Annotated in this window: 64 protein-coding genes (2 of these 64 only partly in view); 32 read left to right on the top strand and 32 right to left on the bottom strand. The window is 62.5% G+C overall.

From position 1 onward, the window contains the following. Positions 1-1,490, top strand: the 3' portion of a protein-coding gene (locus ACFWXH_RS29125) for an FAD-binding protein (RefSeq protein ID WP_379124921.1). 310 nt of this gene lie to the left of the window's left edge; the window shows 1,490 of its 1,800 coding nt (coding positions 311-1,800); the start codon falls outside the window, past its left edge; the stop codon is at positions 1,488-1,490. Positions 1,491-1,505: 15 nt separating this feature from the next. On the opposite strand, the gene phnN is transcribed toward ACFWXH_RS29125, so the two are convergent. From phnN to phnG, 13 genes are all read right to left on the bottom strand, one after another. Further along, positions 1,506-2,081 (bottom strand): phosphonate metabolism protein/1,5-bisphosphokinase (PRPP-forming) PhnN, encoded by a 576-nt coding sequence (gene phnN / locus ACFWXH_RS29120; RefSeq protein WP_379124920.1) that lies wholly within the window; start codon positions 2,079-2,081, stop codon positions 1,506-1,508. Next, on the bottom strand, positions 2,074-3,213 hold the full coding sequence (locus ACFWXH_RS29115; RefSeq protein ID WP_379124919.1) for an alpha-D-ribose 1-methylphosphonate 5-triphosphate diphosphatase: 1,140 nt from the start codon (positions 3,211-3,213) through the stop codon (positions 2,074-2,076). The genes phnN and ACFWXH_RS29115 overlap by 8 nt, the downstream gene beginning before the upstream one ends. Before the next feature lies 1 nt (position 3,214). Further along, positions 3,215-3,922, bottom strand: a complete 708-nt coding sequence (locus ACFWXH_RS29110) for a DUF1045 domain-containing protein (RefSeq protein ID WP_379124952.1) — start codon at positions 3,920-3,922, stop codon at positions 3,215-3,217. Continuing rightward, the gene (phnE, locus tag ACFWXH_RS29105; protein ID WP_379124918.1) at positions 3,922-4,740 is read right to left on the bottom strand and encodes a phosphonate ABC transporter, permease protein PhnE; all 819 of its coding nucleotides are present in this window, start codon (positions 4,738-4,740) and stop codon (positions 3,922-3,924) included. The genes ACFWXH_RS29110 and phnE overlap by 1 nt, the downstream gene beginning before the upstream one ends. Positions 4,741-4,816: 76 nt before the next feature. Next, positions 4,817-5,809, bottom strand: a complete 993-nt coding sequence (gene phnD / locus ACFWXH_RS29100; RefSeq protein WP_379124917.1) for a phosphonate ABC transporter substrate-binding protein — start codon at positions 5,807-5,809, stop codon at positions 4,817-4,819. Positions 5,810-5,835: 26 nt separating this feature from the next. Beyond that, positions 5,836-6,687 carry a phosphonate ABC transporter ATP-binding protein gene (gene phnC, locus ACFWXH_RS29095; protein WP_054313555.1) on the bottom strand — a complete coding sequence of 284 codons (852 nt, stop codon included), beginning with the start codon at positions 6,685-6,687 and terminating at the stop codon, positions 5,836-5,838. A 126-nt stretch (positions 6,688-6,813) separates the two neighbouring features. Next, a complete protein-coding gene (locus ACFWXH_RS29090; RefSeq protein ID WP_379124916.1) occupies positions 6,814-7,512 on the bottom strand; it encodes a DapH/DapD/GlmU-related protein in 699 nt (232 codons plus the stop codon). 2 nt (positions 7,513-7,514) lie between these two features. Then, positions 7,515-8,222, bottom strand: a complete 708-nt coding sequence (phnL, locus tag ACFWXH_RS29085) for a phosphonate C-P lyase system protein PhnL (RefSeq protein ID WP_379124915.1) — start codon at positions 8,220-8,222, stop codon at positions 7,515-7,517. Positions 8,223-8,231: 9 nt separating this feature from the next. Beyond that, complete coding sequence (phnK, locus tag ACFWXH_RS29080) at positions 8,232-8,990, bottom strand: phosphonate C-P lyase system protein PhnK (RefSeq protein ID WP_379124951.1); 759 nt, start codon at positions 8,988-8,990, stop codon at positions 8,232-8,234. A 53-nt stretch (positions 8,991-9,043) separates the two neighbouring features. Next, positions 9,044-9,919, bottom strand: a complete 876-nt coding sequence (locus tag ACFWXH_RS29075) for an alpha-D-ribose 1-methylphosphonate 5-phosphate C-P-lyase PhnJ (RefSeq protein WP_379124914.1) — start codon at positions 9,917-9,919, stop codon at positions 9,044-9,046. Then, the gene (locus ACFWXH_RS29070) at positions 9,916-11,025 is read right to left on the bottom strand and encodes a carbon-phosphorus lyase complex subunit PhnI (protein WP_379124913.1); all 1,110 of its coding nucleotides are present in this window, start codon (positions 11,023-11,025) and stop codon (positions 9,916-9,918) included. The genes ACFWXH_RS29075 and ACFWXH_RS29070 overlap by 4 nt, the downstream gene beginning before the upstream one ends. 3 nt (positions 11,026-11,028) lie before the next feature. Further along, on the bottom strand, positions 11,029-11,640 hold the full coding sequence (gene phnH, locus ACFWXH_RS29065) for a phosphonate C-P lyase system protein PhnH (RefSeq protein WP_379124912.1): 612 nt from the start codon (positions 11,638-11,640) through the stop codon (positions 11,029-11,031). Further along, positions 11,640-12,095 (bottom strand): phosphonate C-P lyase system protein PhnG, encoded by a 456-nt coding sequence (gene phnG, locus ACFWXH_RS29060; RefSeq protein ID WP_379124911.1) that lies wholly within the window; start codon positions 12,093-12,095, stop codon positions 11,640-11,642. The genes phnH and phnG overlap by 1 nt, the downstream gene beginning before the upstream one ends. Before the next feature lie 75 nt (positions 12,096-12,170). Between phnG and phnF the strand changes: the two genes are divergently transcribed. Both phnF and ACFWXH_RS29050 read left to right on the top strand, forming a co-directional pair. Beyond that, positions 12,171-12,935, top strand: a complete 765-nt coding sequence (gene phnF / locus ACFWXH_RS29055) for a phosphonate metabolism transcriptional regulator PhnF (RefSeq protein ID WP_379124910.1) — start codon at positions 12,171-12,173, stop codon at positions 12,933-12,935. 315 nt (positions 12,936-13,250) lie between these two features. Then, positions 13,251-14,159, top strand: coding sequence for a 2-hydroxyacid dehydrogenase (locus ACFWXH_RS29050; protein WP_379124949.1), 909 nt, complete (start codon positions 13,251-13,253; stop codon positions 14,157-14,159). 34 nt (positions 14,160-14,193) lie between these two features. Here the strand turns inward: ACFWXH_RS29050 and ACFWXH_RS29045 are convergent, their stop codons facing one another. After that, positions 14,194-16,515 carry a Tex family protein gene (locus tag ACFWXH_RS29045; protein WP_379124909.1) on the bottom strand — a complete coding sequence of 774 codons (2,322 nt, stop codon included), beginning with the start codon at positions 16,513-16,515 and terminating at the stop codon, positions 14,194-14,196. Positions 16,516-16,710: 195 nt separating this feature from the next. Here ACFWXH_RS29045 and ACFWXH_RS29040 point away from each other — a divergent pair, with 195 nt between their 5' ends. Further along, positions 16,711-17,577, top strand: a complete 867-nt coding sequence (locus tag ACFWXH_RS29040) for an ABC transporter ATP-binding protein (protein WP_379124908.1) — start codon at positions 16,711-16,713, stop codon at positions 17,575-17,577. Positions 17,578-17,609: 32 nt separating this feature from the next. Here the strand turns inward: ACFWXH_RS29040 and ACFWXH_RS29035 are convergent, their stop codons facing one another. The 3 genes from ACFWXH_RS29035 to ACFWXH_RS29025 form a co-directional block, all read right to left on the bottom strand. After that, on the bottom strand, positions 17,610-18,002 hold the full coding sequence (locus ACFWXH_RS29035) for a hypothetical protein (protein WP_379124907.1): 393 nt from the start codon (positions 18,000-18,002) through the stop codon (positions 17,610-17,612). A 188-nt stretch (positions 18,003-18,190) separates the two neighbouring features. Continuing rightward, positions 18,191-18,568, bottom strand: a complete 378-nt coding sequence (locus tag ACFWXH_RS29030; protein WP_379124906.1) for a DUF982 domain-containing protein — start codon at positions 18,566-18,568, stop codon at positions 18,191-18,193. A gap of 131 nt (positions 18,569-18,699) precedes the next feature. Further along, entirely contained in the window at positions 18,700-19,446 is a 747-nt protein-coding gene (locus tag ACFWXH_RS29025; protein WP_379124905.1) for a Crp/Fnr family transcriptional regulator, read from the bottom strand. A 374-nt stretch (positions 19,447-19,820) separates the two neighbouring features. Here ACFWXH_RS29025 and ACFWXH_RS29020 point away from each other — a divergent pair, with 374 nt between their 5' ends. Continuing rightward, on the top strand, positions 19,821-20,126 hold the full coding sequence (locus tag ACFWXH_RS29020; RefSeq protein WP_379124904.1) for a circadian clock KaiB family protein: 306 nt from the start codon (positions 19,821-19,823) through the stop codon (positions 20,124-20,126). Next, positions 20,123-21,235, top strand: coding sequence for a nitrogen regulation protein NR(II) (locus tag ACFWXH_RS29015; RefSeq protein WP_379124903.1), 1,113 nt, complete (start codon positions 20,123-20,125; stop codon positions 21,233-21,235). Before ACFWXH_RS29020 ends, ACFWXH_RS29015 begins: the two co-directional genes overlap by 4 nt. Positions 21,236-21,478: 243 nt before the next feature. Here the strand turns inward: ACFWXH_RS29015 and ACFWXH_RS29010 are convergent, their stop codons facing one another. Next, complete coding sequence (locus tag ACFWXH_RS29010) at positions 21,479-22,546, bottom strand: DNA topoisomerase IB (RefSeq protein WP_379124902.1); 1,068 nt, start codon at positions 22,544-22,546, stop codon at positions 21,479-21,481. Between the two features lie 130 nt (positions 22,547-22,676). Between ACFWXH_RS29010 and ACFWXH_RS29005 the strand changes: the two genes are divergently transcribed. Then, positions 22,677-22,982: a plasmid stabilization protein gene (locus ACFWXH_RS29005; RefSeq protein ID WP_379124901.1), complete on the top strand. Its 306-nt coding sequence runs from the start codon at positions 22,677-22,679 to the stop codon at positions 22,980-22,982. Between the two features lie 93 nt (positions 22,983-23,075). On the opposite strand, the gene ACFWXH_RS29000 is transcribed toward ACFWXH_RS29005, so the two are convergent. Genes ACFWXH_RS29000 through ACFWXH_RS28990 form a run of 3 tightly spaced genes read right to left on the bottom strand, consistent with a single transcriptional unit; the run spans position 23,076 to position 23,900 of the window. Further along, the gene (locus ACFWXH_RS29000) at positions 23,076-23,516 is read right to left on the bottom strand and encodes a hypothetical protein (protein WP_379124899.1); all 441 of its coding nucleotides are present in this window, start codon (positions 23,514-23,516) and stop codon (positions 23,076-23,078) included. A gap of 22 nt (positions 23,517-23,538) precedes the next feature. Next, positions 23,539-23,718, bottom strand: coding sequence for a hypothetical protein (locus tag ACFWXH_RS28995; RefSeq protein WP_054313536.1), 180 nt, complete (start codon positions 23,716-23,718; stop codon positions 23,539-23,541). 17 nt (positions 23,719-23,735) lie between these two features. Beyond that, positions 23,736-23,900: a DUF3309 family protein gene (locus ACFWXH_RS28990; protein WP_379124898.1), complete on the bottom strand. Its 165-nt coding sequence runs from the start codon at positions 23,898-23,900 to the stop codon at positions 23,736-23,738. 297 nt (positions 23,901-24,197) lie between these two features. Here ACFWXH_RS28990 and ACFWXH_RS28985 point away from each other — a divergent pair, with 297 nt between their 5' ends. Further along, the gene (locus ACFWXH_RS28985) at positions 24,198-24,518 is read left to right on the top strand and encodes a PepSY domain-containing protein (RefSeq protein WP_379124897.1); all 321 of its coding nucleotides are present in this window, start codon (positions 24,198-24,200) and stop codon (positions 24,516-24,518) included. 90 nt (positions 24,519-24,608) lie between these two features. After that, positions 24,609-25,160, top strand: coding sequence for a hypothetical protein (locus ACFWXH_RS28980; RefSeq protein ID WP_379124896.1), 552 nt, complete (start codon positions 24,609-24,611; stop codon positions 25,158-25,160). Positions 25,161-25,456: 296 nt separating this feature from the next. Here the strand turns inward: ACFWXH_RS28980 and ACFWXH_RS28975 are convergent, their stop codons facing one another. Beyond that, positions 25,457-25,756 carry a hypothetical protein gene (locus ACFWXH_RS28975; protein ID WP_379124895.1) on the bottom strand — a complete coding sequence of 100 codons (300 nt, stop codon included), beginning with the start codon at positions 25,754-25,756 and terminating at the stop codon, positions 25,457-25,459. Beyond that, positions 25,725-26,096, bottom strand: coding sequence for a hypothetical protein (locus ACFWXH_RS28970; protein WP_379124894.1), 372 nt, complete (start codon positions 26,094-26,096; stop codon positions 25,725-25,727). The genes ACFWXH_RS28975 and ACFWXH_RS28970 overlap by 32 nt, the downstream gene beginning before the upstream one ends. Before the next feature lie 208 nt (positions 26,097-26,304). On the opposite strand from ACFWXH_RS28970, the gene ACFWXH_RS28965 reads away from it, so the two are divergent. Beyond that, positions 26,305-26,646 (top strand): hypothetical protein, encoded by a 342-nt coding sequence (locus tag ACFWXH_RS28965; protein ID WP_379124893.1) that lies wholly within the window; start codon positions 26,305-26,307, stop codon positions 26,644-26,646. A 65-nt stretch (positions 26,647-26,711) separates the two neighbouring features. Here ACFWXH_RS28965 and ACFWXH_RS28960 read toward each other — a convergent pair whose 3' ends face one another. Further along, the gene (locus ACFWXH_RS28960) at positions 26,712-27,101 is read right to left on the bottom strand and encodes a low affinity iron permease family protein (protein ID WP_379124892.1); all 390 of its coding nucleotides are present in this window, start codon (positions 27,099-27,101) and stop codon (positions 26,712-26,714) included. Positions 27,102-27,282: 181 nt separating this feature from the next. Between ACFWXH_RS28960 and ACFWXH_RS28955 the strand changes: the two genes are divergently transcribed. Beyond that, on the top strand, positions 27,283-27,720 hold the full coding sequence (locus ACFWXH_RS28955; RefSeq protein ID WP_379124891.1) for a CBS domain-containing protein: 438 nt from the start codon (positions 27,283-27,285) through the stop codon (positions 27,718-27,720). A gap of 98 nt (positions 27,721-27,818) precedes the next feature. Here ACFWXH_RS28955 and ligD read toward each other — a convergent pair whose 3' ends face one another. Together ligD and ACFWXH_RS28945 are read right to left on the bottom strand one after the other, a co-directional pair. Continuing rightward, positions 27,819-28,688, bottom strand: a complete 870-nt coding sequence (gene ligD, locus ACFWXH_RS28950; RefSeq protein WP_379124890.1) for a non-homologous end-joining DNA ligase — start codon at positions 28,686-28,688, stop codon at positions 27,819-27,821. 96 nt (positions 28,689-28,784) lie between these two features. Further along, positions 28,785-29,312: a DUF4142 domain-containing protein gene (locus tag ACFWXH_RS28945; protein WP_379124889.1), complete on the bottom strand. Its 528-nt coding sequence runs from the start codon at positions 29,310-29,312 to the stop codon at positions 28,785-28,787. 176 nt (positions 29,313-29,488) lie between these two features. On the opposite strand from ACFWXH_RS28945, the gene ACFWXH_RS28940 reads away from it, so the two are divergent. The 3 genes from ACFWXH_RS28940 (at position 29,489) to ACFWXH_RS28930 (ending at position 30,832) form a co-directional block, all read left to right on the top strand. Beyond that, complete coding sequence (locus tag ACFWXH_RS28940) at positions 29,489-30,016, top strand: SRPBCC family protein (protein ID WP_379124888.1); 528 nt, start codon at positions 29,489-29,491, stop codon at positions 30,014-30,016. Positions 30,017-30,099: 83 nt separating this feature from the next. Continuing rightward, the gene (locus tag ACFWXH_RS28935; protein WP_152980014.1) at positions 30,100-30,324 is read left to right on the top strand and encodes a hypothetical protein; all 225 of its coding nucleotides are present in this window, start codon (positions 30,100-30,102) and stop codon (positions 30,322-30,324) included. A gap of 166 nt (positions 30,325-30,490) precedes the next feature. Then, positions 30,491-30,832: a DUF982 domain-containing protein gene (locus ACFWXH_RS28930; RefSeq protein ID WP_082407628.1), complete on the top strand. Its 342-nt coding sequence runs from the start codon at positions 30,491-30,493 to the stop codon at positions 30,830-30,832. A gap of 34 nt (positions 30,833-30,866) precedes the next feature. On the opposite strand, the gene ACFWXH_RS28925 is transcribed toward ACFWXH_RS28930, so the two are convergent. Then, on the bottom strand, positions 30,867-31,793 hold the full coding sequence (locus ACFWXH_RS28925; RefSeq protein ID WP_379124887.1) for a cytochrome c3 family protein: 927 nt from the start codon (positions 31,791-31,793) through the stop codon (positions 30,867-30,869). A 269-nt stretch (positions 31,794-32,062) separates the two neighbouring features. On the opposite strand from ACFWXH_RS28925, the gene ACFWXH_RS28920 reads away from it, so the two are divergent. The 7 genes from ACFWXH_RS28920 to ACFWXH_RS28890 all read left to right on the top strand — a co-directional run bounded on the left by ACFWXH_RS28920 (position 32,063) and on the right by ACFWXH_RS28890 (position 37,320). Further along, entirely contained in the window at positions 32,063-33,082 is a 1,020-nt protein-coding gene (locus ACFWXH_RS28920; protein WP_379124886.1) for an AraC family transcriptional regulator, read from the top strand. Between the two features lie 395 nt (positions 33,083-33,477). Then, positions 33,478-34,635 (top strand): amine dehydrogenase large subunit, encoded by a 1,158-nt coding sequence (locus ACFWXH_RS28915; protein ID WP_379124885.1) that lies wholly within the window; start codon positions 33,478-33,480, stop codon positions 34,633-34,635. Between the two features lie 6 nt (positions 34,636-34,641). Next, on the top strand, positions 34,642-35,208 hold the full coding sequence (locus tag ACFWXH_RS28910; protein ID WP_379124884.1) for a MauE/DoxX family redox-associated membrane protein: 567 nt from the start codon (positions 34,642-34,644) through the stop codon (positions 35,206-35,208). Next, complete coding sequence (gene mauD, locus ACFWXH_RS28905) at positions 35,208-35,807, top strand: methylamine dehydrogenase accessory protein MauD (RefSeq protein ID WP_379124882.1); 600 nt, start codon at positions 35,208-35,210, stop codon at positions 35,805-35,807. Before ACFWXH_RS28910 ends, mauD begins: the two co-directional genes overlap by 1 nt. Positions 35,808-35,834: 27 nt before the next feature. Then, the gene (locus tag ACFWXH_RS28900) at positions 35,835-36,374 is read left to right on the top strand and encodes a methylamine dehydrogenase light chain (RefSeq protein ID WP_054313514.1); all 540 of its coding nucleotides are present in this window, start codon (positions 35,835-35,837) and stop codon (positions 36,372-36,374) included. After that, positions 36,367-36,873, top strand: a complete 507-nt coding sequence (locus tag ACFWXH_RS28895; RefSeq protein WP_379124881.1) for a c-type cytochrome — start codon at positions 36,367-36,369, stop codon at positions 36,871-36,873. Before ACFWXH_RS28900 ends, ACFWXH_RS28895 begins: the two co-directional genes overlap by 8 nt. Before the next feature lie 3 nt (positions 36,874-36,876). Further along, entirely contained in the window at positions 36,877-37,320 is a 444-nt protein-coding gene (locus ACFWXH_RS28890) for a c-type cytochrome (protein ID WP_379124880.1), read from the top strand. A gap of 24 nt (positions 37,321-37,344) precedes the next feature. Here the strand turns inward: ACFWXH_RS28890 and ACFWXH_RS28885 are convergent, their stop codons facing one another. Continuing rightward, complete coding sequence (locus tag ACFWXH_RS28885) at positions 37,345-38,529, bottom strand: GGDEF domain-containing protein (RefSeq protein WP_379124879.1); 1,185 nt, start codon at positions 38,527-38,529, stop codon at positions 37,345-37,347. A 388-nt stretch (positions 38,530-38,917) separates the two neighbouring features. On the opposite strand from ACFWXH_RS28885, the gene ACFWXH_RS28880 reads away from it, so the two are divergent. After that, positions 38,918-39,091: a hypothetical protein gene (locus tag ACFWXH_RS28880; RefSeq protein ID WP_161808147.1), complete on the top strand. Its 174-nt coding sequence runs from the start codon at positions 38,918-38,920 to the stop codon at positions 39,089-39,091. A 127-nt stretch (positions 39,092-39,218) separates the two neighbouring features. Here ACFWXH_RS28880 and ACFWXH_RS28875 read toward each other — a convergent pair whose 3' ends face one another. Continuing rightward, positions 39,219-39,593, bottom strand: coding sequence for a GNAT family N-acetyltransferase (locus tag ACFWXH_RS28875; protein WP_161808146.1), 375 nt, complete (start codon positions 39,591-39,593; stop codon positions 39,219-39,221). Positions 39,594-39,848: 255 nt separating this feature from the next. On the opposite strand from ACFWXH_RS28875, the gene ACFWXH_RS28870 reads away from it, so the two are divergent. The 9 genes from ACFWXH_RS28870 to paaZ are packed head-to-tail and all read left to right on the top strand — an operon-like array spanning position 39,849 to position 46,929. Further along, entirely contained in the window at positions 39,849-39,983 is a 135-nt protein-coding gene (locus tag ACFWXH_RS28870) for a hypothetical protein (protein WP_379124878.1), read from the top strand. Between the two features lie 22 nt (positions 39,984-40,005). Beyond that, the gene (gene paaA / locus ACFWXH_RS28865) at positions 40,006-41,004 is read left to right on the top strand and encodes a 1,2-phenylacetyl-CoA epoxidase subunit PaaA (RefSeq protein ID WP_379124877.1); all 999 of its coding nucleotides are present in this window, start codon (positions 40,006-40,008) and stop codon (positions 41,002-41,004) included. A gap of 18 nt (positions 41,005-41,022) precedes the next feature. After that, positions 41,023-41,436: a hypothetical protein gene (locus ACFWXH_RS28860; protein WP_379124876.1), complete on the top strand. Its 414-nt coding sequence runs from the start codon at positions 41,023-41,025 to the stop codon at positions 41,434-41,436. Then, positions 41,433-41,717, top strand: coding sequence for a 1,2-phenylacetyl-CoA epoxidase subunit PaaB (gene paaB, locus ACFWXH_RS28855; protein ID WP_326895461.1), 285 nt, complete (start codon positions 41,433-41,435; stop codon positions 41,715-41,717). The genes ACFWXH_RS28860 and paaB overlap by 4 nt, the downstream gene beginning before the upstream one ends. Beyond that, on the top strand, positions 41,717-42,478 hold the full coding sequence (gene paaC / locus ACFWXH_RS28850; protein WP_379124875.1) for a 1,2-phenylacetyl-CoA epoxidase subunit PaaC: 762 nt from the start codon (positions 41,717-41,719) through the stop codon (positions 42,476-42,478). The genes paaB and paaC overlap by 1 nt, the downstream gene beginning before the upstream one ends. Positions 42,479-42,485: 7 nt before the next feature. Beyond that, positions 42,486-42,989 carry a 1,2-phenylacetyl-CoA epoxidase subunit PaaD gene (gene paaD / locus ACFWXH_RS28845; RefSeq protein WP_379124874.1) on the top strand — a complete coding sequence of 168 codons (504 nt, stop codon included), beginning with the start codon at positions 42,486-42,488 and terminating at the stop codon, positions 42,987-42,989. Positions 42,990-42,996: 7 nt separating this feature from the next. Then, entirely contained in the window at positions 42,997-44,070 is a 1,074-nt protein-coding gene (gene paaE, locus ACFWXH_RS28840) for a 1,2-phenylacetyl-CoA epoxidase subunit PaaE (RefSeq protein ID WP_379124873.1), read from the top strand. Continuing rightward, the gene (locus ACFWXH_RS28835; protein WP_379124872.1) at positions 44,060-44,830 is read left to right on the top strand and encodes a Phenylacetic acid catabolic protein; all 771 of its coding nucleotides are present in this window, start codon (positions 44,060-44,062) and stop codon (positions 44,828-44,830) included. Before paaE ends, ACFWXH_RS28835 begins: the two co-directional genes overlap by 11 nt. 38 nt (positions 44,831-44,868) lie before the next feature. Next, positions 44,869-46,929 carry a phenylacetic acid degradation bifunctional protein PaaZ gene (paaZ, locus tag ACFWXH_RS28830; RefSeq protein ID WP_379124871.1) on the top strand — a complete coding sequence of 687 codons (2,061 nt, stop codon included), beginning with the start codon at positions 44,869-44,871 and terminating at the stop codon, positions 46,927-46,929. A 2-nt stretch (positions 46,930-46,931) separates the two neighbouring features. On the opposite strand, the gene ACFWXH_RS28825 is transcribed toward paaZ, so the two are convergent. Then, positions 46,932-47,390 carry an Lrp/AsnC family transcriptional regulator gene (locus ACFWXH_RS28825; RefSeq protein WP_379124870.1) on the bottom strand — a complete coding sequence of 153 codons (459 nt, stop codon included), beginning with the start codon at positions 47,388-47,390 and terminating at the stop codon, positions 46,932-46,934. 152 nt (positions 47,391-47,542) lie between these two features. Here ACFWXH_RS28825 and ACFWXH_RS28820 point away from each other — a divergent pair, with 152 nt between their 5' ends. Continuing rightward, complete coding sequence (locus ACFWXH_RS28820) at positions 47,543-50,980, top strand: indolepyruvate ferredoxin oxidoreductase family protein (protein ID WP_379124868.1); 3,438 nt, start codon at positions 47,543-47,545, stop codon at positions 50,978-50,980. A 4-nt stretch (positions 50,981-50,984) separates the two neighbouring features. On the opposite strand, the gene ACFWXH_RS28815 is transcribed toward ACFWXH_RS28820, so the two are convergent. After that, entirely contained in the window at positions 50,985-51,581 is a 597-nt protein-coding gene (locus tag ACFWXH_RS28815) for a TetR/AcrR family transcriptional regulator (RefSeq protein ID WP_379124866.1), read from the bottom strand. A gap of 27 nt (positions 51,582-51,608) precedes the next feature. Beyond that, positions 51,609-52,078: the 3' portion of a phenylacetate--CoA ligase PaaK gene (gene paaK / locus ACFWXH_RS28810; protein ID WP_379124865.1), read on the bottom strand. Its footprint extends 841 nt past the window's final position; 470 of the gene's 1,311 nt are visible here — the last part of the coding sequence; its start codon lies beyond the right edge, outside the window; the stop codon is at positions 51,609-51,611.

Here is a 52,078-nt window from a genome sequence, read left to right as displayed (position 1 = left end):
TTGACGCCTGGACGTCGCGACCCAGCGCCTATGCGGTCGCCGCGCGTTCGACCGCAGATGTGGTGGCCGCCGTCAATTTCGCCCGCCACCACAATCTGCGGCTGGTGATCAAGGGTGGCGGCCACAGCTATCAAGGCACGTCCAATGCTGCGGACTCACTGCTGATCTGGACGCGCCATATGGATTCCGTGTCCATCCACGACGCCTTCGTGCCGTCGGGTTGCGATGGCCAACAGCCGACCCCTGCCGTTTCGGTTGGCGCGGGCGTGTTGTGGGGCAAGGCCTATAACGAAGTCACCACCAAGACCGGCCGCTACGTGCAAGGCGGCGGCTGCCTGACAGTCGGCGTCGCCGGCCTGATCCAGAGCGGCGGCTTCGGCAGTTTTTCCAAGGCCTATGGGCTCGCCGCGGCCAGCCTCCTGGAAGCGGAAGTGGTGACCGCCGACGGTCAGGTCAGGATCGCCAACGCCTGTACCCATCCCGACCTGTACTGGGCAATTAAGGGCGGCGGCAGCTTCGGTGTCGTGACACGACTGACCTTGCGCACGTATGCCCTGCCGGAGTTTTTCGGCGTCGTATCGATGACGGTCCAGGCGAGTTCGGACGAGACTTACAAACGGCTGATCGCTCGCATCACGGACTTCTATGCGGACGCCCTGTTCAACCCGAACTGGGGCGAGCAGATCATTTTTCGTCCCAACAATGTGCTTGCCATCAACATGCTGTTCCAAGGACTCGACCAGTGGCAGGCTGAGGTGGTTTGGCGGCCTTTCGTCAGTTGGTTGAAAGAAGAAAAAGAGGATTTCCAGTTGGAGGCCGGTCCTGACCTCATCGCCGCTCCGGCCCGCCATTTCTGGGACCCGCATTTCCTCGAAAAAGTCCCGGGCGTCGTGCTGTTCGACGACCGTCCTGGAGCCTCGGCCGACAACATGTTCTGGGCCGGCAATCTGGAGGAGGCCGGCCAGGTGCTGCATGGGTATCAATCGGCCTGGCTGCCTGCCTCCCTCCTAGAACAAGAGCAGCGACAGGCACTGGTCGAGATGCTGTTTGCGGCAAGCCGCCATTGGAGCATCTCGTTGCACACCAACAAAGGTCTTGCCGGAGCCTCGGCTGAAGCCATCGAAAAGGCGCGAGATACCGCAATCAATCCTGGCATGCTGGATGCTTTCGCGCTTCTGATCAGTGCTGCCGAAGGGCCACCCGCCTATCCGGGGATACCCGGCCACAAGCCCGACCCCGCACGGGCGCAAAGAGACGTAGAGGCTATCCGCAAGGCGATGGATGAAGTCGAGCACCTCGTCCCAGGTCCCAGCTCCTACATCGCCGAAAGCAATTTCTTCGAAGAACGCTGGCGGGAGGCGTTCTGGGGAGCCAACTACCCACGGCTGCTCGCCGTAAAGGATCGCTACGATGCGGACGGGCTTTTCATCAGCCATCACGGCGTCGGCAGCGAACGCTGGAGCGCCGACGGTTTTGTGAGACGGCCCTGACGATTGTCATGCCCGTTACGACGCCAGCGACAGCCGACCGGTGATGATCGAGATCAGCGCCTCGCCGGCAGTCTGGAGTTCGGCGCTGTTGTCGATGGTGATGTCCTGGCCGTAGGCGCCGAGCTTCAGGCCCCGCTCGACGCGGCGACCGATCTCTTCGGCCGTTTCCCGCCCGCGCGCCGAAAGCCTGGCCGCAAGGATCTCCGGCCTGGCGGTCAGCCCGACCACGATGACATTGGCAAAGGCCGCACGAATGTCCTCGATCGCCCCGCGTGACCCATTGGCGATCGCCGTGTCGCCACGGCCGACATGGTCCATGACGCTGCGCGGCAAGGCATAGCTCAGCCCGTTCGCCTGCCAGCTCACCGCGAAGCGCCCCTCCCGCTGCGCTTCCGCAAACGCGACGTCGCTCAAGCTGTCGTGGTCCTCGGCATCCGCCGTCGCCTCACGCGTGATGATACGGCGCACGAACAAGATGTCGCTCCGCGTAGCCAAGCGCTCGCGGGCATAGCCGATCACGCTGTCCTTGCCGGCGCCGCTCGGGCCGACCACGACGACGAGCGTGCCTTGCAGCCTCACAGCATCAGGCAACGCGACGGCCCTCCCGCCAGACGGAGCGCACGACCGGGACACCCTTGGTGTGGCGCACGCGCACGACATCGCCGCGCAGGCCCGGCGCGATGCGGCCGCGATCGGTGAGGCCGACCGTGCGCGCCGGAGCGGCGGTGACCAGCTTGATCGTCTCGTTGAGCGGCCTGCCTTGCAATCCATCGGCCAGGATGAACGGCGCCTGGATCAGGCTGAACGGCACATAGTCGGACGACAGCACGTCGAGCACGCCGGCTTCGGAGAGTTCTCGTGCCGCGATGTTGCCGGAATGCGACTTGCCGCGCACGATGTTGGGGGCGCCCATCATCACCGAGATGCCAGCCTCGTGCGAGGCCTTTGCAGCTTCCATGCTGGTCGGGAACTCAGCCAGCTTGACGCCGAAAGCAATCGATTCCTCGACATGCTCGACCGTCGCATCGTCATGGCTGGCGAGCGCGATGCCGCGCTCGCTGCAAGCCTCGACGATACTCTTTCGGTGCGTTGCGGAGTATTTCTGCGAAGCGGCGATACGCTTGGCCATGAAGCGCTCGAAAGCCGCATCGTCCAACCCGCGCTTGGCCTTGTAGTAGAGCGCGTATTGATCCAGCGTCTGGAACTGGCGCTGGCCGGGCGCATGGTCCATCAGCGAGGCAAGCCGCACGAAACCGTCTGTCCGGAAGTCGTCATAATGGTCGAGCACGTCAGCCGCCGAAACCTCGCAGCGCAAATGGATAAGGTGGCTGGCACGCAGCCGGTCCTCCGAGACAGCAACCTCGATGGCGTCGGCGATCGACCGCATCTCGCCCTTCTGGAAGCCACCGTCCTCGTCGGAGCCCAGGCGCAGGCAATCGAAGACAGTGGTGATACCGGAAGCCACCACCTGTGCATCATGCGCCTGCAGGGCAGCGATCGAATCCCAGCGCACGCCGGGGCGCGGCGAATAGTGGGCCTCGAGATGGTCGGTGTGAAGTTCGACGAGGCCGGGGACCACATAGTCACCCTCGCAGTCCTCGCCGGTTGCTGCCGCACCGCTGTCGATCGCTGCGATCCTGCCGTCACGGAACAGGATCGATCCGTTGACGATCTCGTCCTCGAGGACGACGCGGGCATTATTAAGGACGATCTCTCGGGACATCTCAGGCAGACTTTCTGGCTTCGAGTGGCCGTAGCGGCCGATAGGAATGCACGGTGAAGGGCGCGCCGGGCTCGCGTTCGATAAACAGGGCAAGGCCGTCGATGGGGAATGGCCGCCCCGTGAACGCCTCGAAGCGGCGCTCCAGCGCCGGCTGCACACGCGCCAGTATTTCCCCCGGCAGACGCTCGCTCAGCGTCATGTGGAAACGGAACTCATCCATCACGAAAGGATAGCCATGGCGCCTGAGATAGGCGGCCTGGCGTGTGGTGAGCTTCGAAGGATCGCGGCGCTCGATCTCGGCTTCGGTGAGTGCTGCACGCACCGGCGCGAAATGCAGGACGGCATCGGCGGCAAAGGCGGAAAGCTGATATTCCGTTTCGGTCGGCAACAGCGCCAGGAAGGAGCCCAGTTGCCCGACCCGCAGGCCTTCGATGAAGAATGGAGTCGTCTTGGCGCAGAAGCGGTCGAAACTCTCCTCGAGTTCGGCGAGGCCAACGCCATCGGCGAGCCGGAACGGAGCGACGATGGTGGCGTGGAAGCCGTAGCGGCGCGGCTGGCCCGTCAGCCTGGAGATTTCCTCAGCCGGCAAACCGTCGAATGACGGTGCAGCAAGCAGTTCGCCCGAAAAGGCATCGCGACCGAGCCAGTTGGAGGCCGCCCTGGTCAGCGGATCGTCCTCGGAAGGCGTGAAATAGACCGCGTAGCGCATCACAGGAACAGCTTTCGCAATTGCTGCGAGATGACGTCGATCAACGACACAGTCACCAGCATGATGATGAGCATTGCGGCGGCTTCAGGATAGTAGAAGCCACGGATCGACTCGAACAGCACTTGGCCGATGCCGCCGGCACCGATGACGCCAAGCACGGTGGCGGCGCGAACGTTGGATTCAAAGCGGTAGAGCGCATAGGACATCCATAGTGGCAGCACCTGCGGCACCACGCCGAAGACCACTTCCTGCAGGCGCGTCGCGCCAGTGGCGCGGATCGCCTCGACGGGGCGCGGGTCGATTGCCTCGACGGCTTCGGAAAACAGCTTGGCCAGGATACCGGTGGTGTGGATGAACAGCGCCATGACGCCGGCGAACGGCCCGAGGCCGACGGCGACGACGAACAGCACGGCATAGACGAGTTCATGGATGGAGCGGAACAGGTCCATCAGACGGCGCACCGGCTGGACGATGTACCAGGGCGCCATGTTGGAAGCCGACAGGATGCCGAACGGCACCGCCAGAACAGCCGCCAGGAACGTGCCCCACAGCGCGATCTGGATGGTGACCAGCATCTCCTGCAGGTAGTAGCGCCACTCTCCGAAATTCGGATGCGAGAAGCCGGAGGCATATTGCGCCATGTTGCCGGCATCGGTGAAGAGATAGGTCCAGCGAAACATCTCGGCCGGCGCCCAGCTCCAGATCAGAAGCAGGACCAGGCCGATCCAGGTAACGGCGGTCCAGGCATCGCGGGTCCAGTCGCGCCCGATCTCAGGACGTGGCTTTGCGGTTTCACCGATATGCGTCGTTTGGGTCATCGTCCTGCTCGCTGGGCTATGCCGGGCGCTGATCCGCCCGGCATGTTTTGGTGAGACGGCGTTGGGCTGAAGCGGATCAGCTCTGGCCCTTGGCCTTGATCTTGGCTTCGTAGCCGGCCTTCTCGGCTTCGATCTTCTCGATTTTGGCCTTCTTGTCGGCCTCGGAGAGGTTGGCGTCGGCTTCAATCTTGGCCTGGGCCTTGGCCAGCTCCATCACGCGGATCGGGAGCAGCTGCTCATTGTCCGAGGCGCGGAACGGCGCCCACTGCAGGCCGGCCAGGATTTCCTTTTCCTTGGCGACGTCACCCTTCGACTTGTCGGTGCCGTAGGTCAGGATGAAGTTCTTCAGCTTGTCCTTGCTTTCCTGCGGCAGATCCTTGCGCCAGACGATCGGATCGGACGGAATCAGCGGCGACTTCCAGATCACCTTGATCTTGGCAAAGGCTTCCGGCTGGTTCTTCTCGATGAGGGCCATGTTTTCGGTGTTGTTGGCGGCCGCGTCGAGCTGGCCATTGGCAACGGCCATGGCGTTGGTCTCGTGGTTGGCGTTGGTGACAGCCTTGAAGCAGTTCTTCGGGTCTACCTTGTTGGCTGCGAAGACGAAGGTGGTCGGCACCAGATAGCCCGACGTCGAGTTCGGATCGCCGAGGCCGAAGTTCAGGGTCTTGTCGCACTTCAGCAGGTCTTCGACGGTGTTCAGCTTGCTGTCCTTCGGAGCCAGGATCAGCGACCAGTAGCCGGGATTGCCGTCGACGGAGACGGTCTGGGCGAATATCTCGCCGTCGGCGCGATCAACGGCTTCCATGGCCGACTTGTTGCCGTACCAGGCCATCTGCACCTTGCCGAAACGCATGCCCTCGATGACACCGGCATAGTCCGAAGCGAAGAACGGCTTCACGTCGAGGCCGGTTTCCTTCTTCATGTCGGCGAGGAAGGGCTCCCACTTGGGCTTGAGGTTCTGCTGGGACTCGGTCGAGATGATGCCGAAGTTGATCTCCTCGGCATAGGCTGCACCGGTGAGGGTGAAGGCGATCGCCGTGGCGGCGATGGCCTTGAGCATAGCGTTCATGTCAACGTCTCCTGTTGGTTTTCTGTTCAGGCGAAGGCCGGCGCCATGTCCGGGTTCTTGGCAGTTGCAGGTTCCGGGTATTCGGGGACGAAATCCGGAACAGCCTCGGGCAGGATCAACTCCTCGGAATTCGAGCCGTAGAGTTCGATCAGGGTTCTGTGGGTGAGCCTGGAGGACGGGCCGTCGAACACGACACGTCCGTCCTTCAAGGCGATGGTGCGCGGGCAATAACGACGCGCATATTCCACCTGGTGCAGCGACACCACGCAGGTGATGCCGTCCTCGCGGTTGACGCCGGCCAGCACTTCCATGACGCGGCGCGCGGAAGACGGATCGAGCGATGCGATCGGCTCGTCGGCGAGCAGGATGTTGGAGCGCTGCACCAGCGTACGCGCGATCGCCGCGCGCTGCTGCTGGCCGCCCGACAATGTCGATGCACGCTGCCAGGCCACCTCCGGGATACCGACCTTGGCCAGCGCCTCGCGGGCGAGCCGCTTTTCCTCGGCGCTGAACAGGCCGAGCGTGCCGCGCCACACCGGAATGCGGCCGAGGTTGCCGATCAGCACGTTGGACAGCACGGACAGCCGGCTGACCAGGTTGAACTGCTGGAAGATCACGCCGATGTTGCGCCGGAGACCACGGGCGCCGCCCGACAGCCGGCCATTATTCTGCAGGCTGGCGCCGAAGATATCGATCGTGCTGGAGCCCGTCTGTCCGGTCTCCAACCCGCAGATGTGACGCAGCAGCGTGCTCTTGCCGGAGCCGGAAGCGCCGATCAGCGCAACCATCTCGCCTTTGGCGATGTCCAGGCTGACGTTGTCGAGTGCGCGCTTCTTGCCGAAATTCTTCGACAAATTGCGGATGGTGATGGCGTTCATGAAATCGCTCCCTGGTTTGGGCTTGAGCCCTGGTACCAATTGAGTGGTCGTCGATGGACGCGTGTTGCTCGGCTGTCCGGGCATGCGACCGCGACCGGCAAGGCCGCGACGCCCAGCCGGAAATCGTTACCCGGTTATCGCTTCTCGATGACGGTCCGATGTACCGTTCATGTCAGCTGTGTGACCATTCACCGATATCGTGCTTTCGGATCGGTCTTCGTAGCGTTCGAGGAATGCCTCGGCGCTCAGCTTGCGGAAATCGTCGAGAGCAGCGCGCAGGCTGGCGTGATCCCAGTCCCACCAGGCCAGCGCCTGCATGCGCTCGGCAACCTGCGGTTCGAAGCGGCGGCGCATGAACTTAGCCGGCACACCAGCGACGATCGTGTAGGGCTCGACATCCTTGGTAACGACGGCACCCGAACCGACGACCGCACCATCGCCGATCGTCACGCCTGGCAGGATGGTGACGCCGTGGCCAATCCAGGTGTCGTGGCCGACCACGACACGGTTGTCACGGCGCGCGGCAAAGAAATCGTCCTCATGCGCAGCGTCCTCGAAATAGTCGCCGGCGCGATAGGTGAAATGATGCAACGTAGCGCGCGACATCGGATGGTTTGTGGCGTTGATGCGCACGGAGGCGGCGATGTTGGCGAACTTGCCGATGGTCACGCACCAGGTCTGGCCGTTCGGCATGATGTAGGAGTAGTCGCCGAGTTCGGTCTCGGTGAGACGGCAGCCCTCGGTAACTTCCGTGTAGCGGCCGAGCGTGCAGTTCTCGAGGCGAGCGGTCGGATCGATAAACGGGGTCTCGGAAAGACGCGGCATGGTCAGGCAGCCTTTCGGTCCGGCGCGAAGCCGGTGACGTCGATCACGATGTCGGCCACCGCATTGCGCACGTCGGCATCGTGGAAGATGCCGAGCAGAGCTACCCCTGCTCGCTTCTTCTCTTCGATCATCTCGACGACGACGGCCCGGTTGGTGGCATCGAGCGACGCGGTCGGCTCATCGAGCAGCAGCACCGGATGGCTGGTGATGAAGCCGCGTGCGATGTTGACGCGCTGCTGCTCGCCGCCGGAGAAGGTGGCAGGCGGCAGGGCCCAGAGTCTCTCAGGCAGATTGAGACGGCTCAACAGTTCGCGAGCCTTGTCGGCTGCCGTCTTGCGATCGGTGCCGCGCTCGACCAACGGCTCGGCGACGATGTCGAGCGCGCTGACACGCGGCACGACACGCAGGAACTGGCTGACATAGCCGATCGTCTCGCGGCGGATCTCAAGCACGGTGCGCGGGGCGGCGGATGCCAGGTCGACCATCTCGCCGCGATGCAGGATCTCGATGCGACCTTCGTTCACGGCGTAGTTGCCGTAGAGCATCTTGAGGATGGAGCTTTTGCCGGCACCGGACGGGCCACCGAGCACGGCACATTTTCCGCCGTCGAGAACAAAGGTGGCGTCCGCTATGACCGGCAGTTCGATGCCGCCGCGCAGATGCATGGTGAAGGTCTTGGCAAGACCGGAAACGGTAAGAGCTGGAGCCATGATCGCGCCTCAGACTTGCAGGATCGAAGAAACGAGCAGTTGCGTGTAAGGCGCCTGCGGATCGTCGAGCAGACGGTCGGTCAGACCGTGTTCGACCACGCGGCCGTCCTTCATCACCATCATGCGGTGCGACAGCAGGCGCGCGACGGCGAGATCGTGCGTGACGATGATGACGGCGAGGCCAAGATCGTGAACCAGGCCGCGCAGCAGGTCGAGCAGGCGTGCCTGAACCGAAACGTCGAGGCCGCCGGTCGGTTCGTCCATGAAGACAAGGCGCGGCGCGGTGACCAGGTTGCGCGCGATCTGCAGGCGTTGGCGCATACCGCCGGAGAAGGCGCGCGGCTGGTCGTCGATGCGGTCGGCATCGATCTCGACGCGGCCGAGCCAGTCGGTGGCAGTGGCGCGGATCTTGCCGTAATGGCGATCACCAACCGCCATCAGCCGCTCGCCGACATTGGCGCCCGCCGAAACCGTCATGCGCAGGCCATCGGCCGGGTTCTGGTGGACGAAACCCCAGTCCGTGCGCAACAGCAGGCGACGCTCGGCTTCGCCCAACCCGTAGAGGTCGCGCATTTCGCCGTCACGCATGCGGTAGGACACAGTTCCCGTGGTCGGGGCAAGGCGCGTGGAAATGCAGTTGAGCAGCGTCGTCTTGCCCGAACCGGATTCGCCGACGATCGCCAGTACCTCCCCAGGCCAGATGTCGAAATCGACATCAGCGCAGCCGATGCGCTGGCCATAAAGCTTGCTGACCGACCTGGCCGACATCAGCGGCAGGTCCGTGGTTTCGAAGCCGGTTTGGTCGATCCTCACCGAAACAGTCATGACAGGGCCTCACCGGACATCTCGCCGCGATGGCCCGCGGCCTGGCGGCTTTCGCAATGGTGCGTGTCGGAACAGACGAACATGCGCCCGCCGCGATCATCGAGTACGACTTCGTCGAGATAGACCTGCTCTGCGCCGCAGAGCGCGCAGGGCTTGTCGAAACGCTGGACCTCGAAAGGATGGTCCTCGAAATCGAGACTGATCACCTCGGTATGCGGCGGCACTGCATAGATGCGCTTCTCGCGCCCGGCCCCGAACAGCTGCAGCGCCGGCGACATGTGCATCTTCGGATTGTCGAACTTCGGCGTCGGCGACGGATCCATCACGTAGCGGCCCTCGACCTTCACCGGATAGGCATAGGTGGTGGCGATGTGGCCGTTCCTGGCGATGTCCTCATAGAGCTTCACGTGCATGAGGCCGTATTCCTCCAGCGCATGCATCTTGCGGGTTTCCGTCTCGCGCGGCTCCAGGAAACGCAGCGGTTCGGGGATCGGCACCTGGTAGACCAGCACCTGGCCTTCCTGCAGCGGCGCCTCGGGGATGCGGTGGCGGGTCTGGATGATCGTCGCGTCTTCGGTGCTGGTGGTCGTCTCGACGCCCGCAACCTTCTGGAAGAACTTGCGGATAGAGACCGCGTTGGTGGTGTCGTCGGCGCCTTGGTCGATGACCTTCAGCACATCGTCGGGTCCGAGGATCGAAGCGGTCACCTGCACGCCGCCGGTGCCCCAGCCATAAGGCATCGGCATTTCGCGGCTGGCGAACGGCACCTGGTAGCCCGGCACGGCGATCGCCTTGAGGATGGCACGCCGGATCATGCGCTTGGTCTGCTCGTCCAGATAGGCGAAGTTGTAATTGGATGCGTGCGCGTTCACTCGGCGGCCTCCCTTGTTTCAAGAACCGCCTCGCCGGTGCGCTGTTCGTATTCGACGCGCATGGTGCGAACCAGGCCAAGCTCAGCCTGGAAGTCGACATAGTGCGGCAGTTTCAGATGTTCGACGAAGCCTGTGGCCTGAACATTGTCGCAATGCGACAGGACGAATTCCTGGTCCTGCGGCGGCGCGACCAGGTCTTCGCCCAGCTCCTCGGCACGCAAAGCGCGGTCGCACAGCGACATCGCCATCGCCTTGCGCTCGGACTGGCCGAAGACGAGGCCATAGCCGCGCGTGAATTGCGGCGGTGCCTTGGCCGAGCCCTTGAACTGGTTGACCATCTGGCATTCGGTGACCTGGACACGGCCGACCGGCACGGCAAAGCCGAGTTCCGGCATGAACACCTCGACATCAACCTCCCCGATGCGGACCTCGCCGACGAAGGGATGGCTGCGCGCATAGCCGCGCTGCGTCGAATAGCCGAGCGCGAGGAGAAAGCCCTCGTCGCCGCGCGACAGCGACTGCAGCCGCATGGCGCGCGACATCGGGAATTCCGTCGGCGTCTGGTTGATGTCGCCGGGTTCAAGCGCCGGATCGATGAAGCCGTCGTCCTCGATCAATCCTTCCTGATCGAGAATGTCGGCTACGCGCATGACCGGCTCCTGGACACCGCCGCGCTGCGCACCTGTCTCGATCTGCGGATCGCCTTCGAGTTCTTCATCGAGCAGGCGGTGGGTGTAGTCGAAGGTCGGTCCGAGCAGTTGGCCGCCAGGCAGGTCCTTGTAGCAGGCGGACACGCGCCGCTCGACCAGCATGGCGCCGGTGTCGACCGGCTCGCTGTGGCCGAAGCGCGGCAGCGTGGTGCGATAGGCCCGCACCAGGAAGATCGCCTCGATCAGGTCGCCGCGTGCTTGCTTGATGGCGAGCGCCGCCAGCCTGTGATCATAAAGCGAACCTTCGCTCATCACCCGATCGACGCCGATGCTGAGCTGTTCGGTGATCTGGTCCAGCGTCAGTGCCGGCACCGACCTGTCGCCGCGACGGCGATCGGCCAGCAGGCGGTGGGCATTGTCGATGGCGACCTCGCCGCCCTTGACTGCAACATACATCGATCAGCCCTCCATCTCGACGAGGCGCGCCGAACGCGGCAAGCAGGCAATGGCATCGCCCGTGGTGAGGATGAGGTCGACGCCACGCGGGAACCGTTTGCGGTTGGCCTTCCACTGCGCTGCGAAATCCTGCGGCAGGCCACGCGGCGCCAGCACGACGTGGTTGCGTATACCCGGGCCTTCGAACGTCAGCGCCGCGCCGCCTTCGAGGCTCGGCACCTGCAGGATCAGCGTCGCGGAGCGGTCCGGATATTCCTGGCTGCCTTGGGCAAAGCGCTCCAGCGGCGGCATGGTCTGCGGAGCGCCGACCAGGGCGAAAGCAACGTCACCGCAGGTTGCCATCTCGCGAGCACCGGTGTGGAAAGTGAGCCAGGCGCGCAGTGCCGTGCTTTCGGCCAGTGTGGCATCGAGCCAGAACGGGGTATCGGCATCGATCAGAGCGCAGGCCACGGCGCCGGCCGCCCGGCCGAGCGGCGATGGCGGCGTCACCACCGCATCCACCTCGACAATTGTCGCAGGCTTCGCCATCGCATCCATGACGGCGCGGAAGACGGACTGGGCATTCAGGACCGGATTGGAGAACCCGCCTTCGAGGGCAGTCGCTTCGTTCAACATCAGTCTTCTCCGCGGACCATGGTGAAAAAGTCGACGCGCGTGGCCGCCGTCTGCTGACGGCGCATCTCATCGGCGTCATCGAGTTCGCGCCGCATCGGCTGAATCAGATCGGCATCGATACGGGCCGCGGTTTCGGCATTGCGGCAGAGCGCGTCGATGACCGCCGAGAGCCGCGCCTTGGCATGATCGCGACCGAGCATCATGGCATGGCCGACCGAGCCATCCTCCAGTTTGACGCTGGCGCGGGTGACGGTCGCCTCGCCGACATTGAACGGCTCGCCGGTGCCGCCAACACGTCCACGCAGCATCACCAGCCCGGCCTCCGGGCCGCGCAGGGGCGTATGCCTGGGCTGCATCCCGAGCGTCGCCCACAACGCATTCAGCCGCTCGGTGCTGCAGCGCGCCAGAACCGCCATGCGGTCCCGTCGCGCCGTTTGATCGGCAGTGATCTTCATGCTCACCTCAATTTGTCTATTGATCTAGACAACTAGATATCTTAACTTGTCTTAGCCCCGTTGGATGACGGAAGCATGACAGTGAGCGGCAGGAGGAGGATATTGTCGAAATCGGCATTGCATCGAGGGGTCGGCGTCGCACTGTGGCGGCAGATCGGAGACGAGATCAGGCGGGGCATCGGCAGCGGCCTTGCCGACGAAAACGGGCGGCTGCCGCCCGAAGCGGAACTAGCGGCACGGTTCGGTGTGAACCGGCATACGGTGCGCGCCGCGATCGCCGCCCTCGTCCACGAAGGCGTACTTCGGAGCGAACAGGGACGCGGCACCTATGTGCGGCGTCAGAAGCGGCTCACCTATCCGATCGGCGCCAGAACCCGCTTCTCCGCCGGCCTCGAAGGCCAAGCGCGGGACCGTCAGATCGAACTCCTGGACCATGCCCGAGAACCAGCCAACGCCACGGTTGCCGCAGCGCTTGGATTGGAACCTGTCGAAGAGGTCATCCGCCTCGAAATGCGTGGTCTTGCCGACGGTGTTCCGGTTTCACGCTCGACAGCCTGGTTTCGTGCCGCGCATTTCCCCGACATCGCGGACTATTTCGCCAAAACCCATTCGATCACCCAGGCGCTCGCATTGTCCGGCATCAAGGATTACCGCCGCGCCTCGACGACTATCGAAGCGCGGCACGCCGACGACACCGACACGCGCGATCTGCGGCTTTCACCCGGCGCCATCGTGCTGGTCGCGCGCGGTGTCAATGTCGATAGTAGCGACAAGCCGATCCAGTATTCACAGACGCGCTTCTCGGCGGATCGCGTCGAACTGACGGTCAGCGCGGACTAGGCGTCATATGACGCATGGCGCTTCCAGCGTGCTCCGCCCTCAACCCCACATCATGAGGCCGATCCAGCAAGCTATGATGAAAGCTGCTGCGATCGGGACACCCCAATCCGAGAGAAAGTGCGCAGGACGGTTTGTGTCGAAGTGGAGGAATGCCATAGCATGCCCTCCTCTAACGGGCTGGATATCGCCCTCTTGCAGCCGAGCCCAGTTTCGGCTGTCGACCAAGATAATTATACACCCGGTTGGCAGTCTTCACCAAACGAATCATAAGCTTACGGAGGCCAGGTGAAACCGCATCTCTTGCTCGTAGAACCGATGATGGCCGAGATCGAAGCCAGGCTCGATGCCGCCTATCAGGTGCATCGTCTCTTCGATGACGGGCAGCGTGACGGCATCGAGGCGGCGCGTGCCGACATTCGCGCCGTCGTGACCGGGGGCGGTACCGGCCTTGCCAATGACTGGATCGACCGGCTGCCGTACCTCGGCATCATTGCCGTCAACGGCGTCGGCACGGACAGGATCGACCTCGGCTATGCGCGAGCGCGCGACGTCCATGTCGTCACGACACAAGGAGCACTCACCGACGAGGTCGCCGACATGGGCCTGGCGCTGATCCTCGCCGTGCTGCGCCGGATCGCCGAGGGCGACCGGTTCGTGCGCAGCGGCCGCTGGCAGGCCGGTGAGCCATTCCCACTCGGCTCCAGCCCGCGCGGCAAGCGGCTGGGCATCCTGGGGCTTGGCCAGATCGGCCGTGCATTGGGCACCCGTGCCGAGCTCTTCGGCATGGCCGTGCGCTATTCGAATCGGACGCATTATCACGACGTCGCGTGGCCGCATTTTGCCGACGCGGCGGCACTTGCCGCCGACAGCGACGTGCTGGCCGTCTGTGTCGCGGCGACGCCGGAGACGCGCCGTGTGGTCGACGGCGCCGTGCTCAAGGCTCTCGGCCCACACGGTACGCTGATCAACATCGCGCGCGGCAGCGTGGTCGACGAGGACGCGCTGATCGCCGCCCTGCGCAACGGCTCGATCGCGGCTGCCGGCCTCGACGTGTTCGAGAACGAGCCTGCCATCCGCGAGGACTTCCTCGACCTGCCCAATGTCGTGCTGATGCCGCACCAGGCCAGCGCCACCGTCGAGACACGCCGCGCCATGGGCAACATGGTTCTGGCCAGCCTCGACGCCTATTTCGCAGGAAAGAGGCCAGAAAACACGGTGAACTGACGTTCAGCGACTGCCTTTTCTGCCCCCGAGGCGTTCACCGCTTCTTGAACGCTTCGGCCAACGCTGCACCGAAAGCACCCTGCGACGGCGGCGCCTTGTCCGGCCGGCCCTTGCCCTGCTGTGGCATGGCCGGTTTCCTCGGGCCGTCCGGGCGAGCCGGCTTGCCGGAACCGCCATTGCCGTCGCGCCGCATCGTCAAGCCAATACGCTTGCGCGGAATGTCGACATCGACCACGCGCACCTTGACGATATCGCCAGCCTTGACCACCTCATGCGCGTCTTTCACGAACCTGTCGGCCAGTTGCGAGACATGGACAAGACCGTCCTGGTGCACGCCGATGTCGACGAAAGCGCCAAAGGCGGCGACATTGGTGACGGTGCCTTCGAGCAGCATGCCCGGCTTCAGGTCCTTGATGTCATCGACCCCGTCGGCGAAAGTCGCCGTCTTGAAGCCCGGACGCGGATCGCGGCCCGGCTTCTCCAGCTCGGCGATGATGTCGCGCACGGTTGGCAAGCCGAAACGCTCGTCTACGAAAACGCGCGGGTCCAGCGCCTGCAGCATGGTTCGGTCGCCCATCAGCGCGCGCACGTCGCGCCCGCAGGCGGCGACGATCTTCTTGGCCACACCATAGGCTTCCGGATGCACGGACGATGCGTCCAGCGGCTCGGCGCCGTTGGGGATGCGCAGAAAGCCGGCGCTTTGCTCGAACGCCCTTGGCCCCAGGCGCGCCACCTTGAGCAGTTCCTGGCGGCTGGGGAACGGACCATTGGCATCGCGATGCGCAACGATCGCTTCTGCCAGCGAGGCACCCAGACCGGACACGCGCGCAAGCAGCGGAGCGGACGCGGTGTTGAGGTCGACGCCTACGGCGTTCACGGCATCCTCCACCACCGCATCGAGCGAGCGCGCCAGCCGGTACTGGTCGACATCGTGCTGATATTGCCCGACCCCGATCGACTTGGGCTCGATCTTGACGAGCTCCGCCAACGGGTCCTGCAGCCGCCTGGCGATCGACACCGCGCCACGGAGGGAGACGTCCAAGCCCGGGAATTCAGCGGCCGCTGTTTCAGACGCGGAATAGACCGACGCGCCGGCCTCGCTGACGATCACCTTGAGCGGCTTCGGCGCCGGCATGTCGCCCAGAAGGTCGGCGACCAGCTTCTCGGTCTCGCGGCTGGCCGTACCATTACCGATGGCGATGAGCTCGACATTGTGCTGGCGCATCAGCCGGGCGATTTCGGCCTGGGCACCGCGCACATCGTTCTTCGGCTGGAACGGATAGACCGTCGCCGTTTCCTTGAGCTTGCCGGTGCCGTCGACCACTGCCACCTTCACGCCGGTGCGGATGCCCGGATCGAGACCCATGGTGGCGCGCGAGCCGGCGGGGGCTGCCAGCAGCAGGTCCTTCAGGTTGCGGGCGAAGACGTGGATCGCCTCTTCCTCGGCGCGTTCGCGCAGGTCGCGCATCAGATCGAGCGACAGATGCAGCGACAGCTTCACCCGCCAGGTCCAGCCGGCGACCTCGGTCAGCCATTTGTCGCCCGGCAGCGCGTTGCCGATCGCCAGCGTCTGCACGATGATGCGATCCACCGGCTTCACCGGCGAAGTGTCGTCGGCATCGACTTCTATGGCGAGCGAAAGCACGTCTTCGTTGCGCCCGCGCAGCATCGCCAGCGCCCGGTGGCTGGGCGTGGTCGCCCAACGCTCGGCATGATCGAAATAGTCGGAGAACTTGGCGCCGGCCTCCTGCTTGCCGTCGACGACGCGCGAACGCAGGAAGGCGCGATCCTGCATATAGGTGCGCAGCTTGCCGACCAGGTCGGCGTTTTCCGCGAACTGTTCGGAAAGGATGTCGCGCACGCCCTCCAGCGCGGCCTTCGTGTCCGGCACCTCTTCGGTGATGTAGCCTTCGGCCAGTTGCAGCGGAACAGCCGCACGGTCGGCCATGATCACCTCGGCCAGCGGACCGAGCCCGCGTTCACGCGCGATCTCGGCCTTGGTGCGACGCTTCGGCTTATAGGGCAGGTAGATGTCTTCGAGTTCCGCCTTGGTCGCGGCTGCGGCGATCTTGAGCTTCAGATCGTCCGTCAGTTTGCCCTGTTCGCCGATCGATTCCAGGATCGCGGCGCGGCGTGCGTCGAGTTCACGCAGATAGACAAGGCGTTCGGCCAGCTGGCGCAGCTGGGTGTCGTCAAGTCCGCCGGTCACTTCCTTGCGGTAGCGCGCCACGAAAGGAACCGTCGCCCCTTCGTCGAGCAGTGCAATCGCCGCCGTCACCTGCTGGGGCTTGGCCGCGATCTCGGCCGCGATGATGGAAGCGATCCGTTCCTTGCCAGCGTGTTCTGCGCCACTCATGCGTTACTTCGTCTCCAGCCGTTGAGTCGGCGCACCATATTCAAGTGCACGGAAGGCCGCCACGCTGTTGGCCAGGCGGCAGTGTTTCTCCACAGCGAGCGAGCGGGATCGGAAAAAGGCCGACAAACTTGGGGAACCGATCGGCCGTTCACGCATTCCGAACCCCAGGGGCTTCAGCAAAAGAGCGTGCCCTCGATGGATAGACCCCTCCTGCAAGTCCAGCATCTGACCATGGAATTCGGCGGCCTTGTCGCCATCGGCGACCTGTCTTTCGAGGCTCGACGCGGCGAGATCACCGCGCTCATCGGCCCGAACGGCGCCGGCAAGACGACCGTGTTCAACTGCATCACCGGTTTCTACAAGCCGACGGAAGGCATGATCCATTTCACCGGGCAGGATGGCTCGGAGTTTCTGCTGGAGCGCATGCCGGATTTCCAGATCACGGCCAAGGCCAAGGTCGCCCGCACCTTCCAGAACATCCGGCTGTTTCCTGGCCTCACGGTGCTGGAGAACATGCTGGTTGCCCAGCACAACAAGCTTATGCAGGCTTCGGGCTTCCTCATCCTGGGGCTGTTCGGCATCGGCAGCTATCGCCGGGCTTCCGCGGAATCGGTGGAGTTAGCGCAGTACTGGCTGGAAAAGGCCGACCTCATGGACCGCGCCGACGACCCTGCCGGCGACCTGCCCTATGGTGCGCAGCGCCGGCTCGAAATCGTGCGCGCCATGTGCACCGGCCCCGAACTGCTCTGCCTCGACGAGCCGGCCGCCGGCCTCAACCCGAAGGAGTCGCTGGCGCTCAACGAACTGCTGATGGACATCCGCAGCAACAACGGCACGTCGATCCTGCTGATCGAGCATGACATGTCGGTGGTGATGCAGATCTCCGACCACATCGTGGTGCTGGAGTATGGCCGCAAGATCTCCGACGGCGATCCGGGTTTCGTGCGGGCCGACCCCAGGGTCATCGCCGCCTATCTCGGCGTCGATGACGAGGAGGTCGAGACTGTGCTCACCGATGTCGGCGACGCGAAGGTCATCGAACAGTTGGACACCGATCGCTAAGTCCCCTCGCAGCCGAGCACGGCCGCGAGTTGTCAGGCCGTTTCCTGAATGACCAGGGTGAGCGTCCCGGACTGATCTATGGTTGCCGCCACCACCTGCGTTGGATCGAGCCCGTTCTGGGCCAGCATCATCACCGCCACCGGCGAAGCCTGAATCGATGTCTGCAGCTCACGCAGATCGTCCGCGCTGGTGTCGTTCAGTTTGGTTTCCACCTCGGCCCTGGCCGGTTGCGGCAACTCTTCGACCCTGACGATATTGATTGCCGTGACCTCCTGGTCGGGCGACAGTCCCGGCATCGGCGCGGGTGGCTGCGGTGACTGATCCGGAGTCTGCTGTCCGGGTAGCTGTTGTTCCGGCTCCTGTGCCATTGCCGGCGAAGCGGCGGCCATCACGGAAAGGGCCGCAACCAGCGTCAAGATACGCATCGGCTTCTCCTTTCATACAATACAGAACAACCCCACCGGCAGCCGGTTCCATATTTACCGCTTCAGCAAGCTGGAATCTCGAGGGAGGCAACGTTCCCTGCAGTCGAGTCGGCAACAAACAGCTTTTGGCGGCTATCGCGTTTTTCAAGCGACAATGCTCGCCGCCACAGACCCCGCGCTCACACCTCTCAGTAAGGACGCGCGCGTGCCCGAACTGGTGTGGCGGCACGAACTCGCCTTCGGAGTCCGAACGGTGAAGTTGTGCGTTCCGGCCTGATTGCTTCTGGCTCGATGGAAGCCAGTTCACGCGCAACGCGATCCTTCAGCCTTCGGCACTCGACGATCCGCCCTTGTTCCCGGGCTGCAAGCACAAAGGCCTCGAAAGCGGCACGCGGGCTGCACCAGCCCAGCTTGGCCTGTTCGAGAATGCAAGCGGCGCTGCGATAGCTGTCGGCCGATTTGTCCGGCCACGACATGCCCATTGCTCTTTCCACATCATACAAGGTCGTGATCGGGAGCTTATAGTCCCGGGTCGTGCGAAAGATCACCGCTTTGAATGGTGGCATCATCCTCTCCGATTGTATTTGATCTCGCCTCGTCTCCGAAATTCCCTTCAAGGGACAATTCAGACCAGTCTAGAATTCCGGCAGAACAGTCCCGTTCCAAAAATCTGCAACGGTAGCCGGACACGCTCACTTCAATGTTTCTCCGCACTCTTCTGGCCATCGGGATAGACGCCCTTCAAGACGGCCTCGAAATGCCGGCTGACGGCGGCATTGCATTCGCAGGCGATTGAACGAAGCCGGTTTATCTTGTGCACGATGATGCGGCCGCGCCTCGTCTCGATGACACCGTCATCGCGCAGTTCCCTGAAGACGCGGCTCAGATAGCTGCGACCCACGCCAAGCATGGCCGCAAGTTGCTCCTGGGTCAGTGTCACATCGGGCCTGCCGGTTCGATCCATGGCCGCCAGCAGCCATTTGGCCGTGCGTTGTTCGATCGAATGGGCGGCATTGCAGGCGACCGACTGGAAAATCTGAGCCAGCAGACAATCCGCATAGCGCGCGAACAGGTGCCGCAGGGTCGGCGAACGGGATTTCGCCTCCTCGAGCTCCGCCAGATCGATCCGCCAGAATGAGCCACCGACCTGGACAACGGCCCGGGCGTAGGCCGGCAATTTTCCCTGGCTGACGATTCCGCCAATCGCGCCTTCGCGTCCCACCAGCACCGTTTCGATGCCCTGGCCGTCGCTGAGATCGACAAAATAGGAAATCAGGCTTTCGGCGCGCGGAAAATAGGCGTGGCGGACAGTATCGCCAGGTTCGTGTATCAGCAGCCCGGAATGCGCCGACCAGTCTTCCAGATGGGGCTGGAGCACTGCCCAATCTTCCGGCTTCAGCGCGCGCAAAAGATTGTTGTCGAGCTCTTCGAACGACACCTGCATGGTCGACGTGTCCCTTCTTGCTCTGGTCTCCATCAAAGGTCTGCCCGAAAAGCCGAGATATGTTCACTAGTATGCAGACGGGCTCCGCCTTGTCTGTCTACAAGAATACACAAGGTGCGGTTTGAAGTGCTTTTAAGGCTTCCTATCAATCCAGGCGAGTTTTCGCTGTCAGAGCGCCGCGCGTCCGGTCGGACGGGTCATGCGCCAGCCCGGAAAATGCCCAGGCAATTCCAGCAAAAGCGCGCAGCGGTTTTGCTGGAATTGCGTAACAAGGAACAACAGCGTCTCCCCGAAAAGCGGAAACGCTGTTGTCGACGACTGGATTTTCGAAGGCGTAGCGCCGTTGCCACGCCAAAACTCCGCAGGCGTAAGACATGACCAGGAGACTTCGCGCTGACGCGCCGGTTCGGCTTCAGCTTTATGTCGCGGGCGATAGCCCCGCCATGCAAACCGCGCTCGAATGCAGGCATAAGATCCTGCAGCGGCTGAGGCCCCAGATCGAGATCGAAGTGATCGATATTCTCGAAGATCGGCAAGCCGCTCGAAGCGCCGGTATCCTTGCAGCGCCAACGCTGAGCGATGACACGCAGTCGCCGCCGCGGCGACTGGTCGGATATCTCGGTACTCCCGAGGACGTCCTCGACCACTTCAATTTGCATGGGATAGGAGTCACCTCATGAGGTTTGTCGCGGGCGATCGCCACGCAATGCATGCTTTGCCTTCCGAGCGCCCATTGCCCGGCTTTCGGCGACCTCGTCGACAGAGCAGCCTGGCGAAGCAGAACACCACCGATGGCGTTCTGATCGTCGACACCAACGGCATGATCCTTTTTGCAAATGCCATTGCCAGTCGGATGTTCGACTGCCAGCCAGACGATCTGCTGCAGGCCGTGTTCGGCCGCCCCATCGCAAACAAAAGCGGTACCGAGATCGTCATCCACAATCCGAACCGGCCCGGCATTGCGGTCGAACTGCGCGTAGCCGAAACCGTGTGGGCCGGCATTCCGGCCGTGCTGGTGCGGCTGCGCGATGCTTCGGAGCGGAGGGCCGAAAAGGCTCGTCGGCGACGAGCCCTGAAACTCGAAGCCACGGGGCGGCTTGCCGCCAGCGTTGCGCATGACTTCAACAATCTGGCCGCCGTGCTGGAGTCCGGCCTCAGGGTGCTGCAGCGACGCCTCGGCGGCGCCGACCCGACGGCGACAACACTGATAGAAGAAATGCTCGGCCGCACCCACAATGGCGCAGCGCTGGCACAGCGGTTGCTGTCCTTTGCGAAAGGTCGATCACCGGGCATCGAACCGATCGATCCCAACGAACGAATCGTTTCGCTCACCGACCTGCTCGGACAGACGCTGGGTAAAGGCATCGAGGTGAAAACCGATCTCGATCCCCGCGTGGAAACCATGCGCGTCGATGGCGACCAGTTCGACATCGCCATCCTCAACCTCGCCATCAATGCCAGGGATGCGATGGCAGGACGGGGCAGGCTTTTCATAACCACTGCCGGCGGTATGGAGCAGCCATCGGACGAGAAAGGCAACGTCGCTCCCTTTGTCAGAATTTCCGTGACAGACACTGGCTGCGGCATGACCGGCGAGGTCCTTGCCCATGTCATGGAGCCGTTCTTCACCACCAAGGGGCCGGAACAGGGAACCGGTCTTGGTCTGAGCCAAGTGTATGAGTTTGCCCGACAATCGGGTGGCCACATCCAGATCGAAAGTCAGGTCGGCGAGGGAACCACCGTCCATCTTTTCCTGCCAGTGCCGTCGGGAGAAGCCCGCGTCCGCTGAGCCAGGCGCGTATCCTGCCTGCAGAAATCTGGAACCCCAGCCTGCACCGGATGTTTTTCTCAGTGCTGGCGTTTCCCGTCCCTCGGAGCACCAGCCAAAGCGGACATCGCTTTGCAGCCAGCCCGGCAATCCGCCGACTTCCCTCGTCACCGGGCTGGCTGGTTTCGCCGCGCAATGGAGAAACCCGCAATCCCGCCCAACGGCTGAAAAGACAGCTTGAGTACTTCGCAGCAGTAAAGCCTCTCAACGCTTGCCAGCGTCGCCTTCCTCGACCTGCATCAGCCATGCCAGCGTGCGCGCTTCGTCGATGTCGAGAAACTCCTTGCTTCTGAACGGGCGTAACGACTTCAATTCCGCCGGCAACTGCCCGCTTTCCCATGACGAGACGATTTGAGGGTGGATGTAGCCGCTGCGACAGACCGAACGCGTGTTGCCGAGCGTCGTAGCCACCTTGTCGATGACACCGTTGCGGAGTTCGGTCGTCTTTTTCTTGCTTTCGGGCAACGCCGTTTGTGCAAACAACGATAAAGCCTGCACAGTCGCGCCCCAGGTCCTGAAATGCTTCGAACTGAAGCCGCAAATGTCGCCGATGTAGTCATTGACGGCTTGAGATGTCACTGAGGCCCGGTTCTTGCTCTCGTCCAGATATTGGAACAAGGTCTGGCCAGGCAGTTCCTGAGTGCGGCGAACGATGCCGGCGATACGCCGGTCGGTCAGTTTCAGCTTCCATTCCCTGCCGGATTTGCCCTTGAAGACAAAGCGCAACGTTGCCCCGGAGATATCGACGTGGCGATCACGCAGAGTGGTCAGACCAAAGCTGCCGTTTTCCCTGGCATAGGCGGCATTGCCGATCCTGATCAGCGTGTTGTCCAGCAACCAGACGACTGCGGCGAGCACACGCTCGCGCGGCAGTCCGTGCCTGCGCAGATCGCAATCCATCTGCCGACGCATTGCGGGCAACGCTTGCGCGAAAGGGACAAGGCTCGAAAACTTGGCTTCTCCCCGCATGTGAAGCCAGTCCGGATGGTAGAGATATTGGCGCCGGCCACGGGCGTCCCTGCCGATGGCCTGGATATGGCCTCTGTCGTCGCGGCAAATCCAGACCTCGGTCCAGGCAGGCGGTATCGCAAGCGCACGAATGCGAGCGAGGTCGGACCGTCTGCCGACCGTGCTGCCTCTGGTATCGACATAGCGAAACCCGCGCCCCGATCGACGACGAATTATGCCGGGCTCGCCATCGGCAACATATCTCAGTGAGATCGCCCTCGCCGCGCTATCAGGCGAGGCCCCGTTTGCAACCGAATTATCCAAGGGAGTGCCCTCCTTCGGGACTGCAACCCGCCTGCTCGACACCGGTTCCCGTTTTCATCTTTTCGGAACCGTCACTGGGCCGTGACGTTGGCCGAGAAGAAGCCAAACAGACCAGCGAAGGAGGCCCACCATGCCCCGCGGCGACAAGGACAAGTACACCGACAAGCAGAAGCGCAAGGCCGAGCACATCGAGGAAGGCTACAAGGAGCGCGGCGTTTCAACCGATGAGGCCGAACGACGGGCCTGGGCCACCGTCAACAAGGAATCCGGCGGTGGCAACAAATCAGGCTCCGGTCGCGGCGATCCGGACACCAATGTGGCCGCTAAGAAAGGCGGACGGCTCGGCGGTCGTTCCGCGGCCAGGCGCCCCGCCAGCGAACGCTCCGCATCGGCCAAAAAGGCTGCGGCAACCCGCAAGCGGCATGAGGCTCATTGATGGGAGATCGTCGGCGGCTACTGACGGTAAAAGAAACGGCCCGCGGTGCTCCTTAAAAACACCACGGGCCGAACTGCCTTCGCAACGAACACGCTATTTCTTTCCGCCTTGCTTGCCCCCCGAAATGGTGGACGAAACCACCGCCGGCGGATCGCTCGCCGGGAAACTGTCCTCCAAGCCGGACTGGAGTTGCTCCTCCAACGTCTTGGAGTCTTCGGAACGACCGGAAGTGCGCCGTTTGGCGATGTCCTCAAGCCGCTGTTTCGTGTCCGGGGATTCTTTGGCCTCTCGAATGACTTGATAAAGCTGCTCGATCGCGAATTCCTTGAGCAGTGGAAAATCCGCTTCGTCTTCTCCGTCCGCTCCCTCGACCAGTTCGATCATTTCGCGCTCGAACTTGGCGAGTTCCTCTTCGCCACGAAGCTTGGAAAGCCGCTGCAGTGCCGCTCGCAAAAATTCGGGCGCAAAATGAGCGGCGGCCAGCTTGCGTAGGTGGTCGACCTGTTCGGGGTTTTTCGTCGCCAGACTGCGCATGGTCCTTGCTCCTCACTTTTCGCTAGGGTTGGCTCTGCGTAACCGGCGGCGCCGACCCGGTATCCGTGCTCATGCGCCCGTAAATCTCCACAGCCCCCCAGGCGACCAGCGCGAGAGCGAGACTGGCAAGCAGGATCAGAAGGACATGGGTGCCTTTGCGCCCCTGTCTGGCTTTTTCGGCCGGGATCTTCTTTTCGGGCATGACACCGGTCCTCCCGGTCAAACCCGTCCGAGCAGCATCAGGATGACGATGATGATGAGCAACAGGGAAAGTCCGCCGCCGCCGTAATAACCGGTCCCATAAAAAGGACCGCCACCGAGACCACTGAAACCGCCAAGCAAGAGAAGGATCAAAATGATCACAAGAATTGTGCCGAGGCTCATTGTTCTCTCCTTCTGAAATTCTTGAACGAGCGTGACGCTCCAAGCTCAACGGAAACCGAACGTTTCCAGACAGAACCGCGTTCCATTTATTTTTGGAGTTGGGCGCGGCGGGTCCGATCGCAATACTTTTCAAAAAACATTTGGAACGAAGGGGAAAACCTCGGGTTGGCCAACATGTGGTGGGTTCGCCATCCGAAGCGGTGAAGCGACCACGGCTTGTTGTTGCCGCACCCCCAGCTGCATTCGGGCCTCATGCTCGGAGCAGCATTTGTTCAATCAACGAACAGGAGATCATTCATGAGACCATTCGTCCTCGCCTTCGGCATGCTGGCCATCACCGGCGCAGCCTTTGCTCAGGAGCAACCCTCCCAGCAAACCGCGCCGACCAAGCCATCCGTCACAACGCCGGATTCGACCAACCCGTCGGCTCCCGTGAAAGGCAAGAACAGTTTCACAGAAAGCCAGGCGAAGGATCGGATCGAGAAGAAGGGCTTCACCAACATCACCAATCTGAACCTCGGCCAGGATGGCGTGTGGCGCGCCTCGGCGCAGAAGAATGGCGTCCCGATATCCGTGGCCCTCGACTACCAGGGCAATATCACCGAAGGCGCCATCTAGGGCGTTGAACTCGAGCAAAAAAGGGGCCGACATCTTCAGGATGTCAACATACCACGTGCTCCATCCGGCATTCAGCGAAAGGAGATCATCATGCTAACAGTCACTGGGCTGTTCGATACCCGCAACGAGGCACACGCCGCGATCCGGGATCTCGAAAAGGCAGGCGTCGCAAGCGACAAGATCAGCATCATCGGAGCTGCCGGATCTGAACGATCCGGCACAGAAGCAGGTGACGGCGCCGCGGCCGGCGCTGGTGTCGGAGTGCTCGCCGGTGGGGCCGGTGGCCTTCTCGCCGGTCTCGGCCTCATCGCCATTCCAGGCATCGGCCCGGTCGTCGCGGCCGGCTGGCTTGCCGCGATGGCTGCCGGTGGTGCCGTAGGCGGCGTCGCAGGCGGACTCGTCGGCGCATTGGCCGGCGCCGGCATCTCGAAGGGCGAGGCCGAACTATACGCAGAAGGCGTGCGCAGAGGCGGTGTGCTGGTCGCCGTGCAGACCAATGAAGCCGACGAAGTGACGATCCGCTCGCTTCTGGTTTCGAATGGGGCGGTCGATATCAATGCCCGCCGCGATGCCTATCTTTCGGATCCCGACGCGCCGGCCGAAGAATTTCCTGAAAAGAGACGCACCGCTTCATATCGTTAGCGGCACGAGACAGAGGCCGGGAGATCTCCCGGCCTCTTCTGGCCTTGCATTCCGGCCCGGTTGTCAGTGTCTTTGAAAACTCGCGAGCCAATTTTTTGGAACGGGCCTTTTGGGGGAGGCGTCGCAACCATAGTCGTCACCCTTGCGGCTGCTTGAAACCTCGGCTGTCAATCCAAAGGGTGGCTTGATCCAAAGCCCCGGGGAGGCGGCATTCCGCCGCCTCCTTTCATCGATCACGTCTACGGAGAGGTTCTTGTTGCGAAGTGTCGAAGGCGCCGCCGCTTGGCTAAGGCGGATCACCCCTCGGCTTTCATGGTGCGGGCAATTTTGCGCAGCTTGTTCAAATTCCGCCCTTCCCGATCCACAAGGTCCTTGGCTTGGTTCGGCGACAAATCGGTGTGTTCGGCGAGAAACTTCACCAACGGATCGGCTGTTGCCGGCTCCTTCGCCGACGGGGCATCGGCATTCCCCTCACGAAGCATCGCAACGGCCTCCCTCTTGGTGATACCAACGCGGCGCGCATAAAAATCAGCCTCTATGGCCCGCTCGATGCGGGTCGTCGCCTTACGGCTTTTTATTCTTTGTCGTAAGCGCATCGGACAACTTCCTCTTGTCTGGATTGGTCAGCGTTTCTCCCGCTGCATCGCGATCGCGGTCCGGATCGTCATTGGCGGGCAGATAACCGCTGGGGCGATTCTCCGGCGGCCCTTCCCATCTGGGCTTCTGCTTAGTGGTGCCTAGCTTGCCGCTGCTCTCGACCGGCTGATCGAAGGCAGCGGCATGAAGCATCATCACCTTCGCCACTTCGATGAGCGTCTCGTCGTCGTCAGCCGCCGAACGAGCGTTAAGTCGAACCTGGATTTCTTCCCCGCCTTGCCCGTGAAATTCCACCACCGGCATCGGTCCATGATCGACGATTGTTTTCAGGATCTGCATGAAAACCTCCTTCTATCGAAGTCTCATCGAACCAACCCATGCCACAGGCTGAGGTTCCGAAATTCCAGATTTTTGAAGGGTCCGGCCACTATCGCTGAAACATTTAGTGAGGGAACCGCGGGATCGAAGCCGGGTTGGTCCTCAGCCTAGCCGCTGAACTGGTCCAGTACGGCGCGCTGGTTTTTCATCAACAGATAGGGATTTCGCGATGGCCATACTGCCGAACACCCCCGAGCCACAGCCGCCCGAGCCTCCTCCCCTGCCCGATGAAACGCCTCCTATCAAGGAGCCGGAACCTGATCGTTTGCCCGACGAGATACCGCGGCCCAATCCCGACGAGACCCGCAACCCGCCACGACGGATGCGAATAGAGGCTACCGCAGGCAAGCCCCCGCCGACGCCTCCGGAAAATCAAAGCCAAGCTGGAACGGGAGACAAGAAAACGCCGAAAACGGACGAGACCGAGCACGGCACGCATGGCGGCCTCGATCCGGAAAAGCAGGGCGAACCCGCCAACACGAAGATAAACACCACCAACCGGCGCAACTGATCCAGTCAGCCCGGGCGAAGGGCAACGATCTGCTTTGGATCGACGGAAGCCGCAGAACGGTGGTCCTAACTCGATACCCGGTGTTGTTTGTTTTCCGTGAGTTCCATCACCTTCTCCTCGATTTCCTTGCGAAGCTGCTCCACCTCTTTTTCCGTCAGATGCTCTATGCCGATCAGGCGGTTCTTCGCCTTAGATGCCCGGATCAGTTCATCCAGCTTGGTCTGGATCGCTGCATTGTCCCTGTTCTGGGTGTTCTGGATCAGGAAGACCATGAGGAACGTGATGATGGTGGTGCTGGTGTTGATGATCAGTTGCCAGGTGTCCGAATAGCCAAAATAGGGACCCGTCACAGCCCAAGCCAACACCGCCAGAACACAAAGCCCGAAGGTGAGAGCCTTGCCGGTGGCATGGGCAACCGCATTCGCAATGCTGGTGAATATCTGTTCCGTTTTCATTGGTAGATCACTCCTCCCCTACTTGGCGGTAAGGACTGGAACGAAGGTGCCGATGCTCCCGTTCCGAGAAACTGTGGCAGGCCACTGGCAGGCCCCAATTTTATCGGAACGTTTTGGTCGCCCACTCATTGGGCCTGCATCACTTCGATCAGCGTGGGGCGTCAAACTCTGGGAGATCGCCATGAGAGTACGAGATTGCATGACCAAGGACGTGAGGATCGCCATGCCGGACGCGACCCTGCGCGATGTGGCCCAAGCCATGGCCAGCCTGGACGCAGGGCTGCTGCCTGTCGCAGAGGGCGACCATCTAATCGGTATGGTTACAGATCGCGATATCGCGGTTCGTGGGGTGGCGATGGGCAAAGGTCCTGAAACACCGGTACGGGACGTGATGACGGGCGACGTCAAGTATTGCTTCGACGACGAAGAGGTCAGCGCCGTTCTGCAGAACATGGGCGATATCCAGGTGCGGCGCCTGCCCGTGCTCAACAGGGATAAGCGTCTCGTAGGTATCATCTCGCTCGGTGACCTGGCCATGAATGGTGAAGCCATGCATGCAGGCGAAGCGCTGGGCGGCATCTCGCAGCGCGGCGGGGAGCATTCGCAAATCACTCACTAACAAAGATTAAGGCAGCAGTAGCCGTCCAACAGCGGACGGCTACTGCTCAATGTGGCTGGATCGCGTGTCTCACCCCAACCGTTCCGAGCCCAGTCACCTCAACCCCGCTTCAAGGCGACTTCCGCCTTGCGAAAATCCTGCCAGGGATCGGCCGTACTGAGCTGGCTCGCAGCATTGTTGACCGTGAAGTGAGAAGGGCCGATCGAAGGGCCAAGCTCGTCCCAATCGAGCGGCATGGAAACGGGAGCGCCAGCACGCGCCCGGGTAGCGTATGGCGCGATTGCCGTTGCCCCGCGCTGGTTGCGCAGATAGTCGATCAGGATATGGCCGACACGCTTCGACTTGGTGATGGTCGCGACATATTTGTCGGGACTGTCCGAGGCCATATCATCCGCTATTGCCTTGGTGAATTCCTTCACCTCGTCCCAGGCAGTGACCGGCTTGAGCGGCGCTACGACGTGGATGCCCTTTCCCCCGGTCGTCTTGACGAAGGTGTTAAGTCCGGCCTTTTCCAGACGTGCGCGCACTTCTCTCGCGCCATCGATCAAGTCCTGCCACGTGATGCCCTCTCCAGGATCGAGATCCATGACGATCTGGTCCGGGTGTTCGAGGTCGGCCAGGGGTGCCTGCCATGGATGGATTTCGAGTGTTGCCGCCTGGACAAGCCCGATCACGCCATCAAAGCTATCAATTGCGAGGATAGGCTCTTCGGAATTGTCGTGCGGATCCTGTACCGTGAGGACCTCCTTGGCATGGCCTCGCCATGCATGTTTCTGGAAAAAGCACTGGCCGGCAGTGCCTTCCGGACAACGCAGCAAAGCCAGCGGTCGCGAAGTCACGAACGGTGCCATACGTGGCCATGCCTCGGCATAGTAGTCCGCGAGACCGGCCTTGGTGACACCGGCATCCTCCCAATAGACACGGTCGGGATGGGTAAGCTGGACGGCGGATTTGTCGACTGATTTCATGACTGTTCCCACTCATCGTGGCCGCTTCCTTGTCGTCGCGCAGGCCACGGAAGACAGCATGGCGCACGGCCCGTCGACGGTCCAGACGCATAGCCTCTACTTGTTCAGTTCCTTGGCCATGTCGAGATGGTGCCGCAGCACCGGCAGCGTGTTGACTGCCCAGGTCTTTATCGCTGCCTGCTCGCCTTTCTCGCCATAGCGCTGGAACAGGTCGACGGCATCCGCATGCGCCTTGACCTGGTCGGAATGGTAGCGATCGTTGAAATCCTGTCCTTGCACCCCTTGAAGCTCGGCAAGCGTTTCTTTCTGGCTTTCCGTCATCTCGGCCGGAACGACGGCGTTGATGGCCTGGTTTTTCACCATCTGCTTCAATTCGCTGCCGATCCGTTCGTGGTCGCGCACCATCTCCTCGGCAAACGCCCTGGTCGCCGGATCGGCCCGCTCGATGGCAAGCTTGCTCACCGCAATTTCGAACAGGTCGCCGGTCGCGGCTTTCTTGACGAAATCTTCGGTCGAGGGAGCGACGCCGAGCAGCGAATTCACACCCGTCTTTTCGGTGACTGATTGGGCCAGCGCGGCCGTGGCCGCCAATACGACAGCTGCGGCAAGAACGAGCTTCTTCATGGACTTTCTCCCTGTCTCGGACCCGAACGGGAGCGGACTTTGATCGTTCCATGAAATGCGGTGGGCTCTAGCGCGAGCGCGGCAGGTTTTCGGAACCGCGATGATCGCTTGGCATTGAGCTCGTGTTGAATTCTAAGGGCGGTAACCCGATCGGGCAACGCGAGGTATGGCGCACCATGACCCTCAAGGACACGATTTCAATCGATATCGATGTTGGAACCGAACCGCGTGAGGCCTTCCTGCATTTCACGCGAGAAATGACGAACTGGTGGCCAAAAGACTATTCGTGGTCCGGCGAAACGCTCCAGGACATGACCATTGCCGATCAAACCGGTGGATTCTGCACCGAGATCGGGCCGCACGGATTTCGTTGCGATTTTGGACGGGTCCTCGAAATCGATTTACCCCGGCATATCGTCTTCACCTGGCAGATCGGTCCCAATCGCGAGCCGGTTCCCGATCCGTCGAAAGCCGGCGAAGTCGATGTGACCTTTTCGGCAATACCCGGCGGAACGCGCGTGACCCTGACCCATAGCGGCTTCTCAAATCATGGCGCCAGCGCCGAGCAATACATGGAAGCAATGGGCTCGGCGCAGGGCTGGCCGTTGATCCTGCAACACTTCGCGAAGTCTGTGCCGCAACGGGATAAGATCAGCAGGCAGAGCGATCCCTCACCGTGTGTGTCCAGCACTAAGCACTTGTGAAAGTGCGCGAGCGAATGTGATTTGAAAGCCATCCCAGAAAGGCGCTTATAAACCTCCGGTCGAGCATGCCAAGGGAGGTAGACATGACTGTCTCTTTCACGAGTGGCGTTGCGTATCCCGGTGACCTGACTGCCCTGCAGCGTATCTATGACGATGTTTGTGACGACCATGGGTTTTGCCATGGCAGTCCGGCGGCTGAGGACCTGGCCCGAGCAACGATGGATCTGTTCTCGCAAGGGATCCTGGACCAGGACGAGATGATCGAAAGCCTCGAAATCTATCTGGAACGGAAATCCGGCGGACGTTAGCCTCCTGCTTAATCTGGTCACCCTCAACTTATTGGTATTTCACAATATTCCAAAACAGTGTGCGCACGAAACATACTGTGTTGGAACGAGCCTGGCCGTGATCGCTTGATAAACCCGGGCGCGGTGAACAGTACGACCTGTCGCAGCCCGTGAGTTTTGATGCGCAATGGCAGAACGCCGTCGCGCAAGAACAAGGAGGACAGAGCCCATGGCTTGTTTCACACCGGTGAGCTTCAGGACAGCGTGCGGAAGCAAATTCGTGATCCGCAACATAGCCGACATGGCCAATGCGATGCGCCGTTCCTGGCCGGACAAGGATTGTGAAAGCTATCTGCGAGCGGTCGATTTGATCGAGCGCGCCCAGGAAGGCGAGTGCAGCCCACGCGCAGCCTTCGGCGCCTTCATGCAGGCCGCGACCGAACAGAACCGCATCGTCCGCCGGCGCCACCGCTTCCCGAAGGAAGTCGCCCATACGCTCGCGGACATTTCGAAATTCGCGGCCTCCTAGAAGAGCTCAGCTGGCAAACGGCAATCCGCCGCCGCTACTTGCCTGCCTCACCAGACGGGCTTCGGCCGTGACAGCCGTTGCAATCATCGATCGGGCCGAACTTCCTGCCGGCCCGCTTGTCCGTCCGGTGGCAGTCGGAACAGAATGCGTGGAACATGCCGTCGATGCGGGTGGTCTCGGAGATCGAGACACGCTTGTGGCAGGTCAGGCAGTTCTCATTGCCGGTTCGGTCGACGAAATTGTGGTGGCAGCCGGCACATGCCAGCCCCGTATGGTCGGTGTGCAGGAAGCGTGCATGGTCGATCGGCGCCTGCCGCAGGCTCGCCAGCCGCGTTTCGGCCATCGATCCCATCGCCAGCCAGGCGATTGCGCCGGAGAACAAAGCCAGCGTCGCCGCCAGCCGGAAGGGATGCCGCTCTCGCAGAAAACCTTCGATGAGCAGGAAAGTGAGCCCTGCGAGCAAGGCGGCTGCCGCGAAGACGGTCATTCCGGCAATCAACGCGATGTGGGTGCAGGCAGCCGCGATCAGTAGATAGCCGGCCGTCCGGTGCACGGACAGGCTCGAGAAAGGACCGAGTTGCCGGCGCAATGATCGGGACCGCTGCACGAGCATGACCACGAGGAAGGCCAGAAGCGCGACGATGCCGGCAACGATCTCGACCGGAATGGCGGGGGTCAGCCAACGCCAGAAGACTGGCTGGAAGCCCGTGGTGATGAGGATGTGCCCGGCAAGCGCCGCCAACGCCGCCCAGCCGAAAATCCTGTGCCAGGGATATTGGCCGGAAGGAGGCCGCAGGAACAGCGTTGCGGCGGCCAGCAGCAGGGCGGCAACGCCCAACAGCCGCGCCGCCCACCACGCCATGTCGGTCGGTTGCCAAAGAAGAACGGAGACAGCGGCCGCCAGCAGTACGAGCCCGGCCTGGCCGGCCAGCTTCTGCAGCCCCTTCGCGCGCAGGTTCATAGCCTCATTCCCCGGCGAACTGGTCGCCAAACTAGTGCCTTGACCGGCAAAGGGCATGTTCGACTTCAAGGCAATTGACAGCTTCCAACGACAAACCAACAATTCCCGCAGAAATCCCACCAGGGCATGGGAGGGACATGCCCCTGGCGACCGTGACTGGAGCAATTCCAGGAAAAGTGCGTAGCGGTTTTCCGTCCGGAATTGCGTGAAAACAAAGTTAGAGCGTTTCCGCGTTTCCGTAAAAAACGGAAACGCTCTGGAGGTACGGGATGCAGGGAAGCGGGACGATCGCGCCTCGGGCAACCACGCTGCTGCTCGACGCACTGGCCAACAAGGGCCAGGAACCGGAAAGCATCTTGGCGCGGCTTGGGCTCACTCGCTCCAGCCTCGCGGAGAGCAGTGAAAGCACGCCGCTCGCGATCTTTACCACCATCCTGGAAGCCGCCGCGCGCGAGAAGGGCGACATCACCTTCGGCCTGAAGCTCGGCCGCAGTTACAATCTGCCGGCGCTGGGCTCCATCGCCACCGTCTTCTTCACCGCGCCGACACTCGGCTGGGCGTTCTCGAAATTCACCAGCTACTTCTCCAGCCTGCAGAGCAATACCGAGGCGCGTCTGGACGTCTCGGGTGGCCTCGCCAGGTTGAGTTATTCGATCTCCGACCCCACAGTGCGCCTGCGCCATCAGGATGCCGATTTCACCATCGCGCTCGAGCACAAGATGCTGACCGACGTGATCGGGCCGCGGCGGGTCATTTCCCATGTCGATCTTGAGCATGATTGTTCCAGGGACATGGATGCCTACCGCAGCTATTTCGGCTGCATGGTGCAAAGCGGACGGCCGCGCAATGCGATCTACTTTCCCGTCGCCTATCTCGATCACAGCGTTCCCGGCGCGGATCCGGTGGCAAATGCGCGCGCCGAAGAGGAGCTTCAGGAAAACCGGTCCGCGCTGCGGCAGGAAGTCGACCTGGTCACCGCCCTGCAGGCATGGATGAGCGCCGCGCTTGCGCGCGCCTTCGATGCCGATGTCGAACACGCCGCTGCCGATTTCGGCGTGTCGCTGCGCACTTTCCAGCGGCGGCTGGCGGAATGCGGCGTGAATTTCCTCGATATCCGCAACAAGGTCCGCATCCAGATCGCCAAATGCATGCTGGTGGCGACCGACATTCCGCTGACGACGATCGCGCTGCAGCTTGGCTACAGCGAGCCCAGCGCTTTCTCGCGCAATTTCAGGAGCCAGGTCGGCGAGACGCCCGCCGACTACCGGACCCGGGAAAGACATATCTAAGAGCAATCCCAGGAAAAGTGTGCAACGGTTTTCCGTCCGGAATTGCGTAAAAACAAAGAGTTGGAGCGTTTCCGCGTTTCCGTGAAAAACGGAAACGCTAAGACCGAACGGCAGCTCGCCTGCATTTTGGCGCATTCTGTCAAGCGGGCCGTCGAAGTCGCGATGCAAAGTCGAAATCGAGAGCCTGTTGCTGCCCTGGGAGGAGCAGAAAGAGGCTGCGGACGAGGTCGCCAGGCGAAGGAGAAGCGCCCGGACAACCATCATCGACGTCGCCTGCGGCCGCAATCGTTCTTGCTACCTCCAGTTTTATTCCGCTGCCTTGCCGAAACGGCATGGTTGCGGCGCATATATGAAGGGTCGGCATGGGAAGGAACGAGCAACGGGGAGGACCACCAATGCGTTTGGGTCTGTTCGCAGCGGCCATGCTGGCCGGCACGGCGATCTTGCCTGCCTATGCCCAGGAGGCTGCCAAGGAAATCCAGCCGGAGGAGATCACCAACGTCAAGATCCCGGACGGCACCGAAATGCTCTTTTCCATGGATCTCGCGCTGAATCACGTGGTCGACGGGCGCATCTATGTGATGGACGCCAAGACGTTGAAGCCTATCGGCATCATCGGAACAGGCAGTCTGGGCATGGCCCAGTTCCCACAAGGCTCAAAGGACATCTATGTCGCGACATCGCATCTGTCGCGCACGACGCGAGGCGACCGCTCGGATTTCGTCGAGGTCTATTCCGGCGAGGACCTCACCTTCAAGGAAGAAATCCCGATCTCGAAGAACAGGGCACAGGCGCTGAACTATCGCTCGTTGTTCCAGCCATCGGCCGAGATGAAATATCTCTTCGTGCAGAATGCGACCCCGGCGACCTCGGTGACCGTGGTGGACCTCGCTGCCAAGAAACAGATCGGCGACATCGCCAATCCCGGCTGCTACGGCATCTTCCCTTCGGCCAAGACCGCGACACGTTTCGCAACGCTGTGCGGTGACGGCACCGTCGGCACCATCGACGTCAAATCCGACGGCACCGGCGAGATGAAGCCGTCGGAAACGATCTTCGATCCGGACAAGGACGCCATCTTCACCAGCGCCTACCGCTGGGGCGACAACTGGGTATTCCCGTCCTATGGCGGCAACATCTATGTCATCGATGTCGAAGGAGACACCGCCAAGCTGGTCGACAAGATCGAGGTGGCCAAAGGCGTCGAGGGCGATTGGCGCCCAGGCGGCTACCAGCCGCTTGCCGTGCATGACAAGAACGGCATCGCTTATATGCTGATGCATTCCAAGGGCACGGAAGGCAGCCACAAGAATCCGGCCGAAGAAATCTGGGCGATCGACCTCAAGGACAAGAAGGTCATCGGTCGTTCGAAGTCGGTGCCGGCCATCGGGCTGACCGTCAACCAGAGCGACAAGCCGGCCTTGTTCGCGATCGACGGGTTGAAAGCGGAAATCGTCCGCTACGATCTGCCGGAAGCGGGTAAGGAGTTCGCGCTGACGCCAGCCGTTTCGGCCTCGGGCGGAGATCTGCCCGACCAGGTCGAGGTGCGATAGTCCGCCATGGTAGCGCTGCACCCGATCCTTGTGGTCATCGCGGCGGGCACGCTGGTCTGCGTCTTCGCTCGCGCGGCCATGCACAAGGCCACGGATCTGACCATGTTCGTGCATACGATGGGCGGCTATCGGCTGCTGCCGGCCGCGCTGCTGACGCCAGCGGCGCTTGGCCTGCTGTTTCTGGAAGTTGCAGTGATCCTCGGTCTGATCGTGCCGGCGACCCGGCCGTTCGCGGCCGGCATGGCCTTGCTTCTGCTCGCCCTCTACGCTGGCGCCATTGCCATTAACCTGGCGCGCGGCAACACGCATATCGACTGCGGCTGCGGCGGCGCCGGGCAAGGCCTTTCCTGGTATCTGGTGGCTCGCAACGCCGTGCTCGGCGTGCTTTGCCTTGTGGCGATGGCTTCGCTGCTGCCGGTCGACATGACCCCCGTGGCCTGGCTCAGTGCCGCCGCCGGCATCCTTTCCACCATCCTGCTTTTTGCAGGCATCGAAAAACTCATCGACAACTGGTCCTGGCTGCAGGCGTCCAATCGCACGTTCGAGCAGCACAATCACGAGGGGCACGACTGATGGATCCGCTGGTTGTAGCCGTGATCGTCCTGTGGGCGATCGTCATCGTTCTCCTGGTCGTCGTCTTCGCGCTGGCGAGACAGGTCGGCATCCTGTTCGAACGCGTGGCGCCTATGGGCGCGCTGGTGACCGACGCTGGCCCCAAGATCGGCGAACAGTCGCCGCGCTTCGACCTGCTCACGCTGGACGGCAAGCCGCTGACGCTTGGGCCGCCGGCGGCGAAAAGCACGCTGGTGTTCTTCCTGTCGACCACCTGCCCGGTCTGCAAGAAGCTGTTGCCGGTCCTGAAATCGCTGAAGCAGGCGGAAGCGCAGAGGCTCGGCATCGTCATCGCCTCGGACGGCGATGCGCTGGAACACACCGAATTCCGCCGCGCCGCCGGCCTGGCCGATTTTCCATATGTGCTGTCGCGCGATCTCGGCATGACTTACCGCATCAACCGCCTGCCCTTCGCGGTGCTGCTCGACCAGCAGGGCGTGGTGCGCGGCAAGGGCCTGGTCAATTCACGCGAGCAGCTGGAAAGCCTTCTCAATGCGCAGGACCTCGGCCAGGCCTCGATCCAGAACTGGATCGAGGCCGAAGTCGCCCATCGTAGCTGACGCGGTTAGAATTAGGGGAGACACGCTATGTCGAAACTGATCGACAAACTGTTCGGTGCCATCGACCACGTCACGGAGCGAGGATCGCGGCAGATGGCGCACCGGCTCGGTCGCCGTACCTTCCTGTCCTTCGTCGGCAAGGTGGCCGTCGGCGGCGCGATCATGCCGCTGCTGCCGTTCGACCGGGATGGCGGCGGCACCGCCCGTGCTGCCGCGGAAAAGACCGACCAGGAATGCGAATACTGGCGTTATTGCGCGCTCGACGGCTTCCTGTGCACCTGCTGCGGCGGCACGATCAACCAATGCCCGCCCAATGCGCAGGTCTCGGCGGTGACGTGGGTCGGCACCTGCCACAATCCAGGCGACGGCAAGGACTATCTGATCAGCTACAACGACTGCTGCGGCGTTGCCTCCTGCGGCAAGTGCCTGTGCAATTTCAACCTGCGCGAACGGCCCGGCTACCGCATGGGCGTGCACAACGACATCAACTGGTGCATGGCCAATACGCAAAGCAATTATCACTGCACCGTGGCAGCCGTCGTCGGCCTCGGCAACAGCAATGGCTAAAGCAATTCCAGCAAAAGTGCATAGCGGTTTTGCGTCCGGAATTGCGCCAAAACAAAGAGCTGCAACCAGCCTCGCCTTCGCGCTGGCGATGCTGGTCACGGCCGGCGCGCAGGCCGACGATGCAGCCCTGTTCACGCAGACCTGCGGGGCCTGTCACGGCAAGGGAGGCGTCGGCATTCCCGGCATGGCGCCACCACTCGCCGGTGCCGACTGGGCAAAGGCCGGAAAGGCGGAAAGCCGGACCTATGTGCCGACAGTCATCCTGAACGGCCTGTCCGGCAAGCTGATGGCCGCCGGCCGCACCTATCAGAGCGTCATGCCGGCGCAGAAGCAGCGCAAGGACGACGAGATCGCGACACTGGCGAATTATGTGCTTGCCACGTTGAACACCGCCCCGGCCGATTTCAAGCCGCTGACGGCGGCGGATGTCGGGGCACTGCGCGCCAACAAGGTCGACCACAAGGCGCTTCTCGGCACGCGCTCGCAACTGGTCCAGTGAGCGATGAGAAGCGTCGCCCTCGCCGTCCTCTTGGTCTCGATGGTTGTCGCCGGCATCCTCCCCGCCGCTGCATCGGAGAGCGGTCAGATACTCTACCGGCTGCATTGTTCGGGCTGTCATGGCCTGCAAGGCAATGCGGCAACGGTCGGCCGCATCCCCGCCTTGGCCGGCAACGTCGGCACCTTCATGAAATCGGCGGAGTCGCGAACCTTCCTCACCCAGGCTCCAGGCATCATGAATTCCGGCCTCAACGACAAGGATGTGGCGACGCTGATGAACTGGCTGGTGCCGGCACTGGCAAAAGATTCGCTGACCGAGCCGTTCGAACCGTATTCGGTCGAGGAGATCGCGCATTCGCGCGCCAACCGGCCGCCCGACTTCTTTGTCGCGCGCCGCAAGGTGGCCGAGAACCTGCAGAAACAAGGCTATGCGCTGCCTAACTACTGAAATAGCTCCCAAATCCTGGCAGCGCTAATCCGCGGCAGTCGTCGACAGCGGCGAACCTTTGGCTGTGCGTTCCTCCACCTCGACCCGGTCACGGCCCTGCCGTTTGGCGCGGTAGAGTGCGGCATCTGCGCGTGCGGTCAATTCGCTGAGGCTTTCGCCATGTCGCGCCGCGGCGACGCCGAAACTGGCTGTCAGCTGTTGCGTCTGCGGTAATCCCTCGAAACGGTTCTCCCGTACGCTCTCCCTCAACCGCTGAGCAAAGACATGGGCGCCGGACGCATCGCAGTTTGGCAGCAGATAGGCAAATTCCTCGCCGCCGAGGCGACCACAGACATCAACCTGGCGCATCGTTGTGTGCAGCAGACGGCCAAAATCCTTCAGGACGGCATCGCCTGCCGGATGCCCGAACGTGTCGTTGATGCTCTTGAAGTGGTCGATGTCGACCAGGATGAGACTGATCGGCCGGTTGCGCGCATCGGCAAGCAATTCCTGCGCGCGTTCATCAAAGCCGCGCCGGTTGAGTACCCCCGTGAGGGGATCGACAGCGCGTTCATGGCGCAGGTCGGCGACCATGTCGCTCACGGTAACGGCAAACAATGCGAGCGCCAGCATGACGCCCAGAACCGCCAGCGAAAACTGCAGCGCCAGCCAGAAAGGCGACGTGCCGAATGCCCCCGCCGATGGCGCCACGCCGCCGACCGTCAGCACCGTACGTGGGAAGAAATGCAGCGAAAAGGCAAGCAGGATCCAGAACAGGATCTTCTCGGCAAACATCCCACCACGCAGCTGGCGCAGGCGCCAGGCAGTGGCAAGGCAGATCAGCCCGTAGCCGAAGTTCAGGATGTAGATGCGAACGATCAGCTGGCGATCGACATAGAAGAAATAGGCAATGCCACCGCAGATCAGGACGAGAATGGCGAGATAGCCGGCCAGGCTCAAACGCTGGCTGGAACGCCGAAGCAGCCCGTCATTGAGCAGAAGCACGCTCAGCGTATAGAGGAAGGACGATGCCATTGCGTTCGGGCCGTGCCCGTCCGGCACTGCCAGGATCTGCGACAGGGTTCCGAGGCAGAAGAACAGGCAGGCCGCGCAAAAGAACAGCAGATATTGAAGTCGCCGGTCGCGCAGCCAGATCGCCGCGAAACTTGCCGCGAAAACCAGCAGGATGGCGGGTCCGATGAGGACAAGGGGATTGGAAGGGACACGCATGGCGGTACGACGGTTCGGCGGTCCTGAATCGCGGGGGCAGCTTTCGCACAGAAGGCGGTAACCCGCAACGACCGAAGCCAAGAGCGGTTACCGCTCCGTCAACGCGTCCCGCGGAAACCTTCCATTTCCTTACTTTGGGCCGGGCAAAGCCAGCCTTTCATATGTGGTTCGGCTTGACGCCCCTCGTTTCAGGCCCGCCTTGTCGGGTTCGCCAAACCATCGCGACGCGCCCTGAGCACGGCATCGCCTCCCCTGGCGAGATATTTAACGCGCTAAGCATGACAGGCCCGGTAAAGTTGAGTTATGAATACAGGTTACGTGCCTTTTGTCCATTTGTGGAATCCGCCTTCGTCAACGGAGTGGTTCCACCGACTGGTTGGAACGACCGATGCATCGGCTAGACGATGGTCAGCGAAAGAAACTGGAACGCATTCGCAAAGCCCTCGCCTTGCAGATCGAGGAGGCCGCGCGGGACGGCCACGATATGCTGGCGCATCTCTTGGAAATGGCTCGCATCGAAGTCTCTGCGATCCTGAATGACGCCTCGAGGGCGAAGCACTAGTCGGAGGCGCCGTAGAGTTGCATCGAAGCTGGAGCAACTCCAGCAAAAAGTGCGCATCGGTTTTGCGTCCGGAATTGCGTAAAAAGAGTTAGAGCGTTTCTGCGTTTTCGTGAAAAACGGAAACGCTCTAGTCCAGACTTTTCGAAAAACGCAGTCCGGTGTGTTCATACCCAAGCCGGGCGTACAGGCGGTGTGCATCCTCGCGATGTTTGCTGGGCTTCACCGTGACATAGCTGACGCCGTTATCACGGAGCCAGGTTTCTCCACACCCCACCAGCAATGCGCCAACCCCGCAGCCCCGAAAACGGGAGGAAACAACGAGCGCGACAATCGCTCCTTGCGGATCGCTTCGGTAAAGCGATGGCGAGGTCGAGACCGCGACCATCCCCGCAACAGCGCCATCTTCAACCGCAACGAACATTGCGTGGTCTGCCCGGTTGGCTACAGCCGCTATCCGTGCCGCCATCTCATCGCTGGAAGTCGGGTAACCGAGCTCGGTCATAAGCTGCGCCAGCGACGAGACATCACTCGATATAGCGTACCTTGTCTCCATCGCGAGTCCCCTTGTTTGCCGGCGTACTCATACGCAGTGCGTATGAAAGCGACGCGACATGGCACCTATCCCGCCAACTCCTCTCCACCATCTGTAACCGTGGCAGCTGCAGTTTACGGTTGATCTCACTGCCATTTTGTGCAATTAAATGACCGACCGGTCGGTGAATTACCAGAGCAGAACAAACCGACGGGGAGGAAACCCATGCCGGAAGCTTCTATCTGCGACACCGTTCGCACGCCGGTGGGCCGTTATGGCGGCGCGCTGACGGCGATCCAGACTGATAGTCTGGCAGCACTTCCCCTCGCCGCCATCGCATTGATCGTCGGACGCGTCTGACGCGCGAAAAGGAGACGTCGCCATGTATGCACAGATGGTCAAGACGGACGCGGCCCGGGTGAAAAGCCTGGAAGAGATGGAGCCGCAGGAACGCGCCTTCCAGGAGCGCATCGATGCCGGCCAGAAGATCGAGCCGAAGGAATGGATGCCGGAAGCCTATCGCAAGACGCTGATCCGGCAGATTTCCCAGCATGCTCATTCCGAGATCGTCGGCCAGTTGCCAGAAGGCAACTGGATCACACGCGCACCGACGCTCGAGCGCAAGGCGATCCTGCTCGCCAAGGTGCAGGACGAGGCTGGCCACGGGCTCTATCTCTACTGCGCGGCCGAGACGCTCGGCATCAGCCGCGACGAGATGTACGGACAGCTGCATTCCGGCAAGGCGAAGTACTCCTCGATCTTCAACTACCCGACGCTGAGCTGGGCCGACATCGGTGCGGTCGGCTGGCTGGTCGACGGCGCAGCGATCATGAACCAGGTGCCGCTGCAGCGCTGCTCCTACGGACCCTATGCACGCGCCATGGTGCGCATCTGCAAGGAAGAGAGTTTCCACCAGCGCCAGGGTTTCGACATCCTGACCGTGCTGTGCAAGGGCACGCCCGAGCAGAAGGCGATGGCGCAAGATGCGCTGAACCGCTGGTGGTGGCCGTCGCTGATGATGTTCGGCCCTTCGGACGATGCCTCGGTGCATTCTGCCCAATCGATGGCCTGGAAGATCAAGCAGAATTCGAATGACGAGCTGCGCCAGAAATTCGTCGACCAGACTGTGCCGCAGGCCAAATTCCTGGGCCTCACCGTTCCCGATCCGGACCTGAAGTGGAACGAGGAGAAAGGCGGCCATGACTTCGGCGAGCCGGACTGGACCGAGTTCTTCGAGGTGATCGCCGGCAACGGCCCCTGCAACCGCGAACGGCTGGAAGCCCGTCGCAAGGCCTGGGACGACGGCGCCTGGTTCCGCGACGCGCTCACCGCGCATGCCGAAAAACATACCGTTCGCAAGACCCCGGCTGCAGCAGCGTAAACCGCGATGGAGCGCACAATGACACCTTCCCCGATCCTGAGGATCCTGCTTCTGGTCTGTGTCGTCTTCTTCCTGTGCATGGGCGCCGCCCATTTCCTCGGCCTCAAGGTGCCGGTGCTATTCGTTTATTTCGACACACCTTTCTACGCCTATCAGGACCGCATCATCTCCTTCACCCTGGTCACCTATGCGGCGCTGTTCTTCGTCGCTTCACGTGACCGTGCGGTGGTGCCATTCGCGCTCATCTCGATCTGGGCGACGGTGATCGGCCTTGCCTACATCAACCAGTCCAGCGAACTCGCCGAGGTGCTCAGCGGACGCGGCACCACGATCTATTGGCTGCAGACGGCTGCACTTGCCGCTTTGGCGGTGGTGCTGACCGGCCTTTTTATCAAGGAGCGCGGCGCCAGCGCGCAAAGGAGCCTGTCATGACAAACGAATGGCCCTTGTGGGAAGTCTTTATCCGCGGCCAGCACGGTCTCAACCATCGCCACGTCGGCAGCCTGCATGCGCCGGATGCCAAGATGGCGATCCACAATGCGCGCGACGTCTACACCCGCCGCAACGAAGGCGTGAGCATCTGGGTGGTGCGCTCGTCCGACGTGGTGGCCAGCGCGCCCTCCGACAAAGGCCCGTTGTTCGACCCTGCCAATTCCAAGGTCTACCGGCACCCGACCTTCTTCGACGTGCCGGACGAAGTGGGACACATGTAATGAGCGCCACTCCTGCGACCATAGCGGAATTCGCGCTGCGCATGGGCGACAATTGCTTGATCCTCGGCCATCGCGATTCCGAATGGTGTGGCCATTCGCCAGCGCTCGAGGAAGACATCGCGCTTGCCAACACCGCGCTCGACCATGTCGGCCAGGCGCAGTTGTGGCTCGGTCTTGCTTGCGAGATCGAAGGCAAGGGCAGGACCGCCGACACGCTTGCCTTCCTGCGCGATGTCTCCGGCTATCGCAACCTGTTGCTGGTCGAGCAGCCCAATGGCGATTTCGGTCGCACCATCATGCGACAGTTCCTGTTCGATGCCTGGCATCTGCCGATGTTGAAGGCGCTGATCCATTCCAGCGACAAGCGCCTTGCCGAGATCGCGGAAAAGGCCTCCAAGGAGGTTGCCTATCATCTCGAGCGCAGCTCCGACCTGGTCGTGCGGCTGGGCGACGGAACCCGCGAAAGCCAGGTAAGGATGCAGGCGGCACTGGACTTCCTGTGGCCGTATACCGGCGAGATGTTCCTTGGCGACGTGTTGGATGATGAGCTGGAGGCGGCCGGCATAGCGCCGGCACCAGCCTCCTTGCGCCCCGCCTGGGACCAGCACGTCAATCGCACGCTTGCCGAGGCCACGCTCAAGGCGCCCGACAAGAGCTATGCCCAGAAGGGCGGCAGGCGCGGCGTGCATTCCGAGCACCTTGGCTTCATCCTGGCCGAAATGCAGTTCCTGCAGCGCGCCTATCCCGGCGCGAAATGGTGAGGCTGCAATGAACGTCGCCGCCATCACCCGCCCCCGTCTCAGCCAGGTCTGGTCTTGGCTTGCCGAGATCCCGGATCCGGAAATCCCGGTCATCTCCCTCATCGATCTCGGCATCATCCGTGATGTCGCCTGGCGCGGCGACACGCTGGAAGTGACGGTGACGCCGACCTATTCCGGTTGCCCGGCAACCGGCGTGATCAACCTCGAGATCGAACGGACCCTGATCGAACACGGCATCGAAAAATTCGAACTCAAGCGGCAGCTGTCGCCGGCCTGGACCACGGCCTGGATCAGCGCCGCGGGGCGCGAGAAGCTAAGCGCCTATGGCATCGCTCCGCCCCAGGAAGGCACGGCGGCCTGCGCAGGCGCGTTGAAGCCGCTGACTGTCGCCTGCCCGCAATGCGGCTCCACGAAAACGGAGCGCATCAGCCAGTTCGGTTCCACACCGTGCAAGGCGCACTACCGCTGCACCGAGTGCCTGGAACCCTTCGATTATTTCAAGAGCATCTGAGGCGCCGATGGCCCGCTTCTTCCCCCTTGAGGTTACCGAAATCCGCCGCGAGACCCGCGACGCCGTGGTGGTGACACTTGCCCCCCGCGATGAAGACCGCCAGGCCTTCGACTTCACGCAGGGCCAGTACCTGACCTTCCGCCGTTCGTTCGACGGCGAGGAGTTGCGCCGCTCCTATTCGATCTGCACAGGCAAGGATGAAGGGCTGCTCCGGGTCGGCATCAAGCGTGTCGACGGCGGCGCCTTCTCGACCTGGGCCAATGAGGAACTGAAAGCGGGCGATGCGCTGGAAGCCATGGCACCGATGGGCGCCTTCTACGTGCCGCTGCAGCCCGAAGTGAGCCGGCACTATCTCGCCTTCGCCGGCGGCAGCGGCATCACGCCGGTGCTGTCGCTGATCAAGACGACGCTGGCGCGCGAACCCGGGTCGCGCTTCACGCTGATCTACGGCAACCGCTCGATCAACTCGATCATGTTCCGCGAGGAACTTGAGGATATCAAGAACACCCATCTCGGACGCTTCAACGTGGTGCACGTCCTGGAAAGCGAAGCGCAGGAGATCGACCTGTTCTCCGGCCGCATCGATGCCGAGAAATGCGCGCGCCTGTTCAAGGGATGGATCAACATCGCCGCCGTCGACATGGCCTTCATCTGCGGGCCGGAACCGATGATGCTGGCGATCGCCGCGTCGCTGCGCGAACACGGATTGCGTGACGACCAGATCAAGTTCGAGCTGTTTGCCTCCGCCCCGCGCCGTGCCAAGCATGTCGTCAAGACCGCCGCCGATGGCGCCAGAGCCGAGACCTGCAAGGCGACGATCACGCTCGACGGCTCCACCCGCATCATCGAAATGGCGAAGAAGGGCGAAACCCTCCTGGAGGCGGCACTGGCGGCCAGCCTCGACGCGCCTTTTGCCTGCAAGGCCGGCGTCTGCTCGACCTGCCGCGCCATGGTTCTGGAAGGCGAGGTCGAGATGGAGACCAACCACGCGCTGGAGGACTACGAGGTGCGCCAAGGCTACGTGCTGACCTGCCAGTGCCATCCCTTGTCGGACCATGTGGTGGTGACCTATGACCAGTAGTGATCCGCAAGAAAGCATGCCGCTGGAGGACTATCTCGCCCAGGGCGGCAAGCTGACGACGCCGGAAAACGCGCCGCCGCGCTATCGCGGCGAATTGCTGCGATTGATGGCGACCTTCGTCGACAGCGAGCTGGCGGGTGCCGCCGGCTTTGCGGACATCGTCAACCAGGGCCCCGGCATCAAGGAGCGCATCGCCGCTTCCCGCATCGTGCTGGAAAAACTCGACCATGCCGAGCGCGTGCTTGCCGTGATGGGCGAGTTCGGCGCCGATGTCTCGCGCTATGCCAACCACCATCCCTGGACGGCGCGCATCGCCCGCGACAGCGACCTGGGCGCAGCCCGCCACGGTTCGGATATGCGGCTGGCCGTGCTGCACTATCCCCTGCAGGACTGGCTCGACGCTGTCGTCATGAACGTGCTGATGGGCCGGGCGGTCACGATCCAGCTCGATGAGTTTTCCAGGCTGTCCTACCAGCCGCTGGGTGACATCTTCAGGGCGATCCTGCCGCGCGAGCGCCGGCACATGGAACTCGGCGAGGAAGGCCTGCGCAAGCTGCTGCAGGACAAGGCCAATAGGCCAGCCGCCGCGGCATCGATCGCCTATTGGCGACCGCGCGTCGCGGCAAGCTTCGGCGCCGCTGCCTCGCAGCATTTCGACACGCAGAAGAAGTTCGGCCTGCGCCATACCGGCAATGCGGAACTCGCCGCCGAATGGGCACGCCAAGTCGACAGTTTGCTGGGCGATATCGGCCTGCGCTGATCACCTGCCCGCCTTTCATAGCCATCGAGGAGCCAGCCATGAACGCGCCCCTGAAGAATGTCCGCCAACTGGAATCCTACATCGCCGGACAATGGGCCCGCGGCACCGGCAAGGCGGTGCCGCTGCTCGATGCCGCGACCGGTGAACCGGTCGCCCTGATCGACGCCAGTGGCATCGACTTCAAGGCCGCACTCGGTTTCGGCCGCGAAACAGGCAACCCGGCACTGCGCAAGATGAGCTTCCACGAGCGGGCGCTGATGCTGAAGGCGCTTGGCCAGGCGCTGATGGAGGCCAAGGAAGAATTCTACGCGCTGTCGACGGCGACGGGTGCCACCCGTACCGACAGCTGGATCGACATCGAAGGCGGCATCGGCACGCTGCTTTCCTACGCGTCGAAGGGCCGGCGCGAACTGCCCAACACCCACACGCTGGTCGATGGCGACGTCGAGCTTCTATCGCGCGACAACAGTTTTTCCGGCCAGCACATCCTGACGCCGCTGGAAGGCGTGGCGATCCACATCAACGCCTTCAACTTCCCTTGTTGGGGCATGCTGGAGAAGCTGGCTCCCACGCTGCTTGCCGGCATGCCGGCGATCGTCAAGCCGGCCAGCCAGACCGCCTATCTGACCGAGCTGATGGTGCGCCGCATCATCGAGTTCGACATTTTGCCCAAGGGCGCGCTGCAGCTTGTCAGCGGTTCGGTCGGCGACCTGCTCGACCATGTCGACTGCCAGGATGTCGTGACCTTCACCGGCTCGGCCGCGACCGGGCGCAAGCTGAAAGCACATCCGACGATCGTCGAAAACTCGGTGCGCTTCACCATGGAGGCGGATTCGCTCAATGCGGCGATCCTCGGACCCGATGCGGTCGCCGGCACCGAGGAATTCGATCTCTTCGTCAAGGAAGTGGCGCGCGAGATGACCGCAAAGGCCGGTCAGAAGTGCACGGCGATCCGCCGGGTGATCACTCCGCGCGCCAGCGTCGACGCCCTGATCGAGGCGCTGGGCGAGCGCCTGGCCAAAACCCCGCTCGGCAATCCAGGCGAGGAAGGCATCAAGATGGGGCCGCTGGCGAGCCTGGCGCAACGCGACGAAGTGCGTGCCCGCATCAAGGATCTGCAGGGCGATGCCGAAATCGTCGCCGGCGACCCGAACACACCGAGCGTCGTCTCAGGCGATGCGGAGGCCGGCGCATTTCTCAACCCCGTGCTGCTCTATTGCGACAAGCCGGGTGGCGCGAACGCGGTACACGACGTGGAGGCCTTCGGGCCGGTCAGCACGATCATTCCCTATGAGACCGCCGAGGAAGCTGCCGTGCTGGCGCGGCGCGGCAAGGGCAGCCTTGTGGCATCCGTCTTCACCAACGATCCGGAATTCGCGCGCGACACGGTGCATGCGCTGGGGCCTTGGCACGGGCGTGTCATGATCGGCAACCGCGCCAGCGCGAAATCGTCGACCGGCCACGGCTCGCCGCTACCGGTGCTGGTGCATGGCGGACCCGGCCGCGCCGGTGGCGGCGAGGAGCTTGGCGGCATGCGTTCGGTCAAGCATTACATGCAGCGCACGGCGGTGCAGGCCGCACCCTGGCTGCTTTCGGAAGTCACAGGTCGCTGGATGCAGGGTGCGAAGGCGAAGCATGACAATGTGCATCCCTTCCGCAAGTCACTCGCCGAGCTGGAGATCGGCGACCAGTTGGTCACCGACACCCGCACGGTGACGCTGGAGGATATCGAGCATTTCGCCAATTTCACCGGCGACACCTTCTACGCCCATATGGACGAGGAAGCGGCTAAGGCGAACCCCTTCTTCGAAGGACGCGTGGCGCATGGCTACCTGATCGTCTCTTTCGCCGCCGGCCTGTTCGTCGATCCGGCGCCGGGGCCGGTCCTCGCCAACTACGGCGTGGACTCGCTGCGCTTCCTCACGCCCGTCAACCCGGGCGATACACTACAGGTGACGCTGACGGCCAAGCAGATCAATCCGCGCGAGACCGAAAGCTATGGCGAGGTGCGCTGGGACTGCACGGTGACCAACCAGGACGCGCAGGTGGTGGCGCAATACGACGTGCTGACCATGGTGGCGAAGACCTGGCCGCAGTAGCCTTAAACCGGCACCTGCCCGTGCACCTTGATGTCCTTGAGCACCAGATTGGTGCGCACATGGGCAATGCCGGGGAGCCTGAACAGGAAGTGTTCGAGGAAGTCGTTGTAGGCGTCCTTGTCGTGACAGACGACATGCAGGTGGTAGTCGGCCTCGCCGGTGGTCGAAAAACACTCCAGCACCTCCGGCCGCGACGCGACGCGCGAGACAAAGGTGGCGACGTGATCCGCCTCGTGGCGCGACAGCATCACATGCACCACGGCCGAGAAATTCAGACCGGCCTTCAGCGGATCGACGACGGCACCATAGCCTGAAATGATGCCGGCCTCTTCCAGCGCCCGGACCCGCCGCCAGCAGGCGGACGTGGACATGCCCGCCTTCTCGGCCAGTTCCTGGTTGGAGATGCGGGCATCCTGCTGCAGCAGCCTCAGCAGAATCCTGTCCGGTTCGGTAAGATGCATCGAAATCCCGCCTATCGGTTAGTCTTACCAGCTATCTAGCTAAATTCGGCAGAATTGACCATATCGTGAGCAAATCGGGGTGAGACTGGCAGGATATTTCAAGCAGCAAGCGTAGACTGGATTGGATGGTACCCTTTCGGGAGATCCCGGCCGTGGCTGACGCTGCCCCCTCGCTTGCCGACTACAATCTCAACGACCGTTATACGAACAAGAGCGGCCGTGTCTTCCTCACCGGAACACAGGCGCTGGTGCGCATCACGCTCGACCAGGCGCGGCGCGACAAGGAGCATGGCCTGAAGACGGCCGGCTTCGTCTCCGGCTATCGCGGCTCACCGCTTGGCGGCGTCGACCTGGAGCTGTGGCGGGCGAAGGAGTTGGTCAAACAGCACGGCATCGAGTTCCTGCCAGCGGTGAACGAGGACCTCGCCGCCACCGCTGTACTTGGCTCACAGCAGGTCGAAACCAATCCGGATCGCACCGTCGAAGGCGTGTTTTCGATGTGGTACGGCAAGGGGCCAGGCGTCGACCGTGCCGGCGATGCGCTGAAGCACGGCAACGCCTACGGCTCCTCGCCGCATGGCGGCGTGCTGGTGGTCGCCGGAGATGACCATGGCTGTGTGTCGTCTTCCATGCCGCATCAATCCGACGTCGCCTTCATGGCCTGGTTCATGCCGACGCTGAACCCCTCCTCCGTCGGCGAATATCAGGCCTTCGGTGAATATGGCTATGCGCTGTCGCGCTTCACCGGCATGTGGGTCGGCTTCAAGGCGATCTCCGAAACCGTGGAAAGCGGCCAGTCGGTGGAAGTCGTCGCCGACCGCGAGTTCCAGCAGCCCGACTACACGCCGCCACCAACCGGCCTTCATTACCGCTGGCCCGACCTGCCCGGCCCGCAGATCGAAGAACGCATGGAAGCCAAGAAGATGGCCGTCTATGCCTTCGCCGAAGCCAATCCGATCGACCGGCGTATCTACGATATCGCGGATGCCAGTTTCGGCATCGTCACCACCGGCAAGGCCCATCTCGACCTGATGGAAGCGCTGCGGCTGCTCGGACTGGACGAGAAGGCCTGCCGCAAGCTCGGCATCGACATCTACAAGGTCGGCATGGTGTGGCCGCTGGCGCGCCGCGACGCGCTGGCGTTCGTGAAGGAGAAGAAGGAGATCCTCGTCGTAGAGGAGAAGCGCGGCATCATCGAAAGCCAGCTCAAGGAGTATTTCTACGACTATCCCGGCCACAAGCCGCACTCGATGGTCGGCAAGCGCGACGAGGACGGCAACAGGCTGATCTCGTGGATCGGCGAGCTGTCGCCACGCATGCTGGCGCCGATCGTGGCCAAGCGCCTCGACATGGTGTTCCCGAACCTGCGCCTGCTCGACCGAGCCGCGGCGCTGGTGCCGGAATCCGAGCGGCTGATCCAGGTGCCGGGCGCGGCGCGCACGCCCTATTTCTGTTCCGGCTGCCCGCACAATTCGTCCACCAAGGTGCCGGAAGGCTCCAAGGCGCTGGCCGGTATCGGCTGCCATTTCATGGCGAGCTGGATGGACCGGGAAACGACGTCGCTGATCCAGATGGGTGGCGAAGGCGTGAACTGGGCGGCATCCTCGCTGTTCACCGGCAAAGGCCACATCTTCCAGAACCTCGGCGAAGGCACCTATTACCATTCCGGTTCGATGGCGATCCGCCAGGCGGTCGCGGCAAAGGCCAATATCACCTACAAGATTCTGTTCAACGACGCGGTCGCCATGACCGGCGGCCAACCGGTGGACGGCCCGATCAGCGTTCAGGCGATCGCACAGGAGGTGCGGGCCGAAGGCGTGGAGCGCATCGCGCTGGTTTCCGACCAGCCGGACAAGTTCAGCATCGCGGCATTTCCTTCAGGCGTCACCCTGCATCACCGTTCGCAGCTTGATGGCGTGCAGCGCGACCTGCGCGAGGTGAAGGGCGTCTCGGTGCTCATCTACGAACAGACCTGCGCCACCGAAAAGCGGCGGCGGCGCAAGCGCGGTACGATGGAAGACCCCAAGCGTTTCGCCTGGATCAACGATCTGGTCTGCGAGGGCTGCGGCGACTGCTCGGTCGAGTCCAACTGCCTCAGCGTCGAGCCGAAGGAGACGCCGTTCGGCCGTAAGCGCAAGATCAACCTTTCCAACTGCAACAAGGATTTCTCCTGCCTGAACGGTTTCTGCCCGAGCTTCGTGACGGTCGAAGGCGCGGTGCGGCGCAAGCGTCAGGCCAGCAATGAGGATTTCGGCGCCCGCGCTGCCGCACTGCCCCTGCCGGATGCGCCCACACTCGACCGACCATACGACCTGCTCGTGACCGGTGTCGGCGGTACCGGCGTGGTGACCGTCGGCGCGCTGATCTCAATGGCGGCACATCTGGAAGGCAAAGGCAGCTCGGTGCTCGACTTCACCGGCTTCGCGCAAAAGTTCGGCCCGGTGCTTTCCTTCATCCGGCTGGCGGCAACGCCCGATGCCATCAATCAGGTGCGCATCGATGCCGGGGCGGCGGATGCGCTGATCGGCGGCGACATCGTGGTGTCGTCTTCACCGAAGGCTTCCGCCTGCTACCGGACCGGCATGCAAGCGGTGGTCAACATGGCGGAAATGCCGACCGGTGACATCGTGCGGCTGCGCGATGCCGATCTTTCGACCCGTCGCCGGCTGAAGGAGATCGAACGCGTGGCCGGAGCCGGCAACGTACGTGCGCTGGATGCCAACGCCCTTGCCGAGCGGCTGTTCGGCGATGCGGTCTTCGCCAACATCATCCTGCTCGGCTATGCCTGGCAGCGAGGGCTGGTGCCCATCGAACACAACGCGCTGCAACGGGCGATCGAGCTGAACGGCATTGCCGTCGAACGCAACAAACAGGCTTTCGCCGCCGGGCGGCTGGCTGCCGCCGACCCGCGACCGCTGATCGCCGATCAGCCCGCCATGGCAAGTGAAAGCCTCGATGAGATGATCGCGCGACGCGAGGCTTTTCTCGTCGATTACCAGGATCGTGCCTGGGCGCAGCGTTATCGCGCGACCGTGGAGCGGGTTCGCAGCGCCGAGCGACCGTTCAGCTCGGAGGCTCTGACGGATGCGGTCGCGCGCTCCCTGTTCAAGCTGATGTCCTACAAGGACGAGTATGAGGTGGCGCGGCTGCACATGCAGACGGGTTTCCTTACCGAACTCAGGCGCGAGTTCGATGGAGACTACAAGGTCAATTACCACTTCGCACCGCCATTCATGGGCGGCGGGAAGGACGCGCGGGGACGGCCCCGCAAACGCCAGTTCGGCCAGTGGATACAGACGCCGTTGCGGGTCATGGCCCGGATGAAGCGGCTGCGCGGCACGGCCTTCGATCCGTTCGGCTACACGGCGGAGCGCCGGATGGAGCGGGAACTGATCGACTGGTACCAGGACTTGGTTGACCGGATCATCGGGCAACTCCCGGCACGCTCTCCCGCCGAACTGGTCGAGCTCGCCAAAGCGCCGATGGATATCCGCGGCTACGGACCGGTGAAAGAGGAAGCTGTCGCGAAGGTCAAGGCGCGGGTTGCCACCTTGCTCGACCGCCCGAAAGAGACAAGACGGGCGGCATAAGGGATTAGCGCAGCGAATTCACGCCATCGAGGAACAGTGCTGTCACCATGTCGGCATAGCCTTCGCGATTCAGCGCGCCGCTCGGCTTGAACCAGGTGTAGGCCCAGTTGAGGATGCCGAACAACGACATGGTGACGGGCGTGATGCCGGCGCGTGCCTTGCCGAGCTCAGGGTTGATGTCGGTGAGCACGTCGGAGAACGCCTTCACGATGCGGCGCTCCATCTGCTGCAGCTCGGTCTTCTGCATTTCAGAAAGCGAGCCCGTGCCGTTGAGCAGGACTTGCTGGAAATTGGCGGCGGTACGGTAATTTTCGAGCACCCCGCCGATCAGATGACGCAGACGCTGCCGCGGCTCGAGATCCGGACGATCGGCGGCGAGGATTGCCTGTTCGAGTTCGACCAGATGGGTTCGCCCGATGTCGAACAGCAGCAATTCCTTGCTCGGGTAGTAGTGGTAGAGCAGCGCCTTGGAGACGTTGTTCTCCTGCGCGATCTGCGCCATCGAGGCGCGTTCCATGCCAAGTTTGGCGAAGACCGTCGCGGCGCTGTCGAGAATGCTGCGCCGTTTCTCGTCGAAATCCGCAGCTCTCGTCCTTGCCATCTTCCTATCTCTTTGTCCGGCGCATGATCATGTCTTGGGTCTGTTGTCGACGATCCGCCTGGCCTTGCCGGCAGAACGCTCGACCGAATCGGGATCGCCGACCACGATCTTCGTGCTCACACCCACCACGCTCTTGATATGGTGCGCAAGTTCTTTGGCTGAGGTACCGCGCTGAGCGGCGTCAACAGCGTGCGGCATGGCCTCGACATGGACGGTCATACAGTCCAGACGACCCTCTCGGCTCAGCACGATCTGGAAATGCGGCGCGAGGCCGGCGCATTTGAGCAGCTGTTCTTCGATCTGAGTCGGGAAGACATTGACGCCGCGCAAGATCATCATGTCATCGGAGCGGCCGGTGATCTTCTCGATGCGCCGCATGGAGCGCGCCGTGCCCGGCAGCAGGCGGGTCAGATCGCGCGTCCGATAGCGGATGATCGGCAGTGCTTCCTTGGTCAGCGAGGTAAAGACCAGCTCGCCCATTTCACCGTCCGGCATCA

It is taken from the genome of Mesorhizobium sp. NPDC059054 (genome assembly GCF_042739215.1).
Classification (GTDB): domain Bacteria; phylum Pseudomonadota; class Alphaproteobacteria; order Rhizobiales; family Rhizobiaceae; genus Mesorhizobium.
This window is presented reverse-complemented; position numbering and strand designations above follow the sequence as displayed.

What these genes read in the sequence shown, in the direction of transcription:
- ACFWXH_RS29115 (WP_379124919.1), bottom strand. Translation starts at nt 3,213, where the DNA reads ATGTCCCGAGAGATCGTCCTTAATAATGCCCGCGTCGTCCTCGAGGAC.
- ACFWXH_RS29110 (WP_379124952.1), bottom strand. Translation starts at nt 3,922, where the DNA reads ATGCGCTACGCGGTCTATTTCACGCCTTCCGAGGACGATCCGCTGACC.
- phnE (WP_379124918.1), bottom strand. Translation starts at nt 4,740, where the DNA reads ATGACCCAAACGACGCATATCGGTGAAACCGCAAAGCCACGTCCTGAG.
- phnD (WP_379124917.1), bottom strand. Translation starts at nt 5,809, where the DNA reads ATGAACGCTATGCTCAAGGCCATCGCCGCCACGGCGATCGCCTTCACC.
- phnC (WP_054313555.1), bottom strand. Translation starts at nt 6,687, where the DNA reads ATGAACGCCATCACCATCCGCAATTTGTCGAAGAATTTCGGCAAGAAG.
- ACFWXH_RS29090 (WP_379124916.1), bottom strand. Translation starts at nt 7,512, where the DNA reads ATGCCGCGTCTTTCCGAGACCCCGTTTATCGATCCGACCGCTCGCCTC.
- phnL (WP_379124915.1), bottom strand. Translation starts at nt 8,222, where the DNA reads ATGGCTCCAGCTCTTACCGTTTCCGGTCTTGCCAAGACCTTCACCATG.
- phnK (WP_379124951.1), bottom strand. Translation starts at nt 8,990, where the DNA reads ATGTCGGCCAGGTCGGTCAGCAAGCTTTATGGCCAGCGCATCGGCTGC.
- ACFWXH_RS29070 (WP_379124913.1), bottom strand. Translation starts at nt 11,025, where the DNA reads ATGTATGTTGCAGTCAAGGGCGGCGAGGTCGCCATCGACAATGCCCAC.
- phnH (WP_379124912.1), bottom strand. Translation starts at nt 11,640, where the DNA reads ATGTTGAACGAAGCGACTGCCCTCGAAGGCGGGTTCTCCAATCCGGTC.
- phnG (WP_379124911.1), bottom strand. Translation starts at nt 12,095, where the DNA reads ATGAAGATCACTGCCGATCAAACGGCGCGACGGGACCGCATGGCGGTT.
- phnF (WP_379124910.1), top strand. Translation starts at nt 12,171, where the DNA reads ATGACAGTGAGCGGCAGGAGGAGGATATTGTCGAAATCGGCATTGCAT.
- ACFWXH_RS29050 (WP_379124949.1), top strand. Translation starts at nt 13,251, where the DNA reads ATGATGGCCGAGATCGAAGCCAGGCTCGATGCCGCCTATCAGGTGCAT.
- ACFWXH_RS29045 (WP_379124909.1), bottom strand. Translation starts at nt 16,515, where the DNA reads ATGAGTGGCGCAGAACACGCTGGCAAGGAACGGATCGCTTCCATCATC.
- ACFWXH_RS29040 (WP_379124908.1), top strand. Translation starts at nt 16,711, where the DNA reads ATGGATAGACCCCTCCTGCAAGTCCAGCATCTGACCATGGAATTCGGC.
- ACFWXH_RS29035 (WP_379124907.1), bottom strand. Translation starts at nt 18,002, where the DNA reads ATGCGTATCTTGACGCTGGTTGCGGCCCTTTCCGTGATGGCCGCCGCT.
- ACFWXH_RS29030 (WP_379124906.1), bottom strand. Translation starts at nt 18,568, where the DNA reads ATGCCACCATTCAAAGCGGTGATCTTTCGCACGACCCGGGACTATAAG.
- ACFWXH_RS29025 (WP_379124905.1), bottom strand. Translation starts at nt 19,446, where the DNA reads ATGCAGGTGTCGTTCGAAGAGCTCGACAACAATCTTTTGCGCGCGCTG.
- ACFWXH_RS29020 (WP_379124904.1), top strand. Translation starts at nt 19,821, where the DNA reads ATGACCAGGAGACTTCGCGCTGACGCGCCGGTTCGGCTTCAGCTTTAT.
- ACFWXH_RS29015 (WP_379124903.1), top strand. Translation starts at nt 20,123, where the DNA reads ATGAGGTTTGTCGCGGGCGATCGCCACGCAATGCATGCTTTGCCTTCC.
- ACFWXH_RS29005 (WP_379124901.1), top strand. Translation starts at nt 22,677, where the DNA reads ATGCCCCGCGGCGACAAGGACAAGTACACCGACAAGCAGAAGCGCAAG.
- ACFWXH_RS29000 (WP_379124899.1), bottom strand. Translation starts at nt 23,516, where the DNA reads ATGCGCAGTCTGGCGACGAAAAACCCCGAACAGGTCGACCACCTACGC.
- ACFWXH_RS28995 (WP_054313536.1), bottom strand. Translation starts at nt 23,718, where the DNA reads ATGCCCGAAAAGAAGATCCCGGCCGAAAAAGCCAGACAGGGGCGCAAA.
- ACFWXH_RS28990 (WP_379124898.1), bottom strand. Translation starts at nt 23,900, where the DNA reads ATGAGCCTCGGCACAATTCTTGTGATCATTTTGATCCTTCTCTTGCTT.
- ACFWXH_RS28985 (WP_379124897.1), top strand. Translation starts at nt 24,198, where the DNA reads ATGAGACCATTCGTCCTCGCCTTCGGCATGCTGGCCATCACCGGCGCA.
- ACFWXH_RS28980 (WP_379124896.1), top strand. Translation starts at nt 24,609, where the DNA reads ATGCTAACAGTCACTGGGCTGTTCGATACCCGCAACGAGGCACACGCC.
- ACFWXH_RS28975 (WP_379124895.1), bottom strand. Translation starts at nt 25,756, where the DNA reads ATGCGCTTACGACAAAGAATAAAAAGCCGTAAGGCGACGACCCGCATC.
- ACFWXH_RS28970 (WP_379124894.1), bottom strand. Translation starts at nt 26,096, where the DNA reads ATGCAGATCCTGAAAACAATCGTCGATCATGGACCGATGCCGGTGGTG.
- ACFWXH_RS28965 (WP_379124893.1), top strand. Translation starts at nt 26,305, where the DNA reads ATGGCCATACTGCCGAACACCCCCGAGCCACAGCCGCCCGAGCCTCCT.
- ACFWXH_RS28960 (WP_379124892.1), bottom strand. Translation starts at nt 27,101, where the DNA reads ATGAAAACGGAACAGATATTCACCAGCATTGCGAATGCGGTTGCCCAT.
- ACFWXH_RS28955 (WP_379124891.1), top strand. Translation starts at nt 27,283, where the DNA reads ATGAGAGTACGAGATTGCATGACCAAGGACGTGAGGATCGCCATGCCG.
- ligD (WP_379124890.1), bottom strand. Translation starts at nt 28,688, where the DNA reads ATGAAATCAGTCGACAAATCCGCCGTCCAGCTTACCCATCCCGACCGT.
- ACFWXH_RS28945 (WP_379124889.1), bottom strand. Translation starts at nt 29,312, where the DNA reads ATGAAGAAGCTCGTTCTTGCCGCAGCTGTCGTATTGGCGGCCACGGCC.
- ACFWXH_RS28940 (WP_379124888.1), top strand. Translation starts at nt 29,489, where the DNA reads ATGACCCTCAAGGACACGATTTCAATCGATATCGATGTTGGAACCGAA.
- ACFWXH_RS28935 (WP_152980014.1), top strand. Translation starts at nt 30,100, where the DNA reads ATGACTGTCTCTTTCACGAGTGGCGTTGCGTATCCCGGTGACCTGACT.
- ACFWXH_RS28930 (WP_082407628.1), top strand. Translation starts at nt 30,491, where the DNA reads ATGGCAGAACGCCGTCGCGCAAGAACAAGGAGGACAGAGCCCATGGCT.
- ACFWXH_RS28925 (WP_379124887.1), bottom strand. Translation starts at nt 31,793, where the DNA reads ATGAACCTGCGCGCGAAGGGGCTGCAGAAGCTGGCCGGCCAGGCCGGG.
- ACFWXH_RS28920 (WP_379124886.1), top strand. Translation starts at nt 32,063, where the DNA reads ATGCAGGGAAGCGGGACGATCGCGCCTCGGGCAACCACGCTGCTGCTC.
- ACFWXH_RS28915 (WP_379124885.1), top strand. Translation starts at nt 33,478, where the DNA reads ATGCGTTTGGGTCTGTTCGCAGCGGCCATGCTGGCCGGCACGGCGATC.
- ACFWXH_RS28910 (WP_379124884.1), top strand. Translation starts at nt 34,642, where the DNA reads ATGGTAGCGCTGCACCCGATCCTTGTGGTCATCGCGGCGGGCACGCTG.
- mauD (WP_379124882.1), top strand. Translation starts at nt 35,208, where the DNA reads ATGGATCCGCTGGTTGTAGCCGTGATCGTCCTGTGGGCGATCGTCATC.
- ACFWXH_RS28900 (WP_054313514.1), top strand. Translation starts at nt 35,835, where the DNA reads ATGTCGAAACTGATCGACAAACTGTTCGGTGCCATCGACCACGTCACG.
- ACFWXH_RS28895 (WP_379124881.1), top strand. Translation starts at nt 36,367, where the DNA reads ATGGCTAAAGCAATTCCAGCAAAAGTGCATAGCGGTTTTGCGTCCGGA.
- ACFWXH_RS28890 (WP_379124880.1), top strand. Translation starts at nt 36,877, where the DNA reads ATGAGAAGCGTCGCCCTCGCCGTCCTCTTGGTCTCGATGGTTGTCGCC.
- ACFWXH_RS28885 (WP_379124879.1), bottom strand. Translation starts at nt 38,529, where the DNA reads ATGCGTGTCCCTTCCAATCCCCTTGTCCTCATCGGACCCGCCATCCTG.
- ACFWXH_RS28880 (WP_161808147.1), top strand. Translation starts at nt 38,918, where the DNA reads ATGCATCGGCTAGACGATGGTCAGCGAAAGAAACTGGAACGCATTCGC.
- ACFWXH_RS28875 (WP_161808146.1), bottom strand. Translation starts at nt 39,593, where the DNA reads ATGACCGAGCTCGGTTACCCGACTTCCAGCGATGAGATGGCGGCACGG.
- ACFWXH_RS28870 (WP_379124878.1), top strand. Translation starts at nt 39,849, where the DNA reads ATGCCGGAAGCTTCTATCTGCGACACCGTTCGCACGCCGGTGGGCCGT.
- paaA (WP_379124877.1), top strand. Translation starts at nt 40,006, where the DNA reads ATGTATGCACAGATGGTCAAGACGGACGCGGCCCGGGTGAAAAGCCTG.
- ACFWXH_RS28860 (WP_379124876.1), top strand. Translation starts at nt 41,023, where the DNA reads ATGACACCTTCCCCGATCCTGAGGATCCTGCTTCTGGTCTGTGTCGTC.
- paaB (WP_326895461.1), top strand. Translation starts at nt 41,433, where the DNA reads ATGACAAACGAATGGCCCTTGTGGGAAGTCTTTATCCGCGGCCAGCAC.
- paaC (WP_379124875.1), top strand. Translation starts at nt 41,717, where the DNA reads ATGAGCGCCACTCCTGCGACCATAGCGGAATTCGCGCTGCGCATGGGC.
- paaD (WP_379124874.1), top strand. Translation starts at nt 42,486, where the DNA reads ATGAACGTCGCCGCCATCACCCGCCCCCGTCTCAGCCAGGTCTGGTCT.
- paaE (WP_379124873.1), top strand. Translation starts at nt 42,997, where the DNA reads ATGGCCCGCTTCTTCCCCCTTGAGGTTACCGAAATCCGCCGCGAGACC.
- ACFWXH_RS28835 (WP_379124872.1), top strand. Translation starts at nt 44,060, where the DNA reads ATGACCAGTAGTGATCCGCAAGAAAGCATGCCGCTGGAGGACTATCTC.
- paaZ (WP_379124871.1), top strand. Translation starts at nt 44,869, where the DNA reads ATGAACGCGCCCCTGAAGAATGTCCGCCAACTGGAATCCTACATCGCC.
- ACFWXH_RS28825 (WP_379124870.1), bottom strand. Translation starts at nt 47,390, where the DNA reads ATGCATCTTACCGAACCGGACAGGATTCTGCTGAGGCTGCTGCAGCAG.
- ACFWXH_RS28815 (WP_379124866.1), bottom strand. Translation starts at nt 51,581, where the DNA reads ATGGCAAGGACGAGAGCTGCGGATTTCGACGAGAAACGGCGCAGCATT.